Source organism: Priestia sp. 3CA3 (assembly GCF_056836725.1).
Genome location: NZ_JBXENJ010000003.1, coordinates 1 through 57,671, shown reverse-complemented (window position 1 = coordinate 57,671; position 57,671 = coordinate 1). Strand labels below are relative to the sequence as shown.

Here is a 57,671-nt window from a genome sequence, read left to right as displayed (position 1 = left end):
GTCCTACAAAACAACGGCTGAAGCGGAGCTAGCGGTGGTAATCGGCGAAACGTGTAAGGATATAGAGCCAGATGAAGCCATAAACGTAATTGCTGGTTATACGTCAGCAATCGACGTAACCGCAGCTGATATTCATGCGGCGAATCATCGCTACTTAATGCGAGCGAAAAGCTTTGATACCTTTTGCAGTATAGGCTCAGAATTTGTTACAAAAGAAAGTATATCAAACGTGAAATCACTTCAAGTGCGCACATTGCTAAATGGAGACATGCAGCATGAAAATACCGTGTCTAATATGATTTACGACATCGCATACTGTGTTTCATTTTTCTCAAAAGTCATGACGCTGCACCCGGGCGATATCATCTTAACCGGAACGCCGGGACCCGCTGTTATTGAAGACGGGGACTGTATTGAATGTCATATTGAAGGCATGCTTCCATTAAAAAATAAAGTGAAAGACATGAAGAAAGTGCCTCAGCAAATCTAGTAAATAACCCCTGTAAAGAACAGGGGTTACATGACTGTTTATTTCGAAACTGGAAGTGTTTGTCCACTGTCCTTTTTCGGAATAGGAAACGCACCTAAAAATAATGCGTTTGTAAGAAGAAATTGTTTCAACAATACATGACATATTAAAGGAATCAATGTTCCCATTACTATGTATAAAAAGACGGTAGATATGCCGGTGTATTTTTCTATTAAAATAGTAACCGGTACGTGCAAAAACATAATGGTAAACGAGGATTTCCCCACGTATTCAAAAGGCTTACTCCACTTTGTTAAGCTCATTTTTTTGCTTATATATACAAGAATGCTTGCCGCGCAAAGAGGAATAATCAAATCAAGCAGCCATGTATAAACGTTTGCTTTAATATCTAATGTATAAGAAAGAACGTTGAGCTTTTCTAAAACTACAATCAATAAAATGATTAAGCTGCTCACGATTACGGTGCTTTTTCTCTCAATAAACGAAAAAGCTTGTCTGCTGTAGTATCCAATTGCGTAATAACAAATGGATAGCAAAACAGAATTGGCGCTCCATATAATGTTTTTTTGCTGAAGAAATGGAAAGCTGACATAAATATGAGCGATGAAATAGCATAGAGCTAAGAAAAGAACCATTGACCTTTTTCTTTTAATCAGTAGAGATGCATAGGCAAAAACAAGGTGAGTTAAGAATAAACAAGTGACAAACCAAAAAACACCGTAATAGTATCCGAGAGTTCTCCCGCCAATACATAAATGGTAGATGTTTAGTAACACTTCCCGAACGTTAAATGTTTGAACAAAGATAAGGGCTGCTATTAACAGGCCAAATGAAAAATAAGGGATAAGTAAACGCATCCATTTTTTCAAAATCCATTCTCGTACTTCTTGTATTCTAGAACGTGGGTGAAACAGATAGCCGCTAATCATAAAAAAGAGAGGCATGTGAAACCAAAAGAAATAATGATGAAAAAAAGGGCTGCCAGAATGCCCTGCCACTACTGTAAGAATACATAATCCTTTTAGCGCATCTAGCCATGAATGGTGTTTGCTCATTAAACTTTCATTCCTTTAATAAGTAAATTAGTTCCTGGTATATTATCTAATTCTCTGTGAAAAAGAGCAATAAAAATTTCCTTCCCTTTTCTTCATAATGAGTTCATATTGATTGTCTATACTAATAAAAAATATAAACGTATCGCTGCAGGATACTGAAAAATGAAATATTTACAAATGGAAAAGAAACGGGTACGATATCTGTAGCGACACTTAATAAAAAGGAGCTGACTGACAGTATGATTTTAGTCATCGGAGGAGCAGGCTATATCGGAAGCCACCTAGTAAAAGAATTAGTGAAAACAAATGAAGTTGTGGTACTTGATAATCTATCAACGGGTCATCGCTGGGCAATCGATGAGAAAGCGGTATTCGTAGAAGGAAATCTAGGTAATGAGAAAGATTTAGAAAGCGTATTCACAAATCATAAAATTGATGCTGTCATGCATTTTGCTGCTAATAGTTTAGTAGGGGAGTCAGTAACAGATCCTCTTAAATATTATCAAAACAACGTAGCTGCGACGTTAACCCTTTTACAAACGATGATGAAGCACAATGTGAAAAAGTTTATTTTTTCATCTACTGCTGCTACATATGGGATTCCTTCTGTAGATATCATTACAGAAGATACGGCAACAAACCCAATCAATCCGTACGGACGTTCAAAGTTAATGATCGAACAGATTTTAGCTGACTTTGCAAGTGCTTACGACATGGAATATGTTGTGCTTCGTTACTTCAACGCAGCGGGTGCTTACGAAACAGCAGAAATTGGCGAGTGCCATGATCCTGAAACGCACTTAATTCCAATCATTCTTCAGCACCTGCTCGGTGAACGTGAAAACATTTCTGTATTCGGCTCAGACTACGATACTGAAGACGGAACGTGCATTCGTGACTACATTCACGTAACGGACCTAGCAAATGCTCACATTTCAGCGCTTCAGGCACTGTTAGACGGTACGAAGAAAACAGCAACGTACAACCTTGGAAACGGCCTTGGCTACTCTGTAAAAGAAGTGATCGAAACGTGCGAAAAAGTAACGGGTAAAAAAGCGAATGTCGTAATGGCAGACCGCCGCGCTGGAGATCCGGCACGCTTAGTCGCATCTTCTGATAAAATTCACGCAGAATTAGGTTGGAAAGCGCAAATTTCATTAGAAAAAATTATCGCATCAGCTTGGAACTGGCATCAAAACAGCGCAAAAGTAACAAATTAATAAAAAGTGCCTCTTTTTTCTTTAAAAGAGGCTTTTTTATTAGGATTAAACTGATTTATGTTCTAAATAATCATTTTTAAAATCCAGTGTTTTAGCCCACGAACAAGCCTTCTTCTTTTCGGACATTTTCCCTAAACAAGCACGACTTTTGTTCTTTTCCATATGATGTAGGTAAATATACCATTCACAACTATCCCCGTTTATAAAATAGCCCGCAAGGAGGTTATGATATGTATTACTGTGTAAGATGCTCCAAATTTCATGACGAACAGGAAAAAGAAAACATCTTTCAAAATGGTTTTTACATTGATCCCTATTTGCTTCAAAAAGTTCATTTAGGCATGTGCGTACACAAATCCCCGTCAATCAAACAAATAAGAGCCGTAGAACGATTCGAAACGAAAAAGATGTAGAATTTATATTCACCAATAAGAAGCTAGATCTAATCAGGTCTAGTTTTTTCAGTGAATAACAGCTTTCTTCAGCTATCTTTCATGTAATATTAAGAGAAATTTAAGACAAGCCCGCTATACTAGTTAGTAGACGTATACATAGGGTATGGTACGTTAAGAAATTGAAACAGCAGTCCGTTTTATAAACTAGAAAGGATGGCGTCAAATGATTTCTGAAAAACGATCTCTTTTGTTGAAAGAACAAGCAAAGCTTCTCGCATTAAAAGAATATAAAGGCATTGTCAAATCCATATCGCTGAGTAAAATACTCACTCTTCCTATTTATACAGTAAACATCCTTACGTTAAACGGAGAAGAGCACAAAGTAAAAATTAACGCCGAAACCGGCAATGTTTTGAAAGAAAAAACGATTCCTTTAACCAAAAGCCGTGCAAAAGCATACGCGTTAAGACAGCATAAAGGTATTATCGAATCGATTGTTCTTGCTAACAAGCAGTACGAAATTGTCATCCTTGGACTTGATGGGAAAACCCACAGCGTGAAGATTGACGCTGAAATTGATGTGCTGGCACAAGGAGAGCGAAACATTCAGTAAATGGCTTATATTATGTAATCAACCTCACTTTTTTTAAAGTGGGGTTTTCTTTATTGAGAGAAATCATTAATAAAGGTAACAATAATAAAACAAGAAACGATTATTTATTTAAAAGAAAGGGTAAGTGATAGTAAAAAATAACCACTTCCTAATTATGGTTCTTTGATTCGTTCTGCTTATGACTCTCCCATTATAAGTATGATAGTATCGAACATGTATAAAACATAGGTTATAACATAACTAAAAGGGTGTGCGACAATGAAAAAACGTACGAAGACCATTATTGCAGTCATTGCAGGAGCTGCTATTTTAATAGGAGGAATATGGATGATAAACGAAAGCCGATACCCAAACGTTCCTGCTTTTGATGATCACTTTACGCGTGAATTCTTAAACAAAGATAAAAAAGTGGATGACGGGTTTTATGAATTTAAGTCGAAGACCGGGCAGTATACGATGTGGTTTCCGGAGGAGTATCAGTTGTTGCATGAAAATGAGCAACAGTATGTAAGAGATGGAGATTTTTATGAAAGATGGAGAGCGTCTTCTATTGAAAAACATAAAGGGAAAAACCAAGTAAATGATATACAAGTTACATTTTCGGAGGCGAGAAAACAAGAAAATGAAGAATTTAGTGTAGAGACTTTATTGAAAAGGCGCTTCAATGTTAGTAAACCTGAAAAAATAGAAACAGATGAAGCTCGAATCTACTATCAATCCGCTTATATCTATTTTAAAGGGAATGAGAAATATGTAATCAATGATAAAAAGAAACATGTTCCTAATACATACGTAGCATATGTAGCTGATAAAAACTCTAAAAAAGTTATTCAACTTTCTTTTGATAGTATTGGTAAGAATTTAAATAGCTATGAGTCTGAAAACGAAGAATGGTTTATAAAAATTTTGAAAAATATTCATTTTAATGAGGAAACTGGTAATGAGTAAAAAACCTTTATTAGATGATAGTTTAAGAAATAGGATAACCCAACTTGAATATAAAGGTTTGTCTGGAAAAGAAAAAGAGATTAAGAATATATACAAAGAACGCACAGGAAAGGAAATCCCTGAATTTACTATCTATGACAGTTCTGATATGGGAATTGGAGGGAAATCAGGGTTCGATGGTGCTGCCATTCACTTTCATGATGAAAAGCAAAAAATTAATGAAGTGTATTATGTCTTTAGAGGAACAGAACCATCTAAAGACTTTGGTGATGTTGTTTATGATGCTTTAGGAGTAGGAGCAGGTAAACAAAACAGTCAAATAGAAGATGCAATGGCTATGTATGAGGAAGTTGAAAAAAACTTTACAGATTCATCCGTGAAAATTAAAAGATATGGAGATGGTCATTCTTTAGGAGGACACCTTATAGTTACACTAAGTTTGATAACTAAAAACTTTGTGAATACAAGGGGACTCAATGATGCTCCAGTAAATCTGGAGCAACTAAAAGAGCTTGACAGTGACTTTGAAAATTATGTACAAGTGAAAACAGGAAAAAATGAGGGGATATCCTCTAAGAAGTTAACAGAATTAGCCAACACCTACTACAAAAAGCAGAAAGCTACCATAAGTCATACCTGGGTAAAAGGTGAACCTATGCATGCGCAATCTTTCCCTGGCAGTTGGTATGCAGGTAATAAAGTAACCATGCTTGGAAATATGAATACAGAAGAAATGATTAATATTGGAGAATATCCTCTGAAAAGGTTAGCCAAATGGAACTTATTTTTAAAGCACGACGAAATGAGATATAACTCTGGAGTATCCAATATAATTGGAGGGTTATCTTTAGTAAATGCTCATGTAGACAACAGTGTTCTTCTCAATATTCCATCATATGTTGATGATGTGAAGGAAAAGCCGCTTAAGCATCTTCCGGGGATTGTACTAGGAACAGAAGGCGCATTTTTCTTGACGAAACAGGCGATAAAAAGTCCTGGAGTTTTAGTGCAAGGGATTAAAGGAATATCTCAAAGAGATCAAGCAAAACTGCACGGAATTAATTACGTTGTCAAATACACAGAAGCTAATGTTATGAAGACGTATTATCAGGTTTTTGATTCAGGATCTCAGGAAGAAATCTTACTAGATTATGAACAAATGAAGAAGTTTGTTTATTACTGTGCTAATGCCATTAAAGATAAAGAAGCAAACTTAAATACGCTAAAGCAGTATTTACATAGTGAAATTAACGAAGTCTTCGAAGCTAAGAAGAAAAAGTTAAAAATGAAAATATCCAGAGAAGAAGCTTCTCCCCAGTCATTTATGGAAAAGGCAGATAAAGACGGCGCTACCCTCGCATGGTTTGGACAAAAGCGTGTGGCTGAAAAAGTGACGTTTGACAAAACGTTTGACCCGCTAGACGATAGTGTATTTACCCCTGTTGAAGAGATTATTTCTTCTATTCAAGAGGAAGTTACATACTATCAAAAGTTTCTTGAAGCGTTCTTCCGAAATTTCGAGAAGATGATGGAAGCAGACGAATCGGTAGCTTCAGATATTAAAAGCATGAAAGAAGTAGTAGGGGGGATTTAATTGTTTGATTTTGATTTTACACACACAGGAACAACGAGCGGTAAATACACGTTTGAATTTGATGGTGATGACTTCAAAGACGAGCAGGCAAAAAGGATTAAAGAGTTAATCAAAAAGGATCAAGAAGTAAATGAAAAGCTTTGGCATGCTAAAAGCTATTTAGAAAACCAAACGGGTGAGTTTGCGGATGCGGTTAAAAGTAAATTAGAAGCAGCTGAGCGGGGATATACGCTAAGGGCTCAGCAGTATGATACTGGAGCATTTCAGCATATTATGAGTTTTATGCATTCTGTTAAAGATATGCATAAGAGAGAGTACGAACTTCGATATAAAGAATCAATGGATGAAAGTGAATTAACATAGGGGATACTGCTATTCCTCAGACAGTGGTCTGAGGGATTTTTATATGTTGAACAATTTAAATTAAGTCCTATTTATTTCAAAAGAGTAATAGAGGGAGTGTAGGACAATGAAAAAACGTACGAAGACCCTTTCCGCAATCATTACAGGAGTTGCTATTTTAATAGGAGCAATATGGCTGATAAACGAAAGCAGCTACCCAAACGTCCCTGCTTTTGATAATCACTTTACGCGTGAATTCTTAAACAAAGATAAAAAAGTGGCCAGCGGGTTTTATGAGTTTAAGTCGAAGACAGGGCAGTATACGATGTGGTTTCCGGAGGAGTATACATTACTGAGTGAAAATGGTGATTACGCTAAAGATAATAAAGATTTTGAACAATGGGAAGCTGTTCCCTCAAGTGAAACCAAGGCGTATAGAGGAGCTATATATGTCAGGATGGCTAAAGATAACAAGAGAAATCACCAAGATTATCTTGAAAGCTTTTTTAAAGATCATTTAATTTCTGAACAGCCAAAGCTTATTAAAACAGGTAAAACCGAAATTTATTTTTCAAGTGCTCATTTTGAGATAAATGAAAAGAATCAAGTAGTAGAAGATATTAAGCAAAAACCCAATAGCCTTTATGCATATATTATAGATAAAGCTTCTAACAAAGTAATTGAATTTTCTTTTGAAACGAGCGGATTTAAAGATAAACAATTTGAGGAAGAGAAACAGAGAAAATGGTTAATGAAAATCTTAAGAAGTGTTCAATTTTACGGTTAAGTTAGCTATACATCACGAAGCAATTTCGGGTAATAGTATTCGGTAAAAACTATTTAATAAATAGGAAAAGAAGTTTGTTTCAAATAATGAAGAAGGGTGTGCAGCTATGAAACAGCATACAAAGACTATTATCGTCGTAATTACAGGGGCAACTATTTTAATAGGCGGAATATGGATCATAAATGAAAGCCGCTACCCAAATGTTCCAGCTTTTAAAGATCATTTCACTCGTGAGTTTTTGAATAAAGATAAAAAAGTAGACGATGGGTTTTATGAGTTTAAATCAAGGACAGGACAGTATACGATGTGGTTTCCGGAGGAGTATCAGTTGTTACATGAAAATGAACAACAATATGTTAAAAGTGACGATTTTTACGAAAGGTGGAAAGCTTCATCAGTCAAGAAGCATAAAAAAGGAGATCAACTAAATTATTTACAAGTCGAACTATCAGAGAGTAATGCTGATGATGAATCTATTTATGTAGAGAGTCTATTTAAAGGTGAGTTTGGCACAAATGATCCTGAAAAGTGGGAAACAGCTAATACCCGTATATATTTTGATGCAGCTTATCTTTATTTTAAAGGAACAGAAGAACATGTCATCTATGATAAGAATAAATATGCTCCAAATACATACATAGGATACGTAGCAGATAAGTATTCTAATAAGGTAATTGAATTATGGTTTGATGACAGTTTAAATCATCAAACTAATAAGGGGCTTGAGAAAAGAGAGTGGTTTGTAGAAATATTAAATAGTATTCGTTTTAATCAAGAAAATAGCTCAACTTGAATACAAAGGCTTATTTGATAAAGAAAAAGAAGTCAGAGAGATTTGTGAGTCTCAATAACTTTTAAAAAAGGTATGTCGAAGAAATAAGAACAGATATAACAATTCTAAACTATTCAATATATGCAAAGTGAAGTTTGTTCTAAACAATACAAAAGGATGGGCGACTATGAAGAATCGCATGAAGACTGTTATTGGAGTAATTGTAGGAGTCGCTATTTTAGTAGGAACAATATGGCTGATAAACGAAACACGCTATCCCAACGTTACAGCTTTTGATGATCACTTCACGCGTAAGTTCTTGAACAAAGATAAAAAAGTGGACGACGGGTTTTATGAGTTTGAGTCAAAGACAGGCCAGTATACGATGTGGTTTCCAGAAGAATTTGTAATAGCGAATAACGATGGTCAAGGCTATTCAAAGAACGGACAAAATTATGAAGATTGGAGAGCCTTATCGACTAAAAAATACAAAGGGGAGAATCTGATTAGTCAACTGAACTTGAAATTTTTTGAGCGGAGTACCAAAGATGAAGCTGTGTTTGTAGAGTCTACTTTTAAAAGAAGATTTCACGTCAATAAACCAAAGGTAATAGAAACGAAAGATAAAAAAATCTACTATGATAATGCCTATACTTACTTCAAGGGTACGGAGGAGAAAGTAATTGAGGATAAAAGTAGTTACATACCCAATACATATGTTGCCTACGTAGTTGATGAACATTCAAATAAGACAATTGAAATATCTTATGACTCTATAGGTAATAACTTATCAAAAAATGAAGGTGACAAAACAAATAAGCAATTTTTAAAAATGTTAAAAAGTATTCATTTTAGACCAGAAAACAACGGAGATGTCAGAGGATGAAGAAACGTACGAAGACTATTATTGCAACTATTGCAGGAACGGTTATTTTAACAGGAGCCATATGGCTAATAAACGAAAGCCGCTATCCAAATGTCCCTGCTTTTAATGATCACTTCACCCGTAAGTTCTTGAACAAAGATAAAAAAGTGGACGACGGGTTTTATGAGTTTGAGTCAAAGACAGGACAGTATACGATGTGGTTTCCAGAAGAGTATCAAACCATACATAAGGATGCTTCGGATTATGTTAAAGATGATACATATTATGAATTTTTGAAAGCCTCTAATAATAGCCGCGATGGATATAAAGGATATATTAATATTGAGCTGTCTGAGAAAAAACCTAATAAAGAAAAGATATATGTAGAGGGCTTATTTAAAAAACGTTTTCATATTAATAATCCTCAAAAATTACAGACAGATACAACAAGAATTTATTACGATAGCGCGTATATCTATTTTAAAGGCACAGATAAAAGAGTAATTACGGATTTTAATAAACGTACGCCAAGTACATATGCAGGCTATATTGCGGATAAAAACTCTGAGCGGGTAATCAAATTTTATTTTGATAGTACAGAACACCTTTCTGAAAAATTAGCAGAAGAACGTGAGGAATGGATTATAAAGATATTAAAGAGTATTACCTTTAAAACAGAATAAAAACAAGGTCTACTCATTCTGTTTTAAACAATAGCTGAAGAAAATTTCTTAATTTTAAAGTTTGTACGAGCAAGGGCAATAAAGGATGTGTGGAATGATGAAAAAACGTAAAAAGACTATTATTGCAGCAATCGTAGGGTCATCTATTCTAATAGGTGGAATATGGCTGATAAACGAAGAACGCTACCCCAACGCCCCAGCTTTTGATGACCATTTTACGCGTAAGTTCTTGAATAAAGATAAAAAAGTGGACGGCGGGTTTTATGAGTTTAAGTCGAAGACCGGGCAGTATACGATGTGGTTTCCCGAGGAGTACCAGCTGTTGCATGAAAATGAACAGCAGTATGTTAAAGAAGGAAAGTTATATGAGCGTTATAGAGCTGTATCTAATAGCAATGAATTAGAATATATGACAGTTGAATTTTCAAACAAAATAAAAAAAAATGAATCTATTTACGTTGAAAGACTGTTTCAAGAGCAATTTAATTCAAATAAACCTTATAAAATAGAAACTAGAAATGTAAGTATTTATTATGATAAGGCCTATACTTATTTTAAAGGTACTCATAAGCAAGTAAATAGAGAAAAAGAGGGCTACGTACCTAATGAATATGTAGCCTATATAGCGGATAAACATTCTAATTCAGTTATTAAATTTTATTTTGATAACGTAAAAGCAGAATTAAATGAGAGGCAAGGAAGAGAGCAAGATAAGAGGATTATGAAAATCTTAAAAAGTGTTCAATTTAATGATTTTAAAGATACTAGAAATTAAAATCTTTTTTTGTGGAATAAGAGCGAATCAAAAAAATATATACTATCCAATTTATAATAAGTCCCGTTTATTTCAAAAGAATGAAGGGAGGGTATAACGATGAAAAAGCGTATAAAACTCATTACTGCAGTTATTGCAGGAACAGCTATTTTACTAGGAGCCATATGGCTAATAAACGAAAGCCGCTACCCCAACGTTCAAGCTTTTGATGACCACTTTACACGTAAGTTCTTGAACAAAGATAAAAAAGTGGACGACGGGTTTTATGAGTTTAAGTCAAAGACAGGTCAGTATACGATGTGGTTTCCAGAGGAGTATCAAATGCTGCATGATGCTTCAGAGTATTACTCTGTAAATGGAAAATCATATGAAAATTGGTCTGCTTCATATAGGAAAATCGCTGGAAAAAACAAGTCAATATACTATATAAAAGCTGAATTTTTAAAGAATGATAAGAAATCTGAGCCAATTTATGTGAAGGGATTATTTGAGGAGCAATTAAAGGATAGTAATTTTAAAGAAATAGAAACTTCACGTACTCGCATATATTATGACTACGCTTATGCATATTTCAAGGGAACTGAAAGGCATGTAGTACATAACAGTAAAGTCTATTTGCCTAATACCTATACAGCTTATGTAGCAGATAAAAATTCTAATAAGGTTATAGAATTCTCATACGACAGTATAGGTGAAGGTACAGAAACTAGCCAAGAAAAAAGGAAGTTATGGTTTTTGACAATATTAAAAAGTATTAATTTTAGCGAGGGTAAAAGTCGTGAGTGAAAACCTTTATTAAGTAACGATATAAAAAATGAAATAACTCTGCTTGAGTACAGTGGATTATAGGGATGAAAGTGAATGAATATAAAAAGTACTGCTATTGCTCAGACAATGATTTGAGCAATTTTTATATGTTTAATAACTACAAATAGATAAGTAAGCAGTATGTAGCATACATAGCAATAGATTTAAATAAAAATATTCAAAATTATATTAAATGTGGTTTATTTCAAGCAATGAAGGGAGTGTGTAACAATGAAAAAACGTACCAAGACCATTATTGCAGTTATTGCAGGAGCCGCTATTTTAATAGGAGCCATATGGCTGATAAACGAAAGCAGCTACCCAAACGCCCCAGCTTTTGATGACCACTTTACACGTAAGTTCTTGAACAAAGATAAAAAAGTGGACGATGGTTTTTATGAGTTTAAGTCAAAGACAGGTCAGTATACGATGTGGTTTCCAGAAGAGTATCAAGTTTTACATAAAAAGAGAGAGGATTATGCTATCAATAATGATTCTTACGAGAGCTGGTGGGCTGTCTACAATGAAGAAGTTGAAGGTAAAACACAAGCGAATTATATAAAAACTGAGTTTTTAACCAGTAATCCTGCAGATGAGAGTATTCACGTTGAGGCTTTATTTAAAAGAAGATTTGGATTAAGTGTTACTAATAAGATTGAAAATTCACAGACGAGGATTTACTATCAATCAGCTTATATTTATTTCAAAGGAACAGAAAAGCGTGTAATAGTAGATAAGAAGAAACATATTCCTAATACATACTTGGCATATGTAGCAGATAAGCATTCTAATAAAATAGTACAGATTTCCTTCGATAGTAGCGATAAATATAAAAGCGGTGATGAAGAAAAAAAGCAAGAATGGTTTTTAAAAATGCTAAAGACTATTCATTTTAACGAGGATAAATAGTAGAGAATTTATAGAGAAGAAGAGGTAACAAGTTAAATGAAGAAAGTTATAGGATTTGCTTTAGCTATTAGTATATTAGCTGTAGGTATAATGTTTTTTGGTAATGCTGTATATAGGCTATTATCGTTGATTTTCCAACTAGCATCTATTTATCAACATGAGCAATTTGTCTATGATTACAAACTAACGATAAGAGGTTATTGCGCTAAGTATATGGTAAACGTAAATTTCACATGATTAGATGCTTCTAGCGGTTGATTGGAGGGAAAGCGAAGCCATGCACGGAAATCAACCGCGGTGTCACAAGCAATCTATACTAGTCCCTTTATTTAATTTGCTCATCTTTAGATGGTGCTGAGCTGCTTATGTCTCAATCTCTTGTTTGAAACATCCTTTACAGCCTATCTATCAAAAGCATAAAAGCCTCTAAAACACTTCTTTGTTGCTATCATAAGCCTCCAGCAAGTCCCAAAATACTAAATCGCCTAATGGAATATCTTACTTTTAATGGACAATTATCTGTTTTTAGGATATATTTTTATAAGTTTAGGTTATGGAAGAAATAGTATATTGAAAACGAAAGGTGATTAAACGAAAGAATGGATGCTCATGTTTTAAAGGAACTGACGTATAAAGACTTTCAGTTTGTATATCAGCCTATTTATGCGCTAGATTCGTGGGAGACGCTGGGTTTTGAGGCTTTGCTGCGCACGGCTTTCGCAAAAGGGCAGATTGAAGAGTTGTTTTCACTGGCAAGACGCCATAATTATTTGTACAAGCTTGATACGATGGCAATTGAAGGAGCGATCAAACACTTTCCGTTTGATGTGTTGAAATCACAGGATGTATTTATCAATGTGTTTCCATCTACTCTTCTCCATCCGCATTTTCAGCTGTTTTTAACGTATCTGTTGAACACCTATAAAAATGCGAAGCATCGCGTTGTATGGGAGTTAAATGAAACGCTTCATGAAAAGATTTTATGGGAATCGCCTGCTCTTTTTGCCCGAGTAATGAGTTTGAAAGAGGCTGGTTTCAAAATCGCGATTGATGATTTTGGAGCAGGGGCTGCAGCGATGAGACAAGTGAGCATGTACGAACCTCACTATATGAAGCTGGACCGAAGCTATGCGGAAGGGCTAGCCGACTGCAAGCAAAAGAAAGATCTGATTGATTTGCTTGTTAACTATTATCCGCATACGAATCTCATTTTAGAAGGCGTTGAACGAGATAAAGATTTAGCCGCAGCGATTTCGTTAAACCTACATGCTGCTCAAGGCTATTTGCTGGGCATGCCGCAGTCGATCTCTTCCTACTTAACTTATAATAAGTACCGCAGTTTATTCAGACGAGAAAGGCTGCTGAATTCTTAAACTCTACACTTCACTCAATAGATAATTTATCGTGATATAAAATTGAGTAATTAGATCTATATGAAACATAGATGCCTTGAATTTTTATAAAATTATGTGATTTTGTACGATTGTTAAAATATTTTAAGAGATAAAGAAGACGTGTTGGTTTGGGAGAATGAGTGAATGGCATATCAAAACAAGACGTTTAGTGAAATTCCAAAGGCAGATGGAGGATATTTAGTATGTATAGTGAAGGGGTATTCCAATTTTATTTTATGAATATGCCGCAGCCTGTTATTTTAATTCAGCAAGAAAAACATCAGCTGTATTATAAAGAATGTAACAAAGCAGCTCAGCAATTCTTTGACAAAATGGAAGACGAGATAATCAACAAAGAAGAAAATCTGCTTTTTTACACACTTTGTGAAAAAGCCATTGCCACGAAAGAACCGATTCAATATCAACACATACAGCTTTTTCAGCCCGACCGGCATGCATATGAAGTAACTTTTACTCCTCTTTTTAATCAAGCGACAAACCCTTCACATGTCCTTGTCATGGCTCAAGAAATTCATTATAAAAAAACACAGGAAGAGAGCACGCGTTTACTCGATGCGTTTCTAGAAAACACGGTAGACGCCATTCTAATTGCTGATTGTGATGAGAAGGTCTTAACAGTCAATGGAGCATTTGAAAAGCTATTTCAGTGGAGAAAAGAAGAAGCTATAGGAAAAAGCCGTCAAGAGATGAACATCGTGTCAAAGAAAGAGGAACAAGAAAACCTTAAATTAATAGCAGAATTAAAAAATGGTAAGACGCTGTCTCCTTATGAAACAGTCAGGTACAAAAAAAGCGGCGAAAGCGTGTGTGTATCTGTCAGCTGTTCACCGATTTATGACCATCAAAATCAACTGGTCGCCTATTCAGTGATTTACCGAGATATCACAGCTATTAAAAGGTTAGAATTAGAGCTCATAAAAAGCAAACAGTGGTACAAATCGCTATTTACAAACCACCACCACGCAGTTTGTATGCTGAATTTGGACGGCACGATTTTAAATATTAACAGCGCATTCTTAGAAACGCTGCAGCTTTCTGCAAGCGATGTGCTGCACCAAAATTACCGAGACATTGCTAAAAGACTGGGAGCCTGTAATTACAAACGTTGGAATGTATATGAAGAAATTAGTTATAGTACAGAGATAACATTCCGAAGAAGCCAACATTCTATACAACATGTGTATATTACAACGATTCCTGTTAAAGTAAATAATCAAACGGTTGGCGCCTATGCAATCTTACACGATATTACGCCTCAAAAAGAAGCAGAAGAACAGCTGGCTTATACGCTGAAAGAACTTGAAAATATAAAATATGCACTTGATGAATCAGCTAGCGTTATGATTATAAATGCAAGTGGAACTATTACCTATGTAAATGATATGTATGTACAGTATTCAGGTTACGAAAAAGAAGATTTAGTAGGGAAGTATTATCGAGATGCAGGGCTTAATCATGATCATCATGAGCTGCTTGAAACAATAAAAAGCGGAAAAGTATGGCGAGGACAGCTTGAAATGGGGACGAAGCATCATCAGTCATACTGGGTATCGAAAACAATTGTGCCGTTAAAAGATATAGACGGAAATATTACTCATTATGTATCCATTCATAATGATATTACTGAACAAAAAGCGCTAGAAAATAAACTTCATTTTGAAGCCACTCACGATAGTTTAACAGGTCTTCCCAACCGGGCGATGTTATTAAAAGAGTTAAACAAAGTAATTGAAAAAGGGCAGCAAAAAAGCGATGAGTTTTTTGCGCTTTTGTTTCTTGACTGTGATAATTTTAAGCAGATTAACGATGAATATGGCCATCATATAGGCGACGAATTTCTAAAAGCATACACGAAGAGATTAAAGAGCTGTGTGAGGAAAGGCGATCGTATTTATCGTTTGGGCGGAGACGAGTTTATCATTATTTTAAACGTAACAAACCGACGAGAAATTGAACAAATTGCTAGGCGAATTCACGTATCTCTTCAGCAAAGCTGGAATGTACGGGGCTATTGTTTGCGCACCACAACTACCATCGGCGTCTCTATCTATCCAGAAGACGGGGAATCGGCTGCTTCATTATTAAAAAATGCAGATGATGCGTTATATCAAGGAAAAAGAGAAGGGAAAAATAATTATATCCTCTATCAAACGTAAAAAAAGCCTCCAAAGAGGCTTTTTTTATTTTATCCATGTTTTTGCCCACTTGCTGACGGGTCCTAAGATCATACCAAGCTCTGATCCTTTTTTAGTTAAGATATATTCAATACGAACCGGACGTTCAGGAATAACGTGCCGGATTACAATTCCTTCTTCTTCTAACTCTTTCATTCGTTCGGTTAACATTCGTTTACTTAAAGAGGGAATGCTCCCGTGAATTTCACTAAAGCGTTTAGGACCGCTCATCAGGACATAAATAATTAACCCATTCCATCTTTTTCCGATTATATCAAACGTTTTCCACACTTTTGGACATAACTCATCAAATTCATTCATTCATGCCACCTACTTTATTGTATATAGGATATTAAAAGTAACCCTTATAATGTTATTATATACTAGCATTTGGATAATGAAAAGGCTATCTTTTTTTATTTTCAAAACTTTCAGTAGCTTGGAAACGCTGTATTGTAAAGTTTTTAAAAAAAGTCACAGAATCGACATATTATTATTGACGTATCAAGAAAAAAGGTCTAAGATTGGTTACATAAAGTTACCTAGTTAAATAAAAGGTACTTTAAATTTACAATTACATCAAGAGTTTGAGAAAGAAGGTTAGTATCAAATGGATATCCTTTTGGCTATTCTTCCTGCGATTTTCTGGGGAAGTATTGTCCTGTTCAACGTTAAATTGGGCGGAGGTCCTTACAGTCAAACGCTTGGAACTACAATTGGTGCGCTGATCTTTTCAGCCGTTATTTATTTCGTAGTTCATCCAGTGTTGACGCCGCTTATTTTTATTGTCGGAATCGTTTCAGGATTATTTTGGGCAGTTGGGCAAAGTAATCAGTTGAAAACGATTGATTATATTGGTGTTTCAAAAACCATGCCAATTTCAACTGGTATGCAGCTTGTGACAACATCACTGTTTGGTGTTATCGTGTTTCACGAGTGGTCAACAACAACAACCGTTATTTTAGGCGTGTTAGCTCTTATTTTTATTGTTATTGGTATCGTGCTAACATCACTAGAAAGCGAAAAAAACCCAGAGCAATCTGGACAATTTAAAAAAGGGATCATTACCCTTATTGTTTCAACAATTGGATACTTAGTGTATGTAGTTGTCGCTCGTTTATTTAATGTAGACGGCTGGTCGGCACTATTCCCACAAGCAATTGGTATGTTAATTGGTGGACTTATACTTACTTATAAACACAAACCGTTTAATAAATACGCAATTCGCAACATTATTCCAGGCCTCATTTGGGCAGCTGGTAACATGTTCTTATTTATTTCTCAACCTAAAGTAGGGGTTGCAACAAGCTTCTCATTATCACAAATGGGAATCGTTATTTCAACGCTTGGCGGTATCTTCTTACTTGGAGAAAAGAAAACAAAGCGTCAGCTTATTTCAATTACGATTGGTATTGTGCTCATCATTTTAGGTGGCGTATTCCTCGGAATGGCTAAAAGTTAACGTTTACGTAAAAGTTAATGATAGTATGTATGAATAAATGAAAACACTAGGAGGATTTTATTATGTATACAGATTTAAAAGATAAAGTAGTTGTAATTACAGGTGGATCAACAGGTTTAGGTCGCGCAATGGCTGTTCGTTTCGGTCAAGAAGAAGCAAAAGTTGTTATTAACTATTACAACAATGAAGAAGAAGCTTTAGATGCGAAAAAAGAAGTAGAAGAAGCAGGCGGACAAGCAATCATCGTTCAAGGCGACGTAACAAAAGAAGAAGACGTTGTAAATCTTGTTCAAACAGCTATTAAAGAATTCGGTACATTAGACGTTATGATTAACAACGCTGGTGTTGAAAACCCAGTTCCTTCTCATGAGCTATCTTTAGACAACTGGAACAAAGTTATTGATACAAACTTAACAGGTGCATTCTTAGGAAGCCGTGAAGCAATTAAATATTTCGTTGAAAACGACATTAAAGGAAACGTTATTAACATGTCTAGTGTTCACGAAATGATTCCTTGGCCATTATTTGTTCACTATGCAGCAAGTAAAGGCGGTATGAAACTAATGACGGAAACATTGGCTCTTGAATATGCGCCAAAAGGTATCCGCGTAAATAACATTGGACCAGGTGCGATGAACACACCAATCAACGCTGAAAAATTCGCAGATCCTGTACAACGTGCAGACGTAGAAAGCATGATTCCAATGGGTTACATCGGTAAACCAGAAGAAGTAGCATCAGTTGCAGCATTCTTAGCATCATCACAAGCAAGCTATGTAACAGGTATTACATTATTTGCTGATGGTGGTATGACGAAATATCCTTCTTTCCAAGCAGGAAGAGGCTAATATAGTTTAGAATCGATGTAGAAAAAAGAGACATGGCAAAAGCGCCATGTCTTTTTTTCTATACCTAAGAGAATTTCACCCCCCTTTCGGGGTTGGTGAAATTCTCCTAGGTAAAAGCTTTTAAGAACTTTTTAAAACCTTTTTGGGAAGGTTCATGGGAGCTTTTTGTGCTTCCCTTATAAGTTTATTGTATTAGCCAGCCATTTTTTTGTTAGACGATGGCTGGTTTTTGTCTTTTAGTTTGCTGAAGATAAAGGCTAGCACTGAGCCTGAGATGTTGTGCCAGACGCTGAAGATGGCGCTTGGGACAGCGGCTAGCGGCGAAAAGTGAGTGGAAGCGATAGTGACACCGAGCCCTGAGTTTTGCATGCCAACTTCCATTGCGACCGCTTTTTGTTTGGCTAAATCCATTCCACATAAGCGGGCAAAGAAGAAGCCGATTGTGAAACCAAGAATGTTGTGAAGCACGACTACGGCAAAAATGATACCACCCGTTTTAGCAAGCTGCGCTTGGCTTCCTGCCACAACAGCAGATACAATCAAAACAATTGCGACTACTGAAACAAGGGGAAGAGCTTTGGAACTCGCTTCTGCAGCTTTTCCAAAAAACTTTTTGATCGTAAATCCAAGAGCAAGCGGAATGATGACAACTTGTATAATGGAAATAATAAGAGACATGATATCAATATCGACCCACTTGCTTGCAAATAATAAAATAAGAAGCGGTGTAACAATCGGTGCTAAAATGGTTGAAACAGAAGCGATAGCAACTGCAAGCGCAACGTTTCCTCGAGCCAAAAAGACCATTACGTTTGATGATGTGCCGCTTGGACAGCAGCCTACTAAAATAACGCCCACTGCTATTTCTTTTGGTAAATCTAAGCCAATTGCCAAACCGAATGCGAGAAGCGGCATAATGATAAAATGTCCTACCACGCCTAGTGCTACTTCTTTCGGTCTTCGAAATACTTCGCTGAAATCAGACGCTGACAGCGTTAATCCCATTCCAAACATGACAATTCCTAAAAGCGGAACGATATACTTTCCAATCCATACAAAGTGCTCTGGGAATGAATAGGCAATAACGGAAATTAAAATAACCCAAAGCGTAAATGTTTTTCCTGCAAATGTACTGATTTTCTCTATTGTTTTCATCTGTACGATACCTCCTGCGAACTATAAGAAGAAATTATACTATTTATTCAGAAAAATGAAAACAGTATTTTTGTAAAATAGTACAGAATATTTTATCTTTTGGAGATTATTTCAGTTTAAATGCAAGCATTTCTTCATTGAATGGACAGAATATGTGGTAATATAAAGAAGTTAGTTTTAGAAAGTCGGAGGAGTTTAGTCATGAAATTTATCTATATTTTGTCTGTCCTTCCGTTCGTAGGCACATTAGGGTTTCTTCCTTTTGTTAATCGAGTGACTCCGTTTGTTCTCGGTATGCCGTTCAATATGTTTTGGATGGTGATATGGGTGGTGCTTACGTCCATTATTTTAGGGGTTATGTATAAGCTTGATCCCAGAAATCGGGAAGGGGAAGAAGAATGAATAGTGCACTTATTATTATTTTACTATTTTTAGTGGCAGCTATTTTTCTTGGCATACGATCAACCAAAGGCAAGGATATGAACTTGGAGCAGTGGACGGTAGGCGGACGCGGTTTCGGGGCTATTTTAGTGTTTGTGCTGATGGCCGGAGAAATCTATACAACGTTTTCGTTTCTAGGCGGAAGTGGATGGGCTTATGGAAAAGGAGCTCCTGCACTTTATGTCTTAATTTATATTAGCTTATCATATGTCTTATCATACTGGCTTCTTCCTGTTATTTGGAAGTATGCAAGAGATCATAAGCTCGTCTCGCAGCCTGATTTTTTCGTAAGCAAATATAAAAGCCCTTACCTTGGTGTGCTTGTAGCTGCTGTAGGAGTGATTGCGGTCATTCCTGTTATTGTTGTGCAGTTAAAAGGATTGGGAATTATTGTATCACAAGCATCATACGGTGCCATTTCAATGCCGGCAGCCATTTGGATGGGAGCTATCAGTTTAACGCTGTATGTGATGATATCCGGTATCCACGGTTCTGCATGGACGGCCGTTATTAAAGACATTATGATGCTTGCTGTGATTGGATTTTTAGGTATTTATTTACCTTTTCATTATTACGGAGGATACGGTCCAATGTTTGAAGCTGTGAATACAGCGAAGCCAGGATTTTTAAAGTTTCCTGAGCAAGGATTAAGCGTCTCGTGGTTTATTTCGACGGTTATTTTGCTAGTACTTGGGTTTTATATGTGGCCGCAGGTGTTTAGTTCAAGCTATACAGCGAAAAATGCAAAGGTATTTCGTAAAAATGCAATTATTAGTCCTCTTTATACGCTGATGCTGCTCTTTGTATTTTTTGTTGGATTTGCAGCTATTTTAAAAGTTCCTGGTTTAAGCGGAGGAGACGTGGATCTTGCGCTATTACGGATCTCAATCCAAACGTTTGATCCTTGGTTTATTGGAATCGTAGGAGGAGCGGGTTTGCTGACAGCGCTTGTGCCGGGATCGATGCTGTTAATGAGTGCGTCAACGCTGCTGGCGAAAAATATTTATAAACCGTTTGCGCCTCAAGCAAGCGAAGCGCATATTGCTCGTTTAGCGAAAAGCTTTGTACCGGTTGTGGCTCTTATTTCCGTTTACTTTACACTAAACGGAGGAACGACGCTGTCAACAATTATTTTAATGGGCTATAGTCTAATGACACAGCTGTTTCCATCTCTGCTTTTCAGTTTGAAGAAAAATAACTTTGTAACGAAACAAGGAGCAGCGTGGGGGATTGTTGCTGGAATTATTGTAGTGGCCTATATTACAATCAGCGGCTCTACGATTGGTACGTTGTTCCCGTCACTGCCTCAGCAAATGAAAGATATCAACGTCGGATTTATTGCGCTGCTTATCAACTTTATCGTAATGTGGGCAGTCAGTATGCTCACAAAGCAAAACGAAGCTGAGACAAAAGTATATTAGACGAAGTGAAAAACGAACCATTGATCAACACGTTTGATTAGTGGTTCGTTTTTTTGTTAGGGTCAACGGTAGACCCTTCTACCAGTTGATTGGAGGGCAAGACGAAGACTCCTGCTTGAAAAGCGGAACAGGTGAGACCCCACAGGAGCGCAAGCGACGAGGAGGCTCAGCGGCCGCCCGCGGAAAGCGACGTCTTGCACGGAAATCAACTGCGGTGTCACAAGCGGTTCAGCTCATGTCTACCGTTTGTTCGTCTTTAGATTAGATTCATTTTATTATATCTCAGCCTTGTTTTTTCTAATCAAATAGCAAAGAGCCAAAGGAATAGGATCATCCTTTGGCTCTTTACGTGGCTTTTAACCGATAATTTGTAAAATTTCCTACATCAACTGATTTACGCTAAAGCGGGAACTCGGTCGTTATAGTAAATAACTTCCGATAGGATCTTACACCCTTTAATCTCCTGAAATGTCTTTTTCGCCTCTACCTCTGATTCAAATTCAAACATAGTCGGACTTTGGTTTTTCGAGTAAACGGTAATGATCCACATTGTAAAATAAGCTCCCCCTGTAAAATAATAGTTTTCCTTTTTAGTGTAGCTATCAGGTGATGTAATAATAATTGAATAGTTGTGATACAGCCTCACATTTTAAAAGGTACTTCTACTATACAACAAAAATTACAAAATAAAACAAGAAAATCTAAAAAACTACAAAGAATAATGAAAGAGAATAAATAACCGTTTATATATGGGCTATATTTATAAATGGAAGTGGGAGTGTAAAAAATATAGGAAGAGCGATTGTCTTTTAGATTGCTAAACTATATACTTATGTTCAAAAAGTGCAGGACGTGAACGATGAAAGTTGATACGGTAGTAAAAAAAGATGTTTTACTCATTTTGGTGATGATAGTTGTTGTGCCGCTAGCAGGAGAGCTTAAATATTATCCTTTTCATGATACGTATAGAGTCAGCTTTGCTGTGCCCATTTTTTTCTTTTCACTGCTGCTTTTAAGAAAGGTATCTCCTGTAATACCAGGTATTTTAGTTGCGAGTGCTATAGTGGGCTTTCGAATGTACCTTGATTGGTATAATTACGAATCATTTGATTTTCTGCATTCTTTGCAGATCAGGTGTTCAGCGGGGATTTATTATCTTGTTTATGCCATTGCTTTTTCTTGGTTTAAGATTAACGATTTTCATTCAAAGCCGTGGATTATTGGTATATGGAGCATCATCATCGAAACGGTTTCAGGTGGCATGGAACTGCTTTGTATGTATGTGATGGTTCACCATCATATTGTGTTTCCAGAGTTCATGCAAATTTTTATTGTAGGCGTCTTTCGAAGTTTCTTTGTTTTATGCCTGTTTAGCATGATCAAACTTTACGAAGGGCAGCTGAGAGAACGACAAATCTCTCAAAAAAATGATCAGCTGCTTGTTGTGCTTTCAAATTTATATGAGGAATCCATTCATTTGAAAAAAACGCTGCAAGACGCTGAAAGAATTACGAAAAAGTCGTATGATTTGTATGAAGAATTACACGAAGCGGATATCCACCAGCTTACTTCACTGCACGATTTTAGCCAAAAAGCATTACAAATTGCAGGAGAAGTACATGATATTAAAAAAGATAACCAGCGGATATCAGCAGGACTGTCCAAGGTCATTACAAAAGAAGAATTTTCTGAGTATATGGAAATCGAAAGTCTGCTTCAAATCGTCATGCGCAGCAACGAAAAATATGCGGCGATGTTAGCAAAAGATATTCATTTTTCATATTCGATTTTAGGAGAGCATCCTCGCTATCACGTGTACTTGTTTTTATCATTAATTAATAACCTAGTAACGAATGCGGTCGAAGCGATTGAAGAAGAAGGCGCGATTATTATCGATGTATGTCGAGAAGAAGACCGCATTTTATTGTATGTAAGAGATAGCGGTCCCGGAGTGAAAAAAAGGCATGAACGTCTCATTTTCAAAGCGGGATTCACATCCAAATATGCAAAGGACGGAACGCCTTCTACGGGTCTTGGGCTTGTCTACGTTAAGCAAATGACCGAGCAGCTGGGAGGGAATATTCAATTTGTTAATCTGTCTCCAAGCCCCGGTGTTCAATTTGCTATAGATTTACCTATTTCTACGTTAATGGGGGATAAGGACTAATATGCGATTTTATATCATAGATGATGACGAAGTCTTTCGTTCAATGTTAGCCGAAATTATTGAAGATAATGATCTAGGGGAGGTTATAGGAGAAGGAGAAGACGGGATCGTGTTAAATGATCAAGTTTCTTTATTGCAGCAGATCGATATTTTGTTTATTGATTTGTTGATGCCCATTCAAGACGGAATCGAAACCGTGCGCAAAATAAAAGATACTTTTAAAGGCAAAATTATTATGATGTCACAGGTAGAAACAAAAGATTTGATTGGAAAAGCCTACTCGCTTGGCATTGAATACTATATCACAAAGCCGCTTAATCGTATGGAAGTGCTCATGGTCATTCAAAAAGTAATTGAACGAATTCATGTTCAACAATCAATGGAGAAAATTCAAGAATCGTTAAATACCGTACTTAATATAGGAAACCAGCAAAAAACGCCTGCTTCTGGTAAAAAAGAAAGCGATCCGGCAGAAGCGTGCAGGTTTCTTTTAAGAGAACTTGGGATTTTAGGAGAAAGCGGAAGTAAAGATTTAATTGAAATCATCAATTACCTGCATCAAACGGAAAAAAGCACGATGTATGAACAGCATTTTCCTTCTCTCAAAGAAATTTTTGAGAAAATTACCGTGAGAAAGCTTGGTTCATCTTTTACAGAAGACGTGCTGCAAAAAGAAATGAAAGCAGCTGAGCAGCGAGTAAGAAGAGCCATTTATCAGTCTTTAAATCATTTGACCTCTCTTGGGATGGTTGACTTCTTTAATCCTAAATTTGAAAATTACGCTTCTAAGTTTTTCGATTTTTCAATGGTGCATCAGCGCATGAGAGATATAGAAAAAGGAACGGGAAAAAGCAGTACTCCGAGCCGTATAAATGTAAAGAAATTTATCCAAATGCTCTATTATGAAGTCAAACAAACGCTGTAGTAAAAAAACTACAGCGTTTTCATTTTGTAATTTTCTAAAAACTTTTTGTTAGTTTCAGTAGGTTTTTGTTAGATTTTGTGATGCCTATGATAATGTAATCTTATGAATAAAAGAACTACTTAATAAACAGTTCTTAATGGAATTGTATCTGTTGAATACATTAAGTGCAAATAAACAGCTTCGAGCTGTTAGAAAAAAGAAGGAAGGTGCAAAGATATGTTCAAAAAGCTTGGATTAGCAGGACAAATTCTAATTGGTTTGATTGCAGGTATTATTGTAGGGGCTATTTTTTACGGAAATCCTAAAGCAGTTGAAGTGCTGCAGCCAATTGGAGACGTATTCATTCATTTAATTAAAATGATCGTGGTGCCGATTGTTATATCTAGTATCATTGTGGGCGTTGCGGGTGTTGGTGATATTAAGAAGCTTGGTAAATTAGGCGGAAAAACAATTCTTTACTTTGAAATCATTACAACGGTTGCCATTGTTGTAGGATTATTAGCAGCTAACTTGCTTCACCCTGGTACTGGTGTGGACCGCAGCGGTCTTGAAAAATCAGATATCAGCAGCTACACATCAACGGCAGAAGCTACAGAGCAAAAAGGATTTGTAGAAACATTTGTTCACATCGTCCCAACGAATGTATTTGAGTCAATTGCTGCAGGCGACATGCTGCCAATTATTTTCTTCTCGGTCCTATTTGGACTTGGAATTGCATCAATCGGTGAAAAAGGAAAGCCGGTTCTAAGATTTTTTGAAGGCACGGCAGAAGCGATGTTTTGGGTAACGAATTTAGTTATGAAGTTTGCACCGTTTGGCGTATTTGCATTAATCGGTGTAACCGTATCAAAATTTGGACTAGCGTCTCTGATTCCGCTTAGTAAGCTTGTAATTGTTGCTTACGGCACAATGATTTTCTTTGTATTAGTGGTGCTAGGACTTGTAGCTAAATGGGCAGGCGTTAACATCTTCCATTTATTAAAAGTGCTAAAAGATGAATTGCTATTAGCGTTTTCAACTGCAAGTTCAGAAACAGTATTACCGCGTATTATTGCAAAAATGGAAAAGTTCGGATGTCCTAAAGCCATTACATCTTTTGTTATTCCGACGGGATATTCGTTTAACTTAGACGGATCTACTCTTTATCAAGCGCTTGCTGCGATCTTTATTGCGCAAATGTACGGTATTGATATGAGCATCACACAGCAAATTTCACTGATATTAATTTTAATGGTTACATCTAAAGGAATTGCAGGAGTTCCGGGCGTATCGTTTGTTGTACTGCTTGCAACGCTTGGATCTGTAGGACTTCCGGTAGAAGGGCTTGCTTTTATCGCTGGAATTGACCGTTTGTTAGATATGGGACGTACAGCGGTAAACGTAATTGGAAACTCACTTGGTGCAATCGTCATTTCAAAGTGGGAAGGTCAATTTAACGACAAAGACAAGGAAGCTTATATTAACGAAGTAACGAAAAAAGTATCGTAATTACAAACGTATTTTAGTTGAAGGAAGATCCGAACGAGTAATCGTTCGGATTTTTTTGTGACGATGGTAAACGTAGGTTGTTATGCAGTTGCTTCTAGTGGTTGATTTCCGTGCAAGACTCCCGCGGAAAGGGAAGTCTTGCACGGAAATCAACAGCCGCGTAACGAGCAATTCATACTAGCTCATCTATTCGTCTGTAGATTGGATTGACTTATGCCTCAACCTCTTTTATACATATCCAAAGATAAAAATTCCTAAGTAACCATTTTGTAACATTATTTAATCATAGCGTAATAGTTTTTGAGGCTTTTTTCATTATAATTAAACCGAACACATTGAAAAATAGGTTCATAGAAACGTAACGTTCGGTTACATAATGGAGGAAAAAAATGAAAAAAGCCATCATTGGGTCTATAACGGCAGCTGCAGTTTTATTTAGCGGAGCCAGTCCGTTTATTGCACCTGCTCAAACAGTAGAAGCAGCGTCATATTCATACAAAGATACGGCTATTGCTACTGGTAAAAAATTAATAGGTGTTCCTTATAAATGGGGAGGCACAACAACAAAAGGTTTTGACTGCTCTGGATTTATTCAATACATTTTCAAAAAAGCTGGAAAAACACTTCCGCGCACAACGGAACAAATGTATCGAGTAGGGACAAGCGTTTCAAAAGCAAAGCTTCAAAAAGGAGATTTAGTTTTCTTTCAAACGTATAAAAAAGGTCCTTCACATGTAGGCGTGTACTTAGGGAACAATCAGTTTCTTCAAGCTTCTACGTCTAAAGGCGTGACAATTACATCTCTTAGCAACAGCTACTGGAAAGCACGTTATATTGGTGCAAAACGGATTTAACCATCCGTCATTTTTTTAGAAAACAACACTACATTATGTAGTGTTGTTTTTGTTTGCATATACATAACGTATTGCCAATATTATTTTTAACGTTTTATACAAAAAAAACCATATTCTGTGAGATAATAACGTTAACACATTTTGTACTTTAACATAAGGAATATCCCACTCTATTCGAAAGTTTGGTGAGCGAAGATGAAGCGCTTAGTATGGAGTTATGGAATAGGTATTGTTGCAATAGTAGCAGTACTCTCATTTTTCTTTATGATGAAAGGTCAAACAGAGAAAGCCGTCGTTAGCGGAGATGTACCAAAAGCTCATGCGCAGGGAGAAAGAGTGAAGCAGCCCATCTCACAGTTCCAAGCAGTACAGCCTCATGAAGCAGGTAATGAAGTAAAAAATGTAAAAAACAACATGCCTGAAAAAGCCGATCCTCCTCCGTTTTTAGTCTACATTGACCCTGGTCATCAAGCTCAGGCTAACCTAGAGAAAGAGCCAATCGGGCCGGGAGCAGCAGAAACAAAAATAAAAGTTTCGGGAGGTACATCAGGTGTGGTGACCAAGAAGCCGGAATACAAGCTGACGTTGGAAGCCTCTATGATATTAAAACAGCTTCTCGAAGAAAAAGGCATAACCGTAAAGCTTACTCGCAGTTCTCACGATGTGAATATCAGCAACCGGGAACGAGCGGAGCTTGCGAATAATTCAAAAGCTGACTTACACGTACGTATCCATGCAGATGGTTCTGAAAATACTTCTGTAAAAGGATTTTCTGTGCTCACTCCTGCAGAAGATAATTCCTATACAAAGTCTATTTATCAAAGCAGTTTACAAGCATCTCAAGCTATTCTGACAGAGGTGGAAGAAGATCAGTTTGTCGAAGTGGACGGCATTCGCTATCGCAGTGATCTTTCAGGATTTAACTGGTCGACTGTACCCGTAACGCTAGTTGAACTGGGGTATATGACGAATTCAGAAGAAGACCGGAACCTGTCTGATCAGGCTTACCTTACAAAGCTGATGAATCATGTTGCAGACGGTATCGTGGCATATGAAGGAATGACAAAATAAAAGGTGGAAAGACCTATAAAAGCGTGTGACTAAATCAATTGATTTATGTCACACGTTTTTTTTGTCGTTCATATGATATAAAAAAGCGTTTTTTCGACAAAAAAATGGACGAGAAGAAAAGAAAACTAGGTAAAATGCTTTAATTTTTATAAAACTGTGTCGATATAACGAGAGATATTAAAATGCGTTAGACAGTACATGAAAATGGGGGAACAAGATGAGAAAGTTAACGGCATTAGCTTTAGTACTAAGCGTACTGCTGTTTCAATTCACGCCGCTTGCTAGCGTGAAAGCTGAAACGGTAGAACCAGTTGTGTCTGTAAAATTAGTAAACTATTTAGGAGATCAGCATGCAATTACAATTAAGCCGTCTTATTTATACACTATTAAAAACTCGGATTTGGTCTTAAATGCAAATACGGAGTATACGGTAACCGCAACAACTCAAGGTGTCACTTTAAAACAAGGAAGCACTGTCTTAGGTGAATTTACAAGCTTTGAAATTACACCGTCTCTTTATAAAAATCCCGTATCTATTAACGGCAGACAGTACTTAGGTGACGTGGCGTTTACAAATGAAAAGGGAACGTATGTCAGACCTGTTAATACGCTCCCGATTGAAGACTATTTAAAAGGCGTTGTGCCAAATGAAGTCTATACATCTTGGAATCTGCAAGCTTTAAAAACTCAGGCGGTAGCAGCAAGAACATACGCAATGAGCTATGCAGGAAAAGTAATCAATGACACGGTAAGCTATCAAGTGTACGGTGGCTATACGTGGTACGACAGCACAAACCAAGCAGTAGATCAGACATTCGGACAAGTAGTTACCTACAACAATAAATTAATCAACGCCGTTTTCTCATCAAGCAACGGGGGAAGAACCGAATCAAACAGCAACGCTTGGGGAGGAACTCAGCTTTCTTATTTCCCTGTGAAAGAAGATCCATACGATAAGCAGACGCCGTGGACGTTAGCTATTCAAAAAACGCAAATTGATTTAACAGGAAAAGATTTAGCTAACTATAGCGCTTGGTGGAATACGGTTTCTGAAAAAGATAAAACCGTTACAGATAATTTGAAGTCATGGTTAGTAGCCAATAAGCATCCTGGTAAAACGATTAAAATTACGTCTATTCCAAAGGTGAGTTTTTATGCTCCTTCATCAGGAGGTCGTGTGACTAAAGGTGCAATTACAGTGGACTACCTCGTTAAAGGAGATGTAGACAGTTCGCAAAAACTAGTGGTTCATCATTTGGAATTAAAAGATTTAACATCGACGAAGCTAAAATCAATGTTAAACAGCCGTGCGATGCTTAGTCTGCTTGTAACGGAAACAAATGAAACAAGCACATCAACCACTTTTAATGGTAAAGGAAATGGACACGGTGTTGGAATGAGTCAATACGGTGCTCAAAAAATGGCAAGCCTAGGCAAAGACTATCGTGAAATTTTAGATTTTTATTATCCAACGACTACTCTTTTAAGTTTTTATACAACAAAATATCCGCGAAAAGAGCAGGAGCAAGAACCACCGAAAGATACGGTTGCACCTGATGCACCTTCAGTTAATGCATTAGGAGATAACCAAACATCGCTTACGGGCGTGACAGAACCAAATGCTTCTGTTATTGCAAAAGTGGAAAATGAAGTAATTGGAACGGGTCTTGCTGATGAAGCTGGAAAATTTGCAATTACGATTGCCAAGCAGCCAGCAGATACAAAAGTGTCTGTAACGTCTAAAGATGCAGCTGAAAATGAAAGCACGGCCACAGTAGTGACCGTAACGGATCAAACGCCGCCTTCTGTTCCAATTGTAAATGAAGTAAGTGACCAAGATACGACCGTAACAGGCGTAACAGAAGCAAACGCCGCCGTGACGGTAAAAGCAGGCGATGCAACGTTCTCTGCAGTAGCGGATGGTAACGGTACATTTACTGTTTCAATTCCAGTACAAATAGGCGGAACAACAATAGCGGTAAGTGCAAAAGATAAAGCAGGAAACGAAAGCCAAGCGCCTTCTTTTGCGGTTAAATCTACGTTAAAAGCACCGCTTGCACCCAAAGTAAATGAAGTAAGTGATCAAGACACAATGATCAAAGGAACGGCTGAAGCAAATGCGACGGTCATCGTTAAAAACGGAAGTGTTCAGCTTGCAGCAGGCAACGCAGATGCCAAAGGAAATTACAGCATCTCGATTGCGAAACAAAAAGCAGGAAGCATGCTGTACGTGACAGTTCAAAATGCAGGTGGAACAAGTTCAGCCGCTGCGGTGACCGTACAGGATAAAACGGCACCAGCTGCGCCAAAAGTAAACGCAGTAAGTGATCAAGATACAAAAGTTACAGGTACAGCAGAAGCAAATTCTACAGTTACGGTAAAAGTAGGAACTACAACTGTAGGAACGGCTAAAGCAGGTGCAAATGGAGCGTTTTCTGTTTCCATTTCTCATCAAAAAGCGAATACAAAGCTAAGCGTACAAGCAAAAGATGCAGCAGGAAATAGCAGTACTGTATCGACTGTAACTGTTACGGCAAAGCAAAAAGCTCCGGTAAAACCAACAGTTAATGAAGTGAGTGATCGAAGTACAGCCGTTACGGGTACCGCAGAAGCAAATGCAACGGTTGTCATTAAAAACGGAAGTCTTCAGCTTGCAGCTGGTAAAGCAGATGCTAAAGGAAATTACAGCATCTCGATTGCGAAACAAAAAGCAGGAAGCAACCTGTCTGTAACGGCTGGAAACACAGCGGGCGTGAGTCCAGCTGTAACTGTAACCGTGCAGGATAAAACAGCACCCGTTACACCAAAAGTGAACGCTGTAAGCAATCAAGATACAGTCGTAACGGGAAGCACAGAAGCGGGCGCGGAAGTGCATGTGAAAATTGATAAAAAAGTAATTGGCAAAGGAAATGCCAAATCGGATGGAACGTTCAGCATCACCATTCCCAAGCAGCCTGCTGCTACAAAATTAGCTGTTATTGCAAAAGATGCAGCTAATAACTATAGCTCCAATGCGTTTGTAACGGTTAGTGCCGTACAGACAAAACCAGCGCTTCCAACCGTTAATACGCTTACTGAAAAAAGTACAGCAGTAACGGGAACAGGAGAAAAAAATGCGTCTATTTATATTAAAGTAGGCGGAAAAATTATTGCGAGTGGAAAAATTGATGGGAACGGCAAGTTCAGCGTGAAAATTCCTGCTCAAAAAGCAGGAACAGAAGTGACGGCCGTGCTGCAAAATAAAGTAGGATACAGTCCGTATAAAATTGTAAAAGTACAAGACACAACCCCGCCGGCACCTCCGGCGGTTGATGCCGTTACGTCTTTGTCCACATTTCTCTCTGGAAAAACGGAAGCAAATGCTGTGATTACGATTAAAAGCGGTACAAAAGTAATCGCGTCAGGCAAAGCAGATAGCAAAGGGCAATTTAAAGTAACGATTCCAAAACAAACAGCAGGCGTAAAGCTGGCTGTTACAGCAAAAGATGCAGCTAATAACTACAGCTCCAATACGTTTGTAACGGTTAGTGCCGTACAGACAAAACCAGCGCTTCCAACCGTTGCTACGCTTACTGAAAAAAGTACAGCAGTAACGGGAACAGGAGAAAAAAATGCGTCTATTTATATTAAAGTAGGCGGAAAAATTATTGCGAGTGGGAAAATTGATGGAAACGGCAAGTTCAGCGTAAAAATTCCTGCTCAAAAAGCAGGAACAGAAGTAACGGCCGTGCTGCAAAATAAAGTAGGATACAGTCCGTATAAAATTGTAAAAGTGCAAGACACAACGCCGCCGGCACCTCCGGCAGTGAATACCGTTACGTCTTTGTCCACCTTTATCTCTGGAAAAACAGAAGCGAATGCCGTGATTACGATTAAAAGCGGTACAAAGCTGATCGCATCAGGCAAAGCAGATAGCAAAGGGCAGTTTAAAGTAACTATTCCAAAACAAAAGGCAGGCGTAAAGCTGGCTGTGACGGCAAAAGATGCCGCTGGAAATACAAGTTCAGCAGTCAATATAAACGTTAAATAAAAACAAAAAAGAATTCTCTGCGGAGGATTCTTTTTTTAGTGATTTTTAAGTGGGATAGCAGGTTACTAAAAAGTTACCTTAGAACTTTGAAGTGCCTAACTTACTTTAAAGTGGGTTCTATCTTTTTCTTTTTTTCTGTTTCATAATAACAAATGTAAAGAAATTAGCAGGGGGTTTTTTATAATGAGTAATCATTTGCAAGATACAGTAACACTTCACAACGGAGTCAAAATGCCTTGGCTTGGACTAGGTGTATTTAAAGTAGAAGAAGGGCCTGAATTAGTGAACGCCGTGAAAACAGCTATCGTCAAAGGCTATCGCAGCATCGATACGGCAGCTATTTATGAAAATGAAGAAGGTGTAGGAGAAGGAATTCGCCAAGGTCTGAAAGAAGCAGGTCTTTCACGCGAAGACATTTTTGTTACATCAAAAGTTTGGAACGCAGATTTAGGCTATGAAGAGACGCTAGCTGCTTACGAAACAAGCTTACAAAAGCTTGGCTTAGAATATTTAGATCTATACTTAATTCACTGGCCGGTAGAAGGCAAGTATAAAGAAGCGTGGAAAGCATTAGAAACGCTGTATAAAGAAGAAAAAGTAAGAGCTGTGGGCGTAAGTAATTTTCAAATTCATCATTTAGAAGACTTAATGAAAGATGGAGAGGTTAAGCCTGTTATTAACCAAGTTGAGTATCATCCTCGTTTGACGCAAAAAGAGCTGCATGCTTTTTGTCAAAAGCACGATATTCAGCTAGAAGCATGGTCTCCGCTTATGCAAGGAGAATTGCTAGATAACGATGTGTTAAAAGAAATTGCTGAAAAACACGGCAAATCAGTTGCTCAAATTATTCTGCGATGGGATCTGCAAAACGGAGTTGTAACGATTCCAAAATCAACAAAAGAACATCGTATTGTTGAAAATTCATCGCTATTCGATTTTGAATTGGATGCTGAAGACGTAAGTAAAATTAATGAATTAAACCAAAATCACCGAGTAGGTCCAGATCCGGACAACTTTGATTTTTAATAGAAGAACTAAGAGGCTGGGAGAAACGTATTTTAGCCCAAGTGAAAAACGAACCATTGATCAACAAGTTTGATTAGTGGTTCGTTTTTTTTATGGTGAATACAGCTTCATCTGTTTCGTCCTTCCAGCGGTTGATTGAAGGGCAAGGCGAAGACTCCTGCGGGAAAAGCGGGACAGATGAGACCCCGCAGGAGCGTAAGCGACGAGGAGGGTCAGCGCCCGCCTGCGGAAAGCGAAGCCTTGCATGGAAATCAACGGCGGTGTCATAAGCGGTTCAGCTCATGTATCTCATTTGTTCGTCTTTAGGTTGGATTCAGTTAGTTCTGTCCCGGCCTCTTTTTATGCATTATTACATAAATTTAACATTTTCTTCACAGTAAGCTAAAGGACGGGCCGTATCATAAAGAAAGGTCGTGAAATATAGAGAAATCATTTCATTTTTAAGCGTAAAATAGGCGGTGTAACGATGACGAAACAAGCTTACTCTCACATACAATGTAAAAAAACATCAATGATTGATTTATTGCTGGATGCAGGAGTTTATAAAAAAGGAAACAAGCAGCTATACGAGCTTACGCTTCAAGAGCTAGAATCAGAATACGAAGCTGTTTCACAGCAGCGCATATCTCCATGAAATTTTGATACATTGCTAGAATTTGTTATAATAGAGGAAAGGATAGGAGTTGATTTATATCGAAAAGCACCCGACAGACTCGCAGCCCATCCGTATGGATATCCTCGATTCTATATTTGCTAAAATGGTATTAAATAAGGCTATCCGAGATTTTAGAAGAGATCAAATTTTACGTGAAGTCGATCAAACATTAGAAGAAAGAAACAAAGAAAAATTTTTTCAATTAATTGAAGAATTAAAATCAATTTCGTAAAGGGCGTTCGCGCGATAGAATTTGATTTTATCATTTTAGCATATAAAAACAGGTAAGAAGCGGCATGCTTAGTTACCTGTTTTTTTGTCGTTTTATTGTAAAACAAGGCCTGATATAAGAAGTGCACCTTGCTAGTAAACAGACAAAAAGAGCAAGTCTAATGTACTCACTCTTTTCAGAAAGGTATGGGTGTTAATGAGAAAATGAATGTCACTCTCTAAATGTTGCGTGTGGGGTTTAGAAAGTTCTATGCATCTGCATATTTTCTACTTCATTCGCTCTATGTATTGTTAAAGTAACAATATAACCATATCTTATCACATGAAGGAAATTCGATTCAATATATTTATTGATTTTCTTTTTAAATTGTTCTAAATAATTAGTGAATGTAAAAAAATGTTTTTATTGGGTGAATGTGTATCTATAAAAAACAATAGAAAAATATAGTGGGGTTTTTATGGGAGACATTTGTTTATTTCTGACGGACTGTAAGCTTCAAAAGAGTACAATCCGTCCTGTAAATCAGTATTAAGAAAAAATGAGCTGAACCCAGTAGAATAGGAGGAAAAGAGTAACGATCGTGGTAAGCGGGATAACAATAAGTGATACTTTTAAATAATCTTTCCATTTTACCTTGATATGATTTTCTTTTAAAATATGCATCCAAATAAGAGAAGCCAGTGTTCCAATCGGCAATAAAAGCGAGCCCATATCACTTCCAATAATATTAGCAAGATAAATGGTTTTAAGAGTAATAGGATCGAGCCCCATTTCAGTCAGGGTAATGGTTCCAACCATCAGGGCAGGGTGATTGTTAAACAAGTTAGAGAGAATAGAAACAAGTCCTCCCATGATAAAGCTTGCTTCAAAAAGTCCTCGATTTACAATTGGTTCGCAAACTTTTACAAGCAGCTCCGTTAACCCTACGTTATGCAGTCCGTAAATAATAACGTACATCGAAAAGGCAAAAACAAAAATGTGCCACGGCGTTTTCTTTAAAATATCAATCGGGTTTGTACGTAAGTGATACCATCTCCAAACAAGCAAGATCAGTGAGCCGAGTACAGCAACCAATTCGATTGGTATGCCGAAATAAGAGGCGACAAATAGGAGACAGCGCATAACAAACACAAATAATAAAACTTTCAGCATAAATTGTGTGCGTTTACGTTTTGTTTCAACAGAAATGCTTCCTTTTAAGGGGTGAAACTGTTTCGTAAAGAAACTTTCTTCTATATCTTTTGAAGCATGCGGCAGTTTTTTTGGCAAATGGCGTTTTACGACCGTATACATGAGCCAAGACATAAATAATAAACCAAGTGTCGCCGGTACAAACATCATCGCCGTGTGCATATAAAGCGACATATGAACAATTTTTAAGGCAATCAAATTGACAATATTACTTACACCTATAGGCGCGCTGGAAGCGGTAGCAATAAGCGCTCCACTTAAAAGGTAGGGGATCTGCTGGTGGGGTTTTAGCTGAAGGTTTTTCAAAAGTAGAATTAAAATTGGAGTGGTAATTAAAATACTGCCGTCATTATTAAATAGTAAAGTCATTAAAAAGCAAAGCAGTTGAATGTACCAATATAATCGGTACCCTGAGCCTTTGGATAAACTCACTAGTCGTGCAGCTGCCCAGTGGAAGAATCCAAAACTTTCTAATATGACGGCCATGACAATGGTGGCAATAATGGTGATAGAAGCGCCGCTTATCTTTGCAAAAATATCAACAATGTCTGATTTGGATACAATCCCTGTAAGCAGGATAATGGCTGCTCCTATGGCTGCCGGCCATGCTTCGTTGATGCCGTTTGGCCTCCAAAAAATGACGAGCATTGTCATTGTAAACACGAAAATGGCAATTCCAATTTCAATATTCATCAGTATGCTCCTTTCTTCTAAAATTTGTAATGAATATACCCTTGCATGTCCCTTACACTCTATTTATATTCATTTATTACTAGAAGGATTGTGCATAAGACCATTTTTGCTAATATGTTTGTTTATCTTGCCAAGGCACGTATCATCTCGGGAGAGGAGCCTATAAAAAAGGGGCTGGGACATAACTAAATCCATCCAATCTAAAAAGAAATCAATTGAATAAAGGAGCTAGTATGCGTTGCTTTTTACACCGCTGTTGATTTCCGTGCAAGACTCCGCTTTCCGCGGGCGGTAGAGCCTGGCCCTCCAATCCACAGCTAGAAGCCACTACATAGATGAAACCTACGTTCACGTTTATCATCACAATGAAAAGATCCGAACGGTGTACCGTTCGGATTTTCCTTCAACTAACATACTTTTGTTCCAGCCTGTTTAAGATTAGCAAGTATAGGTTTTTTCGTGTAAAGTTAGCGCTTTTATCTGATCGTGATCAGGTTCATAGCCAATGCCTGGTGTATCGGGAACGGAAATAATACCGTTGTCGACCGTGATTTCCGGATGAACAATATCACGCGGCCAGTATTTAGATGATGCGGCCGTATCTCCGGGAAGTGTAAAATTAGCAAGTGTGGTAATGGCAATATTATGTGCTCGCCCTACACCTGATTCGAGCATACCGCCGCACCATACGGGCACACCGTGAGTTTGACAAAGGTCATGAATTTTTTTGGCTTCGGTTAGTCCGCCTACGCGTCCAATTTTAATGTTAATAATTTGCGTGCTTCCAAGTTTAATAGCTTTTCGAACGTCTTCAGCTGAATGAATGCTTTCATCTAAGCAAATAGGGGTGCTCATGCGGGCCTGCAGTTCAGCGTGATCAATTAAATCATCATGAGCCAACGGCTGTTCAATCATCATTAAATCAAACTCGTCAAGCTGAGCAAGGTGATCAGCATCTGCAAGCGTATAAGCAGAGTTCGCATCAACCATCAGCGGAATAGAAGGGAACTCGTTTCGAACGGCGCGCGTCAAGTTAAGATCCCAGCTTGGCTTAATTTTAATTTTGATCCGCTTATATCCTTCATTCAAGCCGGCTTCAATTTTTCGAAGCGTTTCGTCAATCGTAGGCTGAATGCCAACGCTAAGACCAACTTCAATTTGACTTTTACTGCCTCCTAACGCTTTAGATAGAGAGAGGTTTTGCCTGCGCGCATACAAATCCCAAACTGCGCCTTCTAACGCCGCTTTTGCCATGTAATTGCCTCGAATATGAGCAAAGCGTTGAGATACTTCGTCAGGATGCTGAATTTCTTTCTGTTGAAGCAATGGAATTAAAAAATCCTCCATAATGTGCCAGTTTGTTTTGAGCGTTTCTTCTTTATAAAAAGGATCTGCGCACGCTACGGATTCGGCCCAGCCGGATCGTCCGTCTTCGTCTTGAATTTCTACTAAAATAAAATCTCGATCCACTTCTTTTCCAAGACTTGTCGTAAACGGATGAAGTAAATCCATTTTTAAATGCCGTAAAATGACGTGTTTTATCTTCATTTTTGCACCTCTTTTTTCGTTAAAATATAAAAATGAACGGGTGCGCTGCTTTCTGGATGCTTCATAAAACCTGTTACTTCAAATCCTTTTGCAAAACACGTTTGAAATACGCGTCTTGTTCGCATACGCCAGTCCAATGCTAGAGAAGGAGATACTTCTTTCATTTGCTGAAACGCAGACGGAATAGCGACAGACACGACGTCATGATCCAACCATTTTTCATCAATATCTGTAATAGAAGGAAATCCTTCATCCGTTAACGTCCATTGAATAAGCGATGCGTCCATTATTTGATCTGGCGTATAAAGAGAATGAGCTCGCTTTGTATCCTCTGCCGATGCCCATTCTACAACGAATCGATCAGAAGGCAAGTCAGCATTTAACGGATCATTCATGTCTCCGTAGCAGTTTTCAATATACGTAGAACAAGCGGCTCCAAGCTTTCCGATATTTAAATACCCGTTGGCGCTTTCTAAAGGATCGTACGTCCAGCTAATATATGAATAGCCCTTTTTTTTACTTTCCTGGCGCTGCGCATGCTTAAGTTTGGCACCGATACCCATGCTGCGATAGGCAGGGTCAACTGCTAGTATATGAGAACATAAATACACGCAATCTCCGTCAAACCCTGGGAAACTATATTGAAAGCCAATCAGCTTTTCATTTAGAAACGCACCAAGAACAAGACCTCCGTTTTTAACAGCGGTCAAGGTTTGATGAACGGGCGTGGCTTCTTCTTCTCCCCAGACGCGGCTTTCTAATGCGCGTACGTCTTCTAGTTCAGTGGTTGTTGTAAGTGAACGAATCGTTAAGGCTTCAGTCATTTGTTTACTTCCTTTCTATTATCTATTCTAAAAAGATGCCTTGCTCGGCATAGAGTTTTTCCAAGTGTTCTTGTCGTTTTCCAGCCGTTTTTTCATCTCTTTTTTGCATGCTGCTAATGACAATTTGAGATAGGGCAAGAAGCGATAAAATATGTTCGGTTGTACCGGCTAAAAGCGTGATATCAGCGATTTGACCTACCGGAGACAGACGGCGGTCTGTAATGGCAATGACTTTTGCACCTTGTTTTTTCGCCTGCTGAGCTACTTCGAGCGCTTCTTTTGTATAGCGCGGCAGTGAAAATACAACAACGGCTGATGCGCTCGTGAGATTGCATAGCGTTTCAAGCAAAAAACCTGTTGGAAAAGATAAAAGAACATGATTGCGAAGCTGATTCATTTTATAATACAGCCAGTACGCTGCCGTATGAGATTCGCGGAAACCTGCAATATACACTTGATCACTTTTGATAAGCGCATCTACAGCTTGAGATAAATCCTTTTCGTCAACGGGGGAAAGCCATTCACTAAAAGGTTTCTTTTCTTCCGCTGCAGAATCAGCTGCGGTCTTGTTAGCTGCTTCTTTTGATTCGGCAGAAGAAAGCCATTCTTTTCGCATTAGCTCCTGCAAATCGGAAAAACCATTTAACCCAAGTGCGTAAGCTAGACGAATAACGGTTGTTTCACTGACACCTGCTTCTTTGCCAATTTGCCCGGCCGTGTACAGCGAGCCTTTTTCCGTAAAATTGACGAGAAACTCCGCCACTTTTTTTTGACCGCGAGAAAGGTCAGGAAATTTATGTTTAATTAATTCTTGAAATGATGGATTCATATAGCCTCCTAAAAAAAGAAGTTATAACTTCATAAAAATATATTAATGCATTTTTAACTTCATTTCAATTGCTGTTTCAAAATAAAAAGAAGCCCTCATGATATAATAAATTGATTATTCAAAAATAAATGCCGTATTCAAAAACGAATTGTATTTTATTCAAAAATGAATAGAAAGCAGGGAGCATACATGAATTCAGAATGGAATGAAAATCAGTGGATCCTTCATTCATTAAAAGATGATTTGCTTGTAACGGATGAAAAAGGCATCATTGTCCGAATACATGAAGGAACGGGAAACATTTACGATGTACAAGCTGAAAAACTGCTGGGAAAGTCTGTGTATGAACTTGAAAAACAAGGGTTGTTTACGCCAATCGTTACCCCAATTGTGCTTGAAACAAAGAAGAAAATTACGCTTGTACAAACAACTAAACAAGGCAAGCAAGTGCTCGTTACGGGCATTCCGGTCAAAGATGAAAAAGGCGAGATTAAAAGAATCGTCAGCTATTCTCACGATGTAACGGAGCTGATGGAAATGAAAACATACCTTGATGCGATGGAAGGCGAAATGCAGCGCGTAAAGAGCGAGCTTATGCTGCTGAGGAACCAAAATCTATCAACAGAAGGAATTGTATGCAACAGCGAAAAGATGCAGCACGTTCTTCGTACGGCTGTTCACGTTTCGAATGTGGACGTAAATATTTTACTTTTAGGACAGTCAGGAGTAGGAAAAACCCACTTAGCCAAGCTGATACATAACAAAAGTACAAGAAGCAAAGGGCCGTTTATTGAAGTGAACTGCGGTGCGATTCCAGATCATTTATTTGAGGCCGAACTGTTTGGATACGAAGCGGGTGCTTTTACCGGTGCATCTAAAAATGGAAAGGTGGGGCTGGTCGAATTAGCAGACGGGGGCACGCTTTTTTTAGATGAAGTGGGAGAGCTGTCACCGGCGCATCAAGTGAAAATTTTAAAGCTCATTCAAGAAAAACAGTTTTATTCCGTTGGCGGAAGAAAGCCCAAAACCGTGGACTTTCGCTTAATTGCAGCGACGAACAAAGATTTAGAAAAAGCCGTCGCTGAAAAAGAATTTCGAGAAGATTTGTATTTTCGTTTAAGCGTTGTACCGATTACCATTCCATCTTTGAACGAGCGTCCTGAAGATATTTTTCCGCTGCTCACACATTTTGCCGAGCAGTTTGAAAAGAAATACAACCGAAAAAGAACGTTTGATAATGCGGTTATTCACGCACTGCTTGCACATGAGTGGAAAGGAAACGTACGAGAGTTAATCAATGTGATTGAACACGCGGTGGTTGTGTCTTCACAAACGCTGATTACAATGGAGCATTTGCCGCATTCTCTGCATAGGAAAAAACGGATTCAACACGTTGAAGAACATGGGGAAATGAAGCTTAATGACGCGTTAAACGAGCTGGAAAAAGAGATATTAGTAAGAGCAAAAAAACAGTATAAAACGACAACAGAAATAGGTGAAGCACTCGGAATCAGTCAGCCTTCAGTTGTTAGAAAATTAAAAAAACATTCCGTTTTTTAACGTCTTTGGCACGCTCTTTGCATGTAAAACAAGTACAAACACATTACTTGATAGATTGCGAGGAGGAAGTCAGATGACGCAGGCATCACTTACACAGTTAATGAACAGTTTACCGGATTTACTAGCACCAAGCATGGCGAAAGATCACCCTAATTTACCGGTGGTAAAAGCTGAGGGCTGCTACTACTACGGAGCGGACGGAAAAACGTATTTAGATTTTACATCAGGTATTGCAACAGCGAATACAGGTCATCGTCACCCTAAAGTTGTACAAGCGATTAAAGATAGCGTTGATCATCTTATGCACGGCCCGTCAGGTGTGATTATGTATGAATCCATTTTACAGCTGGCGGAAGAATTAAAAACAGTATTGCCAAGAGGCCTGGACTGCTTTTTCTTTGCCAATAGCGGAACTGAAGCAATAGAAGGAGCGTTAAAACTGGCAAAATACGTGACGCAAAGACCTTATACGGTTTCATTTACGGGCTGCTTTCACGGCCGTTCTCTCGGAGCGCTTAGCGTGACGACATCAAAAAGCAAATACCGGAAATTTCTTCAGCCATCGGGCTTAACGTATCAAGTGCCTTATGCAGACGTGACTCAGTGTCCAAAAGGAGAAGATTCGGAAATCTACTGCGTGGAAAAGTTAGAAAAAGATTTTGACACCTTGTTTAAGCATCAAGTAACGCCGGAAGAAGTGGCGTGCATGATTGTAGAGCCGGTTCTTGGAGAAGGCGGCTACGTAATCCCTCCGAAAGCATGGCTGCAAAAAATAAGAGAAGTATGTGATAGACACGGCATTCTGCTTATTTTTGACGAAGTGCAAACAGGGTTTGGACGTACCGGCGAGTGGTTTGCAGCTCAAACGTTTGACGTGACGCCTGACATTATGGCAATCGCAAAAGGCATAGCATCAGGACTTCCGCTAAGTGCTACCGTAGCTTCCAAACAGCTCATGGAAAAGTGGCCGATTGGTACACATGGAACCACTTTTGGAGGCAATCCAATCGCTTGTTCAGCGGCGCTTGCGACGCTAGACGTACTAAAAGAAGAAAAGCTGATTGAAAACTCAAAAGCAATGGGGAAATATGCAGCGGATCAGCTTCAGCATTTAAAAGCGAAGCATGAAGTGATCGGAAGCATTCGTTCAGTAGGACTAATGATTGGAATTGAAATTATTAATCCGAAAACAAAGCAAGGTGACGGAAATCTTCTTCTTGAGATTTTAGACAAATGTTTGGAAAAAGGGGTGCTGTTTTACCTTTGCGGAAATAGCGGAGAAGTGATTCGAATGATTCCTCCTTTAACGATTACAAAAGAAGAAATTGATGCCGGGCTTCGGGTATTAGATGAAGCATTAACAGAAATCACAAGTCTTCACGTGATCTAAAGCTTTAAAAAGCTCTTTGTTTCAATGAAAGATAGATTGACCCACAATAAGGAGGAATCTGTTATGAACGGACTGGATATGACGGTTATGTTTGTCTATTTTGGCGTATTGGTTGTAGCTGGTATTATTGGCTCGTTAAAAGCAAAGTCATCAGAAGATTTTATTTTAGCCGGACGAAACTTAGGAATGTTCATGTATTTAGGGTGTTTGTCTGCCGTTATTTTAGGCGGAGCGTCGACGATTGGAACGGCGCAGCTTGGCTATGAGCACGGGCTGTCTGGCATTTGGTTTGTAACGATGATTGGACTTGGGATCATTACGCTTGGCACGATTTTTATTAAGCGAATTTCGTCGTTGAAAGTGACGACTATCAGCGAACTGCTAGGAAAAAGATATAACGCTCAAGCGCAAATTATCAGCGCCGTTGTTGCCGCTATTTATACACTCATGGTATCAGTCACTCAAGTGATTGGAATGGGAACGATCATTCATGCGTTGCTTGGATGGAACATGACGGCATCGATGTTAATTGGCGGTTCGATTGTTTTGTTCTATACGATTCTAGGCGGAATGTGGAGCGTAACGGTTACTGATATTATTCAATTTGTTGTGATGACGGTGGCGATTTTTGGATTTATGCTTCCAATGAGTGTATCAGAAGCAGGAGGTTTCAAAACGCTTACCGGAGATTTGCCATCATCTTATTTTGATTTTTCATCCATTGGGTACGGTCAAATCTTTCAGTATTTCCTTCTGTATACGCTTGGCATGGCAGTTTCTCAAGATATTTGGCAGCGGGTATTTACGGCGCGAACAGAAAAAATTGCGCGAAACGGCTCCGTTTTTGCAGGCGTGTACAGCATTGCCTACGCAATTGCCGGAAGTGTAATTGGAATGTGTGCATATTTGCTGCTGCCAAACGCAGAAAGCAGTCAAAGCATTTTTGCGACGCTTGCGATTCAAATTCTGCCTCAAGGGTTATTAGGTCTCGTGCTGGCAGGCGTTTGTTCGGCGCTGATGTCAACTGCTTCCGGAACGCTGCTTGCGTCTTCTACGCTGATTAGTAACGATATCATTAAAAAAGTATGGCTTAAAAATATTTCAGAGAAAAATTATTTAATTTTAACCCGTGTGAATACACTTATTGTCGGCGTGCTTGCTATTATTTTTGCTCTTTGGATTCAAGACGTACTTGTTGCTCTAGACGTGGCTTATGCCATTTTATCAGGAGCGATCTTTGTTCCGTTTGTTGTCTCGCTGTTTTGGAAAGACATTCATCCAAAAGCCGGAGTTTCAGCGATTGTTGTCAGTACGCTAGTAGTACTTGGAGGTCTATTGATTGAAGGGCTTTCTTCTACCACGCCAATCCTATACGGAATTTCAAGCAGCATCATTGTAATGGCTGGGTTTGCGGTTATGGCTCGAAACAAAGAACTGTCTGATCAAGAAAAGGTTCAAGAAGATATGTGAATAAGGGGGTAAAAAGCTTCTCATAGTAAAGTGAGAAGCTTTTTAGCATTTTGTATGCATAAGTATAGACAACAAACGCCAAGGAGGAGTACACTAGACGCTCAGATTATAGAGATAAGGAGATTGGTACATGAAAAGCAGAACGTCTGTAATGGTTAGTATTGTGCTGGCAATGCTAGTGGCTTCGCTTGATTCAACGATTATGAATACGACGATGCCCGTTATTGCAAAAGAGCTTGGAAGATTTGATTTGTACGCGTGGTCGTTTGCTTCGTACATGATTGCAAGTACGATTTTATCTCCGGTAGCGGGAAGATTATCGGATTTGTTTGGCCGCAAAAAAGTATTTGGGTTTGGAATTATTGCTTTTTTAATTGGTTCGATGCTTTGCGGCGTGGCGAATACGATGATTCAGCTTGTTCTTTTCCGGGCGGTTCAAGGAATAGGAGCCGGGTTTATGGTGGCGTTTCCCGCTATTATTGCCGGAGACTTATTTCCAGTTGAGAAACGAGGGAAAATTCAAGCGCTGTTTACAACGATGTGGGGATTATCAGCTGTGTTGGCTCCGCTTTTAGGCGCTTTTTTTGTGGATTATTTAACGTGGAGATGGATTTTCTTTATTAATTTACCGGTATGTATCGTCTCATTTCTAGCGTTAATGCCGTATCAGGAAAGCTATGAGCCGAAAAGAGCAAAAGTCGATTACATCGGCGCTATTTTGTTTGGAGCGGGCGTTACCTCACTGCTGCTTGTGACAGTAGTGGAACAAAACCGAATTGTGTATGCAGTCGTTGGACTTATTTTATTAGTGATCTTTTATTTGCATGAACGAAAACATGCTTCTCCGATTGTACCGTTGTCTATGTTCCAAAACAAAACGCTGTCATGGATTAATATTAATGCGTTTATTGGAACGGTGGCTTTATTCGGAACGTCAAGCTACATTCCGTTATTTTTACAGCGAGTAGCGCATTTGTCACTGTTTATGAGCGGAGTGGCGCTGTTAGGAACAGCGGTTGGATGGATGTCTGTGTCCGTGCCTGCAGGTAAATGGATTTTAAAACACGGCTACAGAAAGCTGTTGTTAATCGGAAATGTGCTGCTGGTTGGCTCAGGAACACTGCTGCTGATGCTAAATGAAAGTCACGGCTTCTTTTATGTGTTTTGCGTCATGATTGTCCAAGGACTATCGTTTGGACTGCTTTCTACGGTTGGCGTCATTGGTGTACAGCAATTAGTAGGAGGACATGAAAGAGGTATTTCAACGTCATTTTTTATGTTTTGCAGAAACATGGGAACAGCCATCGGCGTTACCATCATGGGTGCGTTGCTAACTTCAGGCGGAAGCTTTATGGCGGGCATTCATCACTTGTTTTTATTTGGCTTTGCCGGAAGCATCGTGGCTTTATTAACGTCTTTAAAAATTCAAAACGATACGGAATCAAAGCACAGCCGAGCTGCTAGTTGAGGGAATTTATGCTAAATATGTTTATTTCATAAAAAAACGGGAAGAAACCAAATAAGGTCATAGAATTGCCTGAAAAATCGTAGGCATATTCTTCTTCTTCTTTCACTTACTACATGTGGGACGCCGGGTATCGGCGTCTTTTTTTGTGCTGTAAAGGAGCTGCTTATATTATCCATAAATAATCTCGTTCAAATAATGGGACTTTTTACAAAAATAAGTCTTTAAATGGTAAGAAACATTAGGTATAATTTAGTGGTTATTTAGCATATTTTAGAAATGTTTGGCTAAGTTTGTACGAAAAAGTGAAAGGGGAAATTTCATGTCTTGGCTCACCAAATGGTCGTTCAAAAATAAAGCGGCTATCACCATTATGTCTATTTTAATTTTAGCTTTAGGAGTCATTAGTTATTTTACACTTCCGATGGAATTCCTGCCGACCGCTGATCAGCCTCAAGTATCAGTAGTGGTTATGGGGCAAGGAACGGATGCGGATTCTATGGAAAAACAAGTGACGTCACCGATTGAAGAAGCGGTAGCCGGTGTTAAAGGAAAAAGCAACGTGTATTCGACGACGGGAGACGGCTATTCCAAAATCGATATTTCATTTGAATCCAAAACGGATATGAAAGAAGCAAAAACAAACGTCCAAGAAGCGCTGTCTTCCGTGCAACTTCCAGCCAGCGTATCAAAGCCTAATGTTATTCAATTAAATACCTCTATGATTCCCATCGCAGATATTTCACTCACATTTAAAGAAGGATTAACAAGAAACAATCTGGATCTTGCAGAGAAAAAACTGATCCCTAAATATAAAGACATTAAAGGCATTGCGAGTGTTCAAACATATGGAACAGCGGATTCCTACGTGTCTATTAAAGTTGATAATAAAAAATTGTCACAAAAGAACGTGACGATTGATAAAGTCATCAGCGTGTTAGAAGGAAAAAACGCGTCGCTTGCAGTTGGAGAAAAAGTCATTAATAACAAGTCGAGCAACATCAACGTAACAGGTAAAGTTGACAGCTTGGACAAAGTGAAAAAGCTGCCAGTTGCACCGAATGTAACGCTAGGCGACCTTGCAAAAGTAGAAGTGAAAAAGCCTGAAGGCGTCGTGACGCATATTAACGGAAAAGATGCACTTTTACTTATTGTGACAAAAGACAGTCACTCAAACGCCGTTAGCATTACAAAAGAAGTAAAAAAACTGTCTCAGCAAATTAACAAAGACTATAATACTGTAAATGCTTCTGTATTTTTTGCAACAGGGGACAGCGTACAAAATTCTGTTCATTCCATGATGAAAGAAGTGTTGCTAGGCGCACTTTTTGCGACCATTGTCATCATGCTGTTTTTACGCAGCGTTCGCTCTACGTTTATCACAATTGTATCCATTCCGCTATCGCTTTGCTTTACGCTTTTCCTATTGTCCAAATCAGGCGTTACGCTCAATATTTTAACGCTTGGAGGAGTAGCGGTAGCGATTGGGAGATTAGTAGATGATAGCATTGTTGTCATTGAAAACATCTTCCGGAAAATGCAAAAAGAAAAGTTTTCGCTTGGTTTAATTATTGATGCCACAAAAGAAGTAGGCTCTGCTATTACCGCTTCTACGTTAACGACAGTAGCCGTCTTTTTACCAATCGGCCTTGTAAACGGAGGGCTTCAGGACTTTATGCTTCCGTTTGCTCTAACGCTGACGTATTCATTGCTGTCTTCACTAATTGTCGCACTTACGGTTGTGCCGTTAATGAGTGCAGGATTATTAAAAAATGAAAAAATTCGCAAGCACAAGCAGCCGGTTCGTTTTACAAAGGTCATTACGTGGTCGCTTAATCATAAATGGGTTGTGCTGCTGCTTTCGCTGCTTTTATTTGTCGGATCTATTGGCGCGTACACGATGATGCCTAAAGGAGCGGTTGATAACTCTTCATCTGACTTTGTAGGCACAACGTTAAGCTATCCAAATAACACGCCAATTAAAACCGTAGAAGAAAAATCACTGCAGCTTGAACGCTATATTTTAGCTCAAAAAGAAGTAAAAGAAATATACATGCAGCTTGGTAATACGGACGAAGGAGCCAAGTGGGGAGACGTTGGTTCACCTACTGAAGCTACGTATACGATTACCGTAAAAGACAGTGGAAACACGGATTCACTAATGAAACGAATCCAAAATCAAAAGAAACTCTATGACGGAGGGGATCTTAGCGTAAGTGCTGCTTCACTAATGGGAGCGTCTACTACTTCGATTACCGTTGATGTAATTGGAAATGACATGAACAAGTTAGAAAAGACGGCAAGCAGCATTAAGAAAGAAATAAGCGATATAAAAGGAGTAGACAAAGTTTCTACGAACCAAGACGAAAAGAAAACGATTTACTCTTTAGACGTAGATCCAACAAAAGCGAATACACAGCAAGTAGCGCAGCAGCTTGGCGTTATGCTGAATAAAACGCCGATTGGAGCGATAGATTTAGAAGGCAAGCAAGCAAACGTACTTCTTGAATCTGTCCTGAATCCCACGTCATCAAAAGAGTTAAAAGATATTTCCATTATGACAGAGACAGGACCGTCACCTGTTTCAAAAGTGGCTTCGCTAACGCAAGCTGAAAAGCCAACCAATCAGTTTCATAAAAACGGAGACCCGTATATTCAAGTAACAGCGGATGTCAATCCAGAAAAGCTTTCAGAAATTAATAAGAACATCCAAACAGCGATTTTTGGAGACGGTAAGAATAAAGGACTGTCGATTTCAAAAGATGTTGACGTTGTAATCGGAGGAGCAAGCACTCAGCAAGGAGAAGATTTCTCTGACTTGTTCATTACAATGCTTGTGTCGATTGGTATTGTGTTTTTAATTATGGTGATTACATTTAAAACGATCCGCACGCCGTTTGCGATTTTATTTTCGCTTCCGCTTGCTGCAATCGGTGCCGTTTTAGGATTATTAATCAGCCGCATTCCAGTAGACGTAACGGCTCTACTTGGAGCACTGATGCTGATTGGTATTGTTGTAACCAACGCCATTGTACTATTAGACCGCGTGAAGCAAAATGAAAAGAAAATGATTATGCGCGATGCCATTGTGGAAGCAGCCGCTACGCGTATGCGTCCAATTGTCATGACGTCTGCTGCTACGATTTGTGCGATGCTGCCGCTTTTATTTAAACAAAGCGAAAGCGGAAGCCTTGTTTCTCAAAGTCTTGCAGTCGTTGTAATCGGAGGATTGGCCGTTGCAACTCTTCTTACGCTTGTAGTCATTCCGGTTGTATATGAACTGCTTCATTTCAGAAAATCGAAAAAGCAAAGAATACAGCAAAAACAGCAGGAAGACGTAACGCCGCTATAATGTTTAAAAGAGGCTAGAACATAAGTAATTTAGTTGAAGGAAGAGGCTGTGACAAAAGGATTTTAGACAAAATGAAAACCGAACCATTAATCAAGATGTTTGATTCGTGGTTCGGTTTTCTTGTTAGGGTAAACATAGGTTTCATGTGTGTAAGTCTTTCTAGCAGTTGATTGGAGGGCAAGGCGAAGACTCCTGCGGGAAAAGCGGAACAGGTGAGACCCCGCAGGAGCATATGCGACGAGGAGGCTCAGCGGCCGCCCGCGGAAAGCGAAGCCTTGCACGGAAATCAACTGCGGTGTCACAAGCGGCTCAGCTCATTCTCTCATTTGTTTGTCTTTAGCTGGAATTGATTTGGTTACGTTCCAGCCTCTTTTTTATGAAACTTTTTGACTAGTCAAACGTATAGTTAGATAAAGAAATGGAGGGGTAGTATGTTTGGAATAAAAGAGCAGTGTTCCATTTGTCAAAAAGAAATTCAGCCGAATGAAGAAGTATGGATGCGAATGAAGTATCCAAGTAAAAGAGGCATGACCGAAATTAAAGCTTTCCTACATCAAGAAGCGCAGTTTGTATGCATGGACTGCTTTGAAAAAACAAAAAAATGAGTCAAAGCCGTACTCTTTTCAACATATTGACATAGTATACTTTATAGTTTAATATTTAGATAATTATCTAAATACCTAAATATGATGGAGATGAACTTCAATTGAATGAAACGTTTAAAGCCTTAGCGGATCCTACTCGCAGAAAGATTTTAGAGCTGCTAAAAGAACGGGATTTAACCGCAGGAGAAATTTCCGAGTATTTTAATATGACCAAACCAAGCATCTCAAATCATTTAAAAATCTTGAAGCAAGCGGACCTCGTTCAAGATGAAAAAAGAGGGCAGTTTGTGATTTATTCGTTAAATACAACCGTTTTTCAAGATTTAATCGGCTGGTTTTTCAGCTTTCAGAAAGGAGAGAGTTAAATGAAAAAGCACGTATTTCCTTTAAGCATTACCGTTTTAACACTAGTTGCATGGCTGATTGCACTTCCGCATCTTCCAGCTACGATGCCCATTCACTGGGGAGCAAATGGAGAAGCAGACGGATTTGCCACAAAGATAAATGCAATGATTTTAACAGTAGGAATCATGGTACTTATTTATTTTGTCATCGCCTTTGTTCCGCGAATTGATCCGCGTAAAGAAAATTATAAGTACTTTTCAAAAACGTATAATATCCTGTTAAACGCCGTACTGCTATTATTCTTCTTTGTAAATATGAGCACTATTTTACAGGGGCTGGGCTATAACGTGCCGATGTCGTACATTGCTCCGATTATGGCTGGACTCGTTTTTATCATTATCGGAAACTACTTGCAGCGCGTACGCTCTAACTATTTTATGGGGATTCGTACACCGTGGACATTGAGCAATGAAAACGTATGGAAAAAGACGCATCGGTTGTCGGGAAAGATCTTTTTTATCGGCGGATTGTTAATACTCATTAGCGCTTTTTTACCTGATGGATACAAGTCAGTTATCATGTGGGGAAGTATCGTTCTGTGCGTGGCGGTTCCTTATCTGTATTCGTACGTGGCGTATAAAAAAGAAATGAATATGTAAGCATACCAAAAAATCCGGTGAACATACCGGATTTTTTTATGGATAACATATCAGCCGTAACGCCACCGTTCATGTCACGCCGGCTGATGGGAATAAACAAAGCATAAAGTATGAAACGCGTTTCAGGTCAAGAGCTGCTATAAAAAAACTTACATTTCTTTACGATCGCTTGCTTCAGGCGGCTTTTCAATCCACCCGTTTTTAATCATCACTTCGCTGCAGCGCCCCGCTACTTTTAAGTCTCGTAAAATACACGCTTCACAGTGCCCGACAATATCAAGCCTCATGCTGGTAGTCATTGCCGTTGCGTAATAGGTAATGGCTACTTTAAACATTGCGCCTGCATGAAACGTCATCAGCTTTTCTGAAAAAGGCGCGTGCGTAGACGTTGTGATTTCATTATCCAAAAGCGGAGGCGTATGAAGGTTTTCTTCGTGCATAATGGAAGAATAAAGCTCAATATGCTTGTGGGCCACATCAAGCCCCGTCTCCATGACTTTCCGCACGTCTTTTCGTTTGCTCACTTGTTTAAAAGCAATTAAAAGCGCTTTGGTTGCCATGCTTTTGCGCAAATTAAAATAAATATTTCCCGCTTCCGTTGCGTTTAAAAGGCGCTGCTTTCCGACAAAATCAAGAGCGTAAGCCAAGTCGGTGATCGGCTCTTGTTGTTTCGGATTTAAAAAATAAGGAGCCGGCACATAAAGATTTTTTGCTAAAAGCAGGTCGAGAGACCGATTATATACTTCCATCACGTCCAAATTACACTGATGATAATAATCTCGAAGATCTCGGCGAACGGACACGCTAAATGAAATGCCGTATCCTGCCAAGCCGTGAATCGTCATGTCGTGAAGATACTTGAGCCAAAACGAGTCTGTAAAAAGCGGAGGTGCGTGCAAGTCCACATCTTCATCTGTAAAACCTTTTGGCAGCGGAAAATGTTCAGCATGAAAAATGGCAGTCAGCAGCTCAATATGCTTTTTCGATAGCTCTAGCGAAAAGGCAAACAGCGACCAAATCTCTGCATCCGTAACCGTTGCAAGAACGTGTTTTGCTACACAAACCGCCAGCGTATCCTGCTGATACTGCGCGCATAGACTCGTTATTTCAGGCGAAGTCAAACGCTTGCTTTCTGCGTTCAATTGGCTTTCCTCCTATCTATAAAAATGGCACGTATTTATGAAAAAACAGATAAGTATAGTGTGGACAAAGGTGTGTTAAATTATTCCATAGGTCAAATTGAAATCAAAATAGAAAAAAGACCTCCCCGGTAAAGAGCAGATCTTTATGTATTGGTTTATTTTTTATTCATTTCTTTTTCAATTTCAGGATAGGTAATGCCGTATTTTTTAGAGACGGTAACTAAACCGATAATTTCTTCTTCAGTAGGTGGTCCCACTTGCGGCAGAGGAGCATTTTCAGGAACGGAAGTACCCAGTTCTTTAACGAATGAATCAAAGCCTGCAGGAGAAGCAGTAAGGATAAATTCTGTTTCTTCTGGTCCGGTTACAAAGCGGTGCTGAATACCTCGAGGAGCAAAAACATAATCGCCCGCTTTTGCTTCAATGATTTCTTCTCCTACGTAAAAAATCATTGAGCCGCGCTTTACGTAAAACGTTTCGTCTTCATGTTCGTGAAGATGAAGCGGGGGACCTTGGTTTGCTGGTTTTACTACGTGTGCCACGGCGTAAGCTCCGTTTGTATCTTCACCTGCTACAAGAAGCGTTACTTTTTCATCAAGAAAATGAAATGTATTTTGATCGTGTGGCGTACGGTGAAAAGCGTTTGTTAACTGATTATGAGTTGCTGTCATCCTTTTATCTCCTTTAAAAACATATTTTGAGATTATTGTATACTAATATGGACATTTTGTGTGCAAGATAATAGTTAAAAAGAATTATTTATTTACATTTATTATCTTTTTGTGGTTCTATTGTTATTGTTTGTGGCTTTTCTATAGAATTTTCTTTATCTATTTTCCAAAACTACCCAGTATGCTAACGTAAAGATAGAATTCCTAAATGGATAAGTGATATATGAGATGTAAAAGGAGAGTTTCGATGAAGTTGTTTAAAGATGCCTCTAAACAGGAGCATCAAAATTGGAATAAAGCTGTGTCGGCAGGTTTTTATATACTTTTATTGCTGCTGTTTGTGAACGTAATAATGTATACCTATAAAGGTGCTGAGTTAGTGTCGTCGCTCTTGATGTTTTGGACAGGGATTATTGTGACGTTTGGCTATCAGTTTATTTTAAATCGAAAAAGTGAGAAAAAATGAAAAAACAGCCTTGGCACCGTTCAGAAAAGTTTCTGATGCTGCTGTGCTTTTTTACGCCACCCATTGGTTATGTGGCGGTGATCGTGAATAAGAAAAAGCTAAGCCGAGAACAGTGGCTGAGTAACTTAACAGTAGCGACTATTATAATATCCATATGGCTGCTGAAGTTTTTACCACATCAGTGGGGAACGATTATTTTACTAACGGGAGCCGGAATCTACTGGTATCACCGAATATTGAATAAGTTTAAAAAATAAATATGTCCAGTTATAAAAAGGTTTTATCCATTTGTAAACAAGAATTATGCAATGTTCCCAGACAAGTACATTAATAAATACAAAAAATGCTCTCTAAGCATTTTTTGTATTATTTTTTTGTTCTGTTAGTAGTATAATAGTAACCGTTAGTTAATGAGTATATAGAATTATTATTTTTGAAAAAAATAGGGTTTTTGAGCATTTTATTTCATAATTTAATTTTTTATACCACAGATTTCAGAAGTGGATGACTTTTGACCTGACGTAGTGAAAAATACAACAGCTGAGGTAAGGGAAACATGAAAGATGCCATTATTTTTTTGCACGGAATTGTAGGAAATCACAGCGTATTTGCTAAAGAGATGGATGTATTAAAAAACGACTATTACTGCACTTCGTACGATTTTTATCCTTTAAAAAATGTGAACCTGGATGATTCGTTTTCATTGCAGGTGTTTGTTGAACAGCTTTATACCCACTACATACAAATGAATATTAAAAAAGCTCATTTGTGTGCACTGAGTTTTGGCTGTCTTATTGCTTTGTCATTTGTACAAAAGTATCCACATATGGTGGCCAGCTTAACGTTTATAGGAGGTTACTGCTGTAATGTTCCCTCTGTCTATCATACAAACCTTCTTCAGCTGATGGATAGAAGAAGACAGCTTAGCTACAATGAATGGTTAAAAGAGTGCGTTCGAGCGCTTAACCCGAATCGAAAAGAAATTCTAGAAGACTCAGAAGCTATATTCTTGGAAAGTGCACGTTTGCTACAGCCTTCTTTGTTTGAAAGAATCGTGCGAATAAATTTGGGAGTAAACTCTGAATTTGTATTGCGTGAAGTGAACGTCCCTATTTTATGGATAATGGGAGAGTACGATGAGTTGTATAAAGGAACATTAGGGAACTTAGAACAATACGTTCCTCATGTACAGTATAGAGAGATTAAAAGAGCTGGTCATGTCGCACACATCCACCAGCACCTTCAATTTATGCTGATTTTTAAACCTTTCCTTCGTCAACAATCTTTAGAAAAAATAAGTTTAAACCCTTCTTTTTAAAACCTTAGACACGCAGCAGACAAATTTTTCTCCTTGATATTTCAGAGGAAACAGTTAGAATATGATAAGAATATAAATTTATTCTAAAGATGTAAATAAAAGTGTTTATTAATATATTTTTGCATGTTTTATAGTGATTTTAAATTGAGCCAACCAACTAGGTTGGTTTTTTGCATGAATTCATTGTTTTGAGTGAAAATGGCAGCATATAGTCCGATGTAAATTTAGAACACATGAATATGTTTTTAAAAAAATTAGATTAAGTTTTTACTAACAGGAGGCCATCACGAGTGTCGATAAAGAAAAAGCTATCGCTATTTTTTACTTTGTTGGTATTGTGTATTCTACTGGCGAATAATACGCTGCACTACATTCGGTCAAAAAATAGATTGATAGAATTTAACCAAAAGGAAATTACGCTGGTGACAGAAGAAATTGGGTACGAAGTAGAGAATTCCAAAAACAGTGCTTTATATTTGGAAGATCGAATGGGACAAGAATTACGAACGGCTTCCATTGCGATACAAAATTCGTTACCTGCTGATTACCATGATATTAGCAATGAACAATTAAAAAAATTAGCTGAAAAGGTTATGGTATCCCACATTACATTACTAGCCCCTGTAGGAGACGATATTGTAGGCGTGAGGTCTTCTGATGCTGATGAAGTCAATATGTCTACAAAGGAGTGGGGATTTTGGTATACGTCTTTTAAGCAGCTTCTTTCTAAGCAGCCAGTTACGACGACGCGAGGGGTAACTCTGCCTCATTTCTGGAGCGGGCCAATTGAAGTGGCTTCTAGTAACCCTGATCACATTGATAAATGGGGTTATTATTACGACGGGTCTACTAATTATATTATAAACCCTTATTTCCGCGATAATCATGTGTTTGATGTTGAAAAAAAGTTTGGTCCAACGAACGTTATGAACCGTTTTACCAAAAAGCTTGATGGTGTTCTTGAACTAACTGTTTTTAACCCGGAAACGTTCGGAGAGAAAAATCAAAACGTATATTTGAATGGAAATAAATACATCAGAATAGATGATCGGCCCATTTGGTACGGAACATATATGTATCGAAACACCTCCCATGACAAAAAGTTAATTCACGATGCCTTAAAAACTGGAAAATCCCAAAGTTATCTCACTGAAATCAATCATAAAAAAATACTAAAAACATTAGTACCAATTAAAGAAAAGAACTCTCCAACCTATGTAATAGGTGTTGTCTATGACTACGGACTTATTGAAAAAGAACTGCAGCAAGAATTAATCAAACATTTATTATTGTCTCTTCCTTTTATCTTTCTTGTGCTCATTACAAGCTCTATTTTCTCAACATCCATTACGCGGCCTATTAAACGAATTATGGGGCATGTGAATCAAATTGCCAAAGGTAATTTTGGCAAGGTCCTGAATACAAGAAGGAAAGATGAGCTAGGAGGGCTCGTGGCAAATATCAACGACCTTTCTCATTTTTTGAAAACATATGTGGACGATTTAAAAAAGAGTCAGGAAGAAAGTGAGTATCATGCATACCACGATTTTTTGACAGGGTTGCCAAACAGAAGGTATTTTAAAGAAGAATTAAACAGGCGATTAATTGAGTCGAAGGACAAATCCATTGATCATGTAGCCGTACTATTTATGGATATAGATCGATTTAAAGATATCAACGATACATTGGGACATTCAAAAGGAGACAAGCTCATTCAAATAGTAGCTAACCGTATTAAAGAGTGTCTGCCTTCTTCCAACAGCTTTCTTACAAGGCAAGGAGGAGATGAGTTTGTTATTTTGTTTAGCGACTTTGCCCCAAACGAAGTTGAACTTATCGCCGAGAAGATGCTTGCATATGTTCAGCAGCCTTGCTACATTGACAATGACGAAATTTTTGTCAGCATGAGCAGCGGTTTAAGCTTTTATCCGAATCATTCTACGAACTTAGACACGCTTATTACGTATGCAGACGTGGCCATGTATGCTTCAAAAAGAAACGGCGGAAATAAGGTGACGATTTACCACGACTCTTTAATTAAGAAGCAGACAGAAAGGGTACAAATCGAAACGCGCTTGCGAAAAGCGATTCAAAAAAGTGACATTGACGTTTACTATCAGCCGAAAATAGAAGCAAAGCGCAATGTGATAACCGGCGTAGAAGCATTAGTTCGCTGGAATGACGAAGAGCTTGGATTTGTTTCTCCGGAAGTATTTATCCCTATAGCAGAAGAAGCTGGTTTGATTCACTCCCTGTGGGAAGTTGTCATGAAGAAAGCTTGTTCTCAAGTCAGCAAATGGAACAAGGACCGAAACGAAAAAATGACGCTGGCGGTTAACTTTTCTCCGCGGCAATTTCAAGATCCGATTGTGTTGGTTAATGAAATACAGCAATTTCTTTTGCTCCATCGATTTGATCCCAAATGGTTTGAAATGGAAATCACGGAAAGTACATTGCTGATGAACGCAGAAGAAACGATTAAGGCTTTACATCTGTTAAAGAAATATGGTATATCAATTTCTATCGATGATTTTGGAACCGGATATTCTTCGTTGAGTTATTTAAAAAAATTACCAATCGATTGTTTAAAAATCGACCGGTCTTTTATCCAGGATATTCAAGAAGATTACAGCAACAGTGAAATTGCACAGGCGATTATTAGCTTATCTCAAAGCTTAAAGCTGCAGGTAATCGCAGAAGGGGTAGAAGAAGAATATCAACAAGCGTTTTTAATAAAAAATGACTGTAATCACATGCAGGGATACTTGTTTAGCAAGCCTCTTGCTGCAAAAGATTTTGAAGCAGCGTTTTTAAATTGCTGAAGCAAAACCATCATTTGAAAATAAACTTACTAAGAAAAGGGAAGAGGAAATAGAAATATGGCACTTAGTACACAAAATTTAATTGCTCAAAAATTTTTAGAAACAGTAGGCACGAATTCAACTGAAATAGATAAGAAAATAGGTCAAGCTGACACATTTATGAATGCAGTAAAAGAACTGATTGATTTATGCGGAGATAATCCGGAAAGAGACGGTCTTGAAGAGACGCCGTACCGCGTATTGAAGGCATTTTTAGAATACACGGAAGGCTACCGAGAAGATCCGAAAGCTCATTTGGAAAAAACATTTGATGTGAATCACAATGAATTGGTGTTGATACGAGATATTGAATTTCACTCAATGTGTGAACATCACTTTGCGCCGTTCTTTGGCGTTGCTCACGTTGGGTATATACCGGATAAAAAAATCACCGGTTTATCTAAAATCGCTCGTACAGTAGAAGGATACGCAAAGAGATTTCAAGTTCAAGAGCGTCTAACAAATGAAATTGCAGATGCAATCGAAGAAGTGTTAGAGCCGAAAGGAGTTATGGTGATTATTGAAGCCAAGCATATGTGCATGTGCGGAAGAGGAATTAAAAAATCTTCAGCTTCTACAGCCACTTCATCCGTTCGAGGTACATTTATGGAAAAACCAGAGGTTCGAGGAGAATTTTTATCTCTTTTACAGCGACAAATGTAAAGAAACAAAAAGCCATATAAGCTGAGAAGCAGAAGCGAGGTGAGCTGTATGCAACAGGTTGACGTACTGATTATTGGCGGAGGACCCGCTGGTATCTCTGCTGCCGTGTGGTGTAAAAGGCTAGGCGTTGAGTGCTTGCTTCTTGAAGAACAGGCACAGTTAGGCGGACAGCTGTTTACGATTTATAATGAAATTATTGATTATCCCGGAATACAAGCGGAAAATGGAATTGAAATGCAGCGTAAAATGGTTCAGCATTTTATCGATATGGACTGCTTATATGAAGCGAATACAAAAGTAATTTCCATTGACGAACGTTCTAAAACAGTAAAAGTAAGGCAGCAAGAAACAGAAAAAGAAATTGGCTATACGTATCTTATTTTAGCAACGGGCTCTAGTCAGCGAAAGCTCGGAGTGCCTGGTGAGCAGCAAATGATTAACCGAGGAGAAGTATATTCTGCTTCAGCAGACGGAGAACGGTTAAAAGGTAAAAGGGTTGCTCTCATTGGTGGAGGAGACAGGGCTTTTGAAGGAGCACATCTTTTAGCATCACAAGCAAAACAAGTATATCTGATTCATCGTTCTACGCATTTCAAAGCAAGAGAGCAATATGTTGAAAAAGTTCTTTCCGACCCCGGTGTTAAAGTGATGACAGATACCGAAGTGACGGCTATCCACGGAAAGCATCACGTCACATCGATCGATTTGAAAAGTAAAAACAGTGAATGTAAGAACCTATCGGTAGACGCAGTGCTGATTAGACTAGGCGTAGCGCCCAATGTTGAACTTATTAAAGAAAAAGTCACCACGACACAAAGCGGGCTCATCGTTATTAATGAAGTGCATCAAAGCAGCAACCCAGCTATTTATGCAATTGGAGACGCGTGCACGACTCCCTTGTTTTCTAGTATCAGCTCTTCAGCCGGTCAAGGAGCGATTGTAGCCAAGCATGTATCGAGTCTTTTGAATGATTGATAATATAAAAAAGCATCTATCAAAT

55 protein-coding genes (1 of these 55 running past the window's edge) are annotated in these 57,671 nt (G+C 38.3%); 46 read left to right on the top strand and 9 right to left on the bottom strand.

Annotated elements, in window-relative coordinates; all coding sequences use genetic code 11:
- A protein-coding gene (locus tag AC1VNJ_RS09715) for a fumarylacetoacetate hydrolase family protein (protein WP_482640737.1) crosses the window boundary here: on the top strand, positions 1-490 show its 3' portion. The gene continues 395 nt to the left of window position 1, outside the view; the window shows 490 of its 885 coding nt (coding positions 396-885); its start codon lies beyond the left edge, outside the window; it ends in the stop codon at positions 488-490.
- 38 nt (positions 491-528) lie between these two features.
- On the opposite strand, the gene AC1VNJ_RS09710 is transcribed toward AC1VNJ_RS09715, so the two are convergent.
- Positions 529-1,545, bottom strand: a complete 1,017-nt coding sequence (locus AC1VNJ_RS09710; protein ID WP_328158066.1) for an acyltransferase family protein — start codon at positions 1,543-1,545, stop codon at positions 529-531.
- Positions 1,546-1,784: 239 nt separating this feature from the next.
- On the opposite strand from AC1VNJ_RS09710, the gene galE reads away from it, so the two are divergent.
- From galE to AC1VNJ_RS09635, 15 genes are all read left to right on the top strand, one after another.
- Complete coding sequence (gene galE, locus AC1VNJ_RS09705; RefSeq protein WP_013055746.1) at positions 1,785-2,765, top strand: UDP-glucose 4-epimerase GalE; 981 nt, start codon at positions 1,785-1,787, stop codon at positions 2,763-2,765.
- 230 nt (positions 2,766-2,995) lie between these two features.
- The gene (locus AC1VNJ_RS09700) at positions 2,996-3,178 is read left to right on the top strand and encodes a DUF3973 domain-containing protein (protein ID WP_028412270.1); all 183 of its coding nucleotides are present in this window, start codon (positions 2,996-2,998) and stop codon (positions 3,176-3,178) included.
- A 205-nt stretch (positions 3,179-3,383) separates the two neighbouring features.
- Positions 3,384-3,773 carry a PepSY domain-containing protein gene (locus AC1VNJ_RS09695; RefSeq protein ID WP_482640736.1) on the top strand — a complete coding sequence of 130 codons (390 nt, stop codon included), beginning with the start codon at positions 3,384-3,386 and terminating at the stop codon, positions 3,771-3,773.
- Between the two features lie 258 nt (positions 3,774-4,031).
- Positions 4,032-4,721, top strand: coding sequence for a hypothetical protein (locus AC1VNJ_RS09690; RefSeq protein ID WP_421544618.1), 690 nt, complete (start codon positions 4,032-4,034; stop codon positions 4,719-4,721).
- A complete protein-coding gene (locus tag AC1VNJ_RS09685; protein ID WP_482640735.1) occupies positions 4,714-6,315 on the top strand; it encodes a DUF6792 domain-containing protein in 1,602 nt (533 codons plus the stop codon). Before AC1VNJ_RS09690 ends, AC1VNJ_RS09685 begins: the two co-directional genes overlap by 8 nt.
- A complete protein-coding gene (locus AC1VNJ_RS09680) occupies positions 6,316-6,678 on the top strand; it encodes a hypothetical protein (RefSeq protein WP_028412274.1) in 363 nt (120 codons plus the stop codon).
- A gap of 106 nt (positions 6,679-6,784) precedes the next feature.
- Positions 6,785-7,444 (top strand): hypothetical protein, encoded by a 660-nt coding sequence (locus AC1VNJ_RS09675; protein ID WP_482640734.1) that lies wholly within the window; start codon positions 6,785-6,787, stop codon positions 7,442-7,444.
- Positions 7,445-7,550: 106 nt separating this feature from the next.
- Positions 7,551-8,237, top strand: a complete 687-nt coding sequence (locus AC1VNJ_RS09670; RefSeq protein WP_482640733.1) for a hypothetical protein — start codon at positions 7,551-7,553, stop codon at positions 8,235-8,237.
- A 166-nt stretch (positions 8,238-8,403) separates the two neighbouring features.
- Positions 8,404-9,102: a hypothetical protein gene (locus AC1VNJ_RS09665; protein ID WP_482640732.1), complete on the top strand. Its 699-nt coding sequence runs from the start codon at positions 8,404-8,406 to the stop codon at positions 9,100-9,102.
- A complete protein-coding gene (locus AC1VNJ_RS09660; protein ID WP_482640731.1) occupies positions 9,099-9,764 on the top strand; it encodes a hypothetical protein in 666 nt (221 codons plus the stop codon). The genes AC1VNJ_RS09665 and AC1VNJ_RS09660 overlap by 4 nt, the downstream gene beginning before the upstream one ends.
- A gap of 97 nt (positions 9,765-9,861) precedes the next feature.
- Positions 9,862-10,539, top strand: a complete 678-nt coding sequence (locus AC1VNJ_RS09655) for a hypothetical protein (RefSeq protein WP_482640730.1) — start codon at positions 9,862-9,864, stop codon at positions 10,537-10,539.
- A 99-nt stretch (positions 10,540-10,638) separates the two neighbouring features.
- Positions 10,639-11,325, top strand: a complete 687-nt coding sequence (locus tag AC1VNJ_RS09650) for a hypothetical protein (protein WP_482640729.1) — start codon at positions 10,639-10,641, stop codon at positions 11,323-11,325.
- A gap of 252 nt (positions 11,326-11,577) precedes the next feature.
- Positions 11,578-12,255, top strand: a complete 678-nt coding sequence (locus tag AC1VNJ_RS09645) for a hypothetical protein (protein ID WP_482640728.1) — start codon at positions 11,578-11,580, stop codon at positions 12,253-12,255.
- A gap of 599 nt (positions 12,256-12,854) precedes the next feature.
- Positions 12,855-13,628, top strand: a complete 774-nt coding sequence (locus AC1VNJ_RS09640) for an EAL domain-containing protein (RefSeq protein ID WP_482640727.1) — start codon at positions 12,855-12,857, stop codon at positions 13,626-13,628.
- A gap of 224 nt (positions 13,629-13,852) precedes the next feature.
- Complete coding sequence (locus AC1VNJ_RS09635) at positions 13,853-15,826, top strand: sensor domain-containing protein (protein ID WP_482640726.1); 1,974 nt, start codon at positions 13,853-13,855, stop codon at positions 15,824-15,826.
- 24 nt (positions 15,827-15,850) lie between these two features.
- Here AC1VNJ_RS09635 and AC1VNJ_RS09630 read toward each other — a convergent pair whose 3' ends face one another.
- Positions 15,851-16,165, bottom strand: a complete 315-nt coding sequence (locus tag AC1VNJ_RS09630; protein WP_482640725.1) for a winged helix-turn-helix transcriptional regulator — start codon at positions 16,163-16,165, stop codon at positions 15,851-15,853.
- Between the two features lie 289 nt (positions 16,166-16,454).
- Here AC1VNJ_RS09630 and AC1VNJ_RS09625 point away from each other — a divergent pair, with 289 nt between their 5' ends.
- Together AC1VNJ_RS09625 and gdh are read left to right on the top strand one after the other, a co-directional pair.
- Entirely contained in the window at positions 16,455-17,306 is an 852-nt protein-coding gene (locus tag AC1VNJ_RS09625) for a GRP family sugar transporter (protein ID WP_028412283.1), read from the top strand.
- 62 nt (positions 17,307-17,368) lie between these two features.
- Positions 17,369-18,154 carry a glucose 1-dehydrogenase gene (gene gdh, locus AC1VNJ_RS09620; protein ID WP_014461262.1) on the top strand — a complete coding sequence of 262 codons (786 nt, stop codon included), beginning with the start codon at positions 17,369-17,371 and terminating at the stop codon, positions 18,152-18,154.
- 192 nt (positions 18,155-18,346) lie between these two features.
- Here the strand turns inward: gdh and AC1VNJ_RS09615 are convergent, their stop codons facing one another.
- A complete protein-coding gene (locus tag AC1VNJ_RS09615; RefSeq protein ID WP_013055760.1) occupies positions 18,347-19,309 on the bottom strand; it encodes a bile acid:sodium symporter family protein in 963 nt (320 codons plus the stop codon).
- A 201-nt stretch (positions 19,310-19,510) separates the two neighbouring features.
- On the opposite strand from AC1VNJ_RS09615, the gene AC1VNJ_RS09610 reads away from it, so the two are divergent.
- The 13 genes from AC1VNJ_RS09610 to AC1VNJ_RS09550 all read left to right on the top strand — a co-directional run bounded on the left by AC1VNJ_RS09610 (position 19,511) and on the right by AC1VNJ_RS09550 (position 33,619).
- On the top strand, positions 19,511-19,711 hold the full coding sequence (locus AC1VNJ_RS09610) for a DUF3311 domain-containing protein (protein ID WP_482640724.1): 201 nt from the start codon (positions 19,511-19,513) through the stop codon (positions 19,709-19,711).
- Complete coding sequence (locus AC1VNJ_RS09605) at positions 19,708-21,171, top strand: sodium:solute symporter family protein (protein ID WP_098113773.1); 1,464 nt, start codon at positions 19,708-19,710, stop codon at positions 21,169-21,171. Before AC1VNJ_RS09610 ends, AC1VNJ_RS09605 begins: the two co-directional genes overlap by 4 nt.
- Before the next feature lie 85 nt (positions 21,172-21,256).
- Complete coding sequence (locus tag AC1VNJ_RS09600; RefSeq protein ID WP_328241097.1) at positions 21,257-21,436, top strand: hypothetical protein; 180 nt, start codon at positions 21,257-21,259, stop codon at positions 21,434-21,436.
- Between the two features lie 594 nt (positions 21,437-22,030).
- Positions 22,031-23,338 carry a sensor histidine kinase gene (locus tag AC1VNJ_RS09595; protein WP_482640723.1) on the top strand — a complete coding sequence of 436 codons (1,308 nt, stop codon included), beginning with the start codon at positions 22,031-22,033 and terminating at the stop codon, positions 23,336-23,338.
- A gap of 1 nt (position 23,339) precedes the next feature.
- Positions 23,340-24,263 (top strand): response regulator, encoded by a 924-nt coding sequence (locus AC1VNJ_RS09590; protein ID WP_482640722.1) that lies wholly within the window; start codon positions 23,340-23,342, stop codon positions 24,261-24,263.
- Between the two features lie 216 nt (positions 24,264-24,479).
- Positions 24,480-25,751 carry a cation:dicarboxylate symporter family transporter gene (locus AC1VNJ_RS09585; protein ID WP_028407730.1) on the top strand — a complete coding sequence of 424 codons (1,272 nt, stop codon included), beginning with the start codon at positions 24,480-24,482 and terminating at the stop codon, positions 25,749-25,751.
- 389 nt (positions 25,752-26,140) lie between these two features.
- Positions 26,141-26,605, top strand: coding sequence for a C40 family peptidase (locus tag AC1VNJ_RS09580; protein ID WP_013055770.1), 465 nt, complete (start codon positions 26,141-26,143; stop codon positions 26,603-26,605).
- Positions 26,606-26,800: 195 nt separating this feature from the next.
- On the top strand, positions 26,801-27,676 hold the full coding sequence (locus AC1VNJ_RS09575; protein WP_328173823.1) for an N-acetylmuramoyl-L-alanine amidase family protein: 876 nt from the start codon (positions 26,801-26,803) through the stop codon (positions 27,674-27,676).
- Positions 27,677-27,893: 217 nt separating this feature from the next.
- Positions 27,894-31,706: an Ig-like domain-containing protein gene (locus tag AC1VNJ_RS09570; protein ID WP_482640721.1), complete on the top strand. Its 3,813-nt coding sequence runs from the start codon at positions 27,894-27,896 to the stop codon at positions 31,704-31,706.
- Between the two features lie 183 nt (positions 31,707-31,889).
- On the top strand, positions 31,890-32,732 hold the full coding sequence (locus AC1VNJ_RS09565) for an aldo/keto reductase (RefSeq protein ID WP_084595966.1): 843 nt from the start codon (positions 31,890-31,892) through the stop codon (positions 32,730-32,732).
- 92 nt (positions 32,733-32,824) lie between these two features.
- Complete coding sequence (locus tag AC1VNJ_RS09560; RefSeq protein WP_165573266.1) at positions 32,825-33,001, top strand: hypothetical protein; 177 nt, start codon at positions 32,825-32,827, stop codon at positions 32,999-33,001.
- Between the two features lie 197 nt (positions 33,002-33,198).
- Positions 33,199-33,366, top strand: coding sequence for a Fur-regulated basic protein FbpA (locus tag AC1VNJ_RS09555; protein ID WP_080974226.1), 168 nt, complete (start codon positions 33,199-33,201; stop codon positions 33,364-33,366).
- A gap of 49 nt (positions 33,367-33,415) precedes the next feature.
- Positions 33,416-33,619: an IDEAL domain-containing protein gene (locus AC1VNJ_RS09550; protein WP_016766443.1), complete on the top strand. Its 204-nt coding sequence runs from the start codon at positions 33,416-33,418 to the stop codon at positions 33,617-33,619.
- Between the two features lie 528 nt (positions 33,620-34,147).
- Here the strand turns inward: AC1VNJ_RS09550 and AC1VNJ_RS09545 are convergent.
- The 4 genes from AC1VNJ_RS09545 to AC1VNJ_RS09530 form a co-directional block, all read right to left on the bottom strand.
- The gene (locus AC1VNJ_RS09545) at positions 34,148-35,503 is read right to left on the bottom strand and encodes an arsenic transporter (RefSeq protein ID WP_033578244.1); all 1,356 of its coding nucleotides are present in this window, start codon (positions 35,501-35,503) and stop codon (positions 34,148-34,150) included.
- 438 nt (positions 35,504-35,941) lie between these two features.
- Positions 35,942-37,051, bottom strand: coding sequence for an o-succinylbenzoate synthase (gene menC / locus AC1VNJ_RS09540; RefSeq protein WP_482640720.1), 1,110 nt, complete (start codon positions 37,049-37,051; stop codon positions 35,942-35,944).
- Positions 37,048-37,875: a GNAT family N-acetyltransferase gene (locus AC1VNJ_RS09535; RefSeq protein ID WP_482640719.1), complete on the bottom strand. Its 828-nt coding sequence runs from the start codon at positions 37,873-37,875 to the stop codon at positions 37,048-37,050. The genes menC and AC1VNJ_RS09535 overlap by 4 nt, the downstream gene beginning before the upstream one ends.
- Before the next feature lie 22 nt (positions 37,876-37,897).
- Positions 37,898-38,704: a MurR/RpiR family transcriptional regulator gene (locus AC1VNJ_RS09530; protein WP_482640718.1), complete on the bottom strand. Its 807-nt coding sequence runs from the start codon at positions 38,702-38,704 to the stop codon at positions 37,898-37,900.
- Positions 38,705-38,893: 189 nt separating this feature from the next.
- Here AC1VNJ_RS09530 and AC1VNJ_RS09525 point away from each other — a divergent pair, with 189 nt between their 5' ends.
- The 9 genes from AC1VNJ_RS09525 (at position 38,894) to AC1VNJ_RS09485 (ending at position 49,550) form a co-directional block, all read left to right on the top strand.
- Entirely contained in the window at positions 38,894-40,264 is a 1,371-nt protein-coding gene (locus AC1VNJ_RS09525) for a sigma-54 interaction domain-containing protein (RefSeq protein WP_482640717.1), read from the top strand.
- Positions 40,265-40,337: 73 nt separating this feature from the next.
- The gene (locus AC1VNJ_RS09520; protein ID WP_328173052.1) at positions 40,338-41,654 is read left to right on the top strand and encodes an aspartate aminotransferase family protein; all 1,317 of its coding nucleotides are present in this window, start codon (positions 40,338-40,340) and stop codon (positions 41,652-41,654) included.
- Between the two features lie 63 nt (positions 41,655-41,717).
- Complete coding sequence (locus AC1VNJ_RS09515; protein ID WP_482640716.1) at positions 41,718-43,124, top strand: sodium:solute symporter family protein; 1,407 nt, start codon at positions 41,718-41,720, stop codon at positions 43,122-43,124.
- Positions 43,125-43,254: 130 nt separating this feature from the next.
- Positions 43,255-44,592 (top strand): MFS transporter, encoded by a 1,338-nt coding sequence (locus AC1VNJ_RS09510; RefSeq protein ID WP_482640715.1) that lies wholly within the window; start codon positions 43,255-43,257, stop codon positions 44,590-44,592.
- 319 nt (positions 44,593-44,911) lie between these two features.
- The gene (locus tag AC1VNJ_RS09505) at positions 44,912-47,941 is read left to right on the top strand and encodes an efflux RND transporter permease subunit (protein WP_482640714.1); all 3,030 of its coding nucleotides are present in this window, start codon (positions 44,912-44,914) and stop codon (positions 47,939-47,941) included.
- A 166-nt stretch (positions 47,942-48,107) separates the two neighbouring features.
- Entirely contained in the window at positions 48,108-48,281 is a 174-nt protein-coding gene (locus tag AC1VNJ_RS09500) for a hypothetical protein (RefSeq protein WP_182028386.1), read from the top strand.
- Positions 48,282-48,372: 91 nt separating this feature from the next.
- Entirely contained in the window at positions 48,373-48,546 is a 174-nt protein-coding gene (locus AC1VNJ_RS09495; RefSeq protein WP_482640713.1) for a Fe3+ hydroxamate ABC transporter substrate-binding protein, read from the top strand.
- Positions 48,547-48,647: 101 nt separating this feature from the next.
- Positions 48,648-48,911, top strand: a complete 264-nt coding sequence (locus tag AC1VNJ_RS09490; RefSeq protein ID WP_013082079.1) for an autorepressor SdpR family transcription factor — start codon at positions 48,648-48,650, stop codon at positions 48,909-48,911.
- Positions 48,912-49,550, top strand: a complete 639-nt coding sequence (locus AC1VNJ_RS09485) for an SdpI family protein (RefSeq protein ID WP_482640712.1) — start codon at positions 48,912-48,914, stop codon at positions 49,548-49,550.
- 149 nt (positions 49,551-49,699) lie between these two features.
- Here AC1VNJ_RS09485 and AC1VNJ_RS09480 read toward each other — a convergent pair whose 3' ends face one another.
- Together AC1VNJ_RS09480 and AC1VNJ_RS09475 are read right to left on the bottom strand one after the other, a co-directional pair.
- Complete coding sequence (locus AC1VNJ_RS09480) at positions 49,700-50,692, bottom strand: DUF3231 family protein (RefSeq protein ID WP_482640711.1); 993 nt, start codon at positions 50,690-50,692, stop codon at positions 49,700-49,702.
- Between the two features lie 155 nt (positions 50,693-50,847).
- The gene (locus AC1VNJ_RS09475) at positions 50,848-51,363 is read right to left on the bottom strand and encodes a cupin domain-containing protein (RefSeq protein WP_482640710.1); all 516 of its coding nucleotides are present in this window, start codon (positions 51,361-51,363) and stop codon (positions 50,848-50,850) included.
- A 247-nt stretch (positions 51,364-51,610) separates the two neighbouring features.
- Between AC1VNJ_RS09475 and AC1VNJ_RS09470 the strand changes: the two genes are divergently transcribed.
- The 6 genes from AC1VNJ_RS09470 to AC1VNJ_RS09445 all read left to right on the top strand — a co-directional run bounded on the left by AC1VNJ_RS09470 (position 51,611) and on the right by AC1VNJ_RS09445 (position 57,646).
- Positions 51,611-51,829, top strand: coding sequence for a hypothetical protein (locus AC1VNJ_RS09470; RefSeq protein ID WP_482640709.1), 219 nt, complete (start codon positions 51,611-51,613; stop codon positions 51,827-51,829).
- Positions 51,826-52,086: a hypothetical protein gene (locus AC1VNJ_RS09465; protein WP_482640708.1), complete on the top strand. Its 261-nt coding sequence runs from the start codon at positions 51,826-51,828 to the stop codon at positions 52,084-52,086. The genes AC1VNJ_RS09470 and AC1VNJ_RS09465 overlap by 4 nt, the downstream gene beginning before the upstream one ends.
- 299 nt (positions 52,087-52,385) lie before the next feature.
- The gene (locus tag AC1VNJ_RS09460) at positions 52,386-53,147 is read left to right on the top strand and encodes an alpha/beta fold hydrolase (RefSeq protein ID WP_482640707.1); all 762 of its coding nucleotides are present in this window, start codon (positions 52,386-52,388) and stop codon (positions 53,145-53,147) included.
- A 290-nt stretch (positions 53,148-53,437) separates the two neighbouring features.
- The gene (locus AC1VNJ_RS09455; RefSeq protein ID WP_482640706.1) at positions 53,438-55,969 is read left to right on the top strand and encodes an EAL domain-containing protein; all 2,532 of its coding nucleotides are present in this window, start codon (positions 53,438-53,440) and stop codon (positions 55,967-55,969) included.
- Between the two features lie 57 nt (positions 55,970-56,026).
- On the top strand, positions 56,027-56,671 hold the full coding sequence (gene folE, locus AC1VNJ_RS09450) for a GTP cyclohydrolase I FolE (RefSeq protein ID WP_025749591.1): 645 nt from the start codon (positions 56,027-56,029) through the stop codon (positions 56,669-56,671).
- Between the two features lie 48 nt (positions 56,672-56,719).
- On the top strand, positions 56,720-57,646 hold the full coding sequence (locus tag AC1VNJ_RS09445; RefSeq protein WP_482640705.1) for an NAD(P)/FAD-dependent oxidoreductase: 927 nt from the start codon (positions 56,720-56,722) through the stop codon (positions 57,644-57,646).
- The last annotated feature ends 25 nt before the right edge of the window (positions 57,647-57,671 follow it).

What these genes read in the sequence shown, in the direction of transcription:
- AC1VNJ_RS09710 (WP_328158066.1), bottom strand. Translation starts at nt 1,545, where the DNA reads ATGAGCAAACACCATTCATGGCTAGATGCGCTAAAAGGATTATGTATT.
- galE (WP_013055746.1), top strand. Translation starts at nt 1,785, where the DNA reads ATGATTTTAGTCATCGGAGGAGCAGGCTATATCGGAAGCCACCTAGTA.
- AC1VNJ_RS09700 (WP_028412270.1), top strand. Translation starts at nt 2,996, where the DNA reads ATGTATTACTGTGTAAGATGCTCCAAATTTCATGACGAACAGGAAAAA.
- AC1VNJ_RS09695 (WP_482640736.1), top strand. Translation starts at nt 3,384, where the DNA reads ATGATTTCTGAAAAACGATCTCTTTTGTTGAAAGAACAAGCAAAGCTT.
- AC1VNJ_RS09690 (WP_421544618.1), top strand. Translation starts at nt 4,032, where the DNA reads ATGAAAAAACGTACGAAGACCATTATTGCAGTCATTGCAGGAGCTGCT.
- AC1VNJ_RS09685 (WP_482640735.1), top strand. Translation starts at nt 4,714, where the DNA reads ATGAGTAAAAAACCTTTATTAGATGATAGTTTAAGAAATAGGATAACC.
- AC1VNJ_RS09675 (WP_482640734.1), top strand. Translation starts at nt 6,785, where the DNA reads ATGAAAAAACGTACGAAGACCCTTTCCGCAATCATTACAGGAGTTGCT.
- AC1VNJ_RS09670 (WP_482640733.1), top strand. Translation starts at nt 7,551, where the DNA reads ATGAAACAGCATACAAAGACTATTATCGTCGTAATTACAGGGGCAACT.
- AC1VNJ_RS09665 (WP_482640732.1), top strand. Translation starts at nt 8,404, where the DNA reads ATGAAGAATCGCATGAAGACTGTTATTGGAGTAATTGTAGGAGTCGCT.
- AC1VNJ_RS09660 (WP_482640731.1), top strand. Translation starts at nt 9,099, where the DNA reads ATGAAGAAACGTACGAAGACTATTATTGCAACTATTGCAGGAACGGTT.
- AC1VNJ_RS09655 (WP_482640730.1), top strand. Translation starts at nt 9,862, where the DNA reads ATGAAAAAACGTAAAAAGACTATTATTGCAGCAATCGTAGGGTCATCT.
- AC1VNJ_RS09650 (WP_482640729.1), top strand. Translation starts at nt 10,639, where the DNA reads ATGAAAAAGCGTATAAAACTCATTACTGCAGTTATTGCAGGAACAGCT.
- AC1VNJ_RS09645 (WP_482640728.1), top strand. Translation starts at nt 11,578, where the DNA reads ATGAAAAAACGTACCAAGACCATTATTGCAGTTATTGCAGGAGCCGCT.
- AC1VNJ_RS09640 (WP_482640727.1), top strand. Translation starts at nt 12,855, where the DNA reads ATGGATGCTCATGTTTTAAAGGAACTGACGTATAAAGACTTTCAGTTT.
- AC1VNJ_RS09635 (WP_482640726.1), top strand. Translation starts at nt 13,853, where the DNA reads ATGTATAGTGAAGGGGTATTCCAATTTTATTTTATGAATATGCCGCAG.
- AC1VNJ_RS09630 (WP_482640725.1), bottom strand. Translation starts at nt 16,165, where the DNA reads ATGAATGAATTTGATGAGTTATGTCCAAAAGTGTGGAAAACGTTTGAT.
- AC1VNJ_RS09625 (WP_028412283.1), top strand. Translation starts at nt 16,455, where the DNA reads ATGGATATCCTTTTGGCTATTCTTCCTGCGATTTTCTGGGGAAGTATT.
- gdh (WP_014461262.1), top strand. Translation starts at nt 17,369, where the DNA reads ATGTATACAGATTTAAAAGATAAAGTAGTTGTAATTACAGGTGGATCA.
- AC1VNJ_RS09615 (WP_013055760.1), bottom strand. Translation starts at nt 19,309, where the DNA reads ATGAAAACAATAGAGAAAATCAGTACATTTGCAGGAAAAACATTTACG.
- AC1VNJ_RS09610 (WP_482640724.1), top strand. Translation starts at nt 19,511, where the DNA reads ATGAAATTTATCTATATTTTGTCTGTCCTTCCGTTCGTAGGCACATTA.
- AC1VNJ_RS09605 (WP_098113773.1), top strand. Translation starts at nt 19,708, where the DNA reads ATGAATAGTGCACTTATTATTATTTTACTATTTTTAGTGGCAGCTATT.
- AC1VNJ_RS09595 (WP_482640723.1), top strand. Translation starts at nt 22,031, where the DNA reads ATGAAAGTTGATACGGTAGTAAAAAAAGATGTTTTACTCATTTTGGTG.
- AC1VNJ_RS09590 (WP_482640722.1), top strand. Translation starts at nt 23,340, where the DNA reads ATGCGATTTTATATCATAGATGATGACGAAGTCTTTCGTTCAATGTTA.
- AC1VNJ_RS09585 (WP_028407730.1), top strand. Translation starts at nt 24,480, where the DNA reads ATGTTCAAAAAGCTTGGATTAGCAGGACAAATTCTAATTGGTTTGATT.
- AC1VNJ_RS09580 (WP_013055770.1), top strand. Translation starts at nt 26,141, where the DNA reads ATGAAAAAAGCCATCATTGGGTCTATAACGGCAGCTGCAGTTTTATTT.
- AC1VNJ_RS09575 (WP_328173823.1), top strand. Translation starts at nt 26,801, where the DNA reads ATGAAGCGCTTAGTATGGAGTTATGGAATAGGTATTGTTGCAATAGTA.
- AC1VNJ_RS09570 (WP_482640721.1), top strand. Translation starts at nt 27,894, where the DNA reads ATGAGAAAGTTAACGGCATTAGCTTTAGTACTAAGCGTACTGCTGTTT.
- AC1VNJ_RS09565 (WP_084595966.1), top strand. Translation starts at nt 31,890, where the DNA reads ATGAGTAATCATTTGCAAGATACAGTAACACTTCACAACGGAGTCAAA.
- AC1VNJ_RS09560 (WP_165573266.1), top strand. Translation starts at nt 32,825, where the DNA reads ATGGTGAATACAGCTTCATCTGTTTCGTCCTTCCAGCGGTTGATTGAA.
- AC1VNJ_RS09555 (WP_080974226.1), top strand. Translation starts at nt 33,199, where the DNA reads ATGACGAAACAAGCTTACTCTCACATACAATGTAAAAAAACATCAATG.
- AC1VNJ_RS09545 (WP_033578244.1), bottom strand. Translation starts at nt 35,503, where the DNA reads ATGAATATTGAAATTGGAATTGCCATTTTCGTGTTTACAATGACAATG.
- menC (WP_482640720.1), bottom strand. Translation starts at nt 37,051, where the DNA reads ATGAAGATAAAACACGTCATTTTACGGCATTTAAAAATGGATTTACTT.
- AC1VNJ_RS09535 (WP_482640719.1), bottom strand. Translation starts at nt 37,875, where the DNA reads ATGACTGAAGCCTTAACGATTCGTTCACTTACAACAACCACTGAACTA.
- AC1VNJ_RS09530 (WP_482640718.1), bottom strand. Translation starts at nt 38,704, where the DNA reads ATGAATCCATCATTTCAAGAATTAATTAAACATAAATTTCCTGACCTT.
- AC1VNJ_RS09525 (WP_482640717.1), top strand. Translation starts at nt 38,894, where the DNA reads ATGAATTCAGAATGGAATGAAAATCAGTGGATCCTTCATTCATTAAAA.
- AC1VNJ_RS09520 (WP_328173052.1), top strand. Translation starts at nt 40,338, where the DNA reads ATGACGCAGGCATCACTTACACAGTTAATGAACAGTTTACCGGATTTA.
- AC1VNJ_RS09515 (WP_482640716.1), top strand. Translation starts at nt 41,718, where the DNA reads ATGAACGGACTGGATATGACGGTTATGTTTGTCTATTTTGGCGTATTG.
- AC1VNJ_RS09510 (WP_482640715.1), top strand. Translation starts at nt 43,255, where the DNA reads ATGAAAAGCAGAACGTCTGTAATGGTTAGTATTGTGCTGGCAATGCTA.
- AC1VNJ_RS09505 (WP_482640714.1), top strand. Translation starts at nt 44,912, where the DNA reads ATGTCTTGGCTCACCAAATGGTCGTTCAAAAATAAAGCGGCTATCACC.
- AC1VNJ_RS09495 (WP_482640713.1), top strand. Translation starts at nt 48,373, where the DNA reads ATGTTTGGAATAAAAGAGCAGTGTTCCATTTGTCAAAAAGAAATTCAG.
- AC1VNJ_RS09485 (WP_482640712.1), top strand. Translation starts at nt 48,912, where the DNA reads ATGAAAAAGCACGTATTTCCTTTAAGCATTACCGTTTTAACACTAGTT.
- AC1VNJ_RS09475 (WP_482640710.1), bottom strand. Translation starts at nt 51,363, where the DNA reads ATGACAGCAACTCATAATCAGTTAACAAACGCTTTTCACCGTACGCCA.
- AC1VNJ_RS09470 (WP_482640709.1), top strand. Translation starts at nt 51,611, where the DNA reads ATGAAGTTGTTTAAAGATGCCTCTAAACAGGAGCATCAAAATTGGAAT.
- AC1VNJ_RS09465 (WP_482640708.1), top strand. Translation starts at nt 51,826, where the DNA reads ATGAAAAAACAGCCTTGGCACCGTTCAGAAAAGTTTCTGATGCTGCTG.
- AC1VNJ_RS09460 (WP_482640707.1), top strand. Translation starts at nt 52,386, where the DNA reads ATGAAAGATGCCATTATTTTTTTGCACGGAATTGTAGGAAATCACAGC.
- folE (WP_025749591.1), top strand. Translation starts at nt 56,027, where the DNA reads ATGGCACTTAGTACACAAAATTTAATTGCTCAAAAATTTTTAGAAACA.
- AC1VNJ_RS09445 (WP_482640705.1), top strand. Translation starts at nt 56,720, where the DNA reads ATGCAACAGGTTGACGTACTGATTATTGGCGGAGGACCCGCTGGTATC.